Source organism: Legionella moravica DSM 19234 (assembly GCF_000423305.1).
GTDB classification, from domain to species: Bacteria; Pseudomonadota; Gammaproteobacteria; order Legionellales; family Legionellaceae; genus Legionella; species Legionella moravica.
Window position 1 is genome coordinate 288358 of sequence record NZ_AUHS01000003.1, and the last position, 53521, is coordinate 341878.

Sequence of the window (53521 nt, forward strand, 5' to 3'; positions counted from 1 at the left end):
ACAACGAATAAAGATATACCCATTTCAGCTACAGTAAATGGAGAATATTGCTTTTGCTTCATTAACTCAGTAATACGTTGACCACGCTCCAATTGTTTACGAGTTGCGTCATCAAGGTCAGATGCAAACTGAGAAAATGCTTCCAGCTCACGGAATTGCGCTAGTGCAAGACGAGTTCCTCCACCCAGCTTTTTCATGATTTTGGTCTGAGCAGCACCACCAACCCGTGATACAGATAAGCCAGAGTTAATTGCAGGTCTTACGCCCGAGTTGAATAAGTCAACATCCAGGAATATCTGACCGTCAGTAATGGATATCACGTTTGTCGGAACGAAAGCAGATACGTCACCCGCTTGAGTTTCAATGATCGGCAGAGCAGTAAGCGAACCGGTTTTACCTTTTACTTCGCCATTTGTTAGTTTTTCTACTTCTTCAGCGTTAATACGTGCTGCACGCTCCAGTAAGCGTGAATGCAAATAGAAAATATCTCCAGGATACGCTTCACGACCTGGTGGTCTACGCAGCAGTAATGAAATTTGGCGATATGCCCATGCTTGTTTGGTTAAATCATCGTATACAATCAATGCATCTTCACCGCGTTCCATGAAATATTCACCCATGGAACAACCGGAGTATGGAGCAATAAATTGTAACGCAGCAGAGTCGGAAGCCCCTGCAACGACGACTATGGTATGCTCCAAAGCACCGTGCTCTTCCAGCTTGCGTACAATAGACGCAACAGAAGAAGCTTTTTGTCCGATAGCAACATACACGCATTTAACGCCAGTGCCCTTCTGGTTAATAATGGCATCAATGGCAATTGCTGTTTTACCCGTCTGACGGTCACCGATGATCAGCTCTCGCTGTCCTCGTCCTACAGGAATCATCGCATCGATAGCCTTTAGGCCTGTTTGAACAGGTTGATCTACTGATTTACGAGAAATAACACCAGGAGCAACTTTTTCAATAGGGGACATGCCAGCAGCATCAATTGGACCCTTACCGTCTATGGGATTACCCAATGCATCAACAACACGACCTAAAAGTCCTTTACCTACAGGAACTTCCAGAATACGACCAGTGCATTTACCTTTTTGACCTTCTGCAAGAGTTGATGAATCACCCAGAATTACAGCACCTACTGAGTCTCTTTCAAGGTTAAGAGCCAGGCCATATACTCCGCCAGGGAATTCTATCATTTCACCAGCCATTGCATCAGCAAGACCGTGTAAGCGAACGATACCGTCTTTTAAACTAACAACAGTTCCTTCATTACGAGCTTCGGAAACCACGCTAAACTGATCAATTTTCTTTCTGATTAATTCGCTGATTTCTGAAGGATTTAAAGCTACTTGTTCTGACATGGAAACTATCCTCTATATTAAGCGGCCAAACCGGTGCCAAGCTTATTAAGCTTGCCCCGGACTGAACCATCGATAACTAAATCGCCTGCCCGAATAACTGCACCACCAAGCAAGGAGGGATCAATACTTATTCTTAATGACACTTTGCGCTGTAATCGATTGCTTAGCGATTCAATCAACTGTTGTTGTTGCGCGGGGGATACTTCAGAGAAACTGATGACATCGACACCCAGTGTCTTTTCTTGTTCTGCTCTATGCACTTCATAAAGAGCTTTAATTTCCGGCAACAGCATTAACCGCTTATTAGCAGCTAATAACGCAATAAGATTATTTAATGACTTATCGTCTTTTACTTTTCCATTGCAAACCGTTAGCAGCAACTCAACTTGTTGCGCATCAGTTGAACTGGGATTTGCAATAAATTGTGATGCCTGTGGAGTTAATACTGCTTGTGCAAGAATCATTAAGTACTCAGACCACTCAGCTAATTTTTTTTCTGCTAACGCGTGTTCAAAAATTGCTTTTGCATAGGGTCTGGCTATAGTGGTGCTATCAGACATTTCAAATCTCTTCTATCAAGTTATCTAACAGTGCGCTGTTCGCTTTCGCGTCTACTTCACGCATTAGAATTTTTTCAGCGCCTGAAATGGCCAGTCGGGCAACTTGTTTGCGAAGCTCTTCTTTAGCGTGGTTCACTTGTTGTGTGAGCTGCTCTTGAGCCAGTTTTGCCTGAATCTGTGCTTCACGCTTGGCTGCTTCCTTTGCTTCTTCAATAATTTGGGAAGCGCGCTTATTGGCTTTGTCGATGATATCGGCAGATTGTGCCTTGGCTTGTTTCAGCTCATCTTTAACACGGTGTTGAGCCAACTCAAGCTCTTTACGACCACGCTCAGCGGCAGACAGTCCGTCAGCAATCTTTTCTTGTCTCTCTTCCAAAGCTTTGGCTAAAGGAGGCCAGACTAATTTCATGGTAAACAGAACAAAGGCTGCAAATACCAGCATTTGTACTACTAATGTCAAATTAATATCCAAAGTACTATCTCCTGTAACAATTAGGGCGCTGTGGCGCCCTGTTCATGAGTTATCAAGAACCCAGGTTGCTAAGGAAAGGGTTTGCGAAGGTAAAGAACAGTGCGATACCAACACCAATCATTGTAACCGCATCCAGCAGACCTGCTACGATAAACATTTTAACCTGCAGCATAGGAACCATTTCTGGTTGACGCGCTGAACCTTCAAGGAATTTGCCGCCTAACAAACCAAATCCTATTGCTGTGCCCAATGCACCCAAACCGATTAACAACGCAACCGCAATAACGGTCATACTTTGAACTTGTGCTATTAATTCAACAGCTTGCATATTTATCCCCTTTACAATGGATGATGATAATTAAATTGGTTAATGTTCTTCGTGTGCCAGACTGAGATAAACGATAGTCAGGACCATGAAAATAAATGCTTGCAACGTGATTACCAGAATATGGAATATTGACCAGGCTAATGCCAATAAAAACTGGGCAAAACCTAAAGTCGCTGTTCCAATCAGTGAATTTGAAGCGGCATTTAAGGTGAGTAACGCTATCAAAATAAATATTAATTCGCCAGCATATAAATTTCCAAATAACCGCAGTGCCAAAGAAATAGGTTTGGCAATTAAGCCCACCAATTCCAGCAATAAATTAAAAGGAATAAACAGCGGATGATTAAAAGGCTGTAAGGTCAATTCTTTGATAAACCCTTTAGCACCTTTTATTTTGATACTGTAGAAAATAATTAACAAAAAGACAGAAATAGACAGACCAAAGGTCAAGTTCAAATCATTTGTTGGTACTACCTTGAGGTAGTGTACTCCGCTCATTTGTGCAATAAAGGGTAAAATATCGACCGGCACTATATCCATGAAGTTCATAAAGAACACCCATAAAAATATCGTAAGTGCCAATGGGCCTATCAAATTATTTTTACCGTGAAAACAATCTTTTACCTGGTTATCTGCAAACTCGAGCATTATCTCAGCAAAATTTTGCAGCTTTCCTGGAACACCTGTTGTAACTCTTCGCGCCCCGATATACATCAAGGCGGCAACAACAATACCGGAAAACAAAGAAAAGAATAACGTATCAAGGTTCAACGTCCAAAAACCACCGTCTGAACCCAACTTCATATCGCTCACATTATAAGTGAGGTATGTTAAATGATGCTTGATATAATCTGTGCTAGATACCATTTCAGTCACTTTCTGGCCTATTCTGTTTATTGACAATTATCCATGGGGCAAACCAATGCGTCATGAGTACCAAAATATACGATGTAAAAAATGCTAACGGTGTAATTCTAAAAAATACAAATACCGCTGTGAACAGGAACATGGACAAAATTATCTTGACTGCTTCACCCTTATAAAAGCTATTTACTATTTGCTTCGCGGCTCGAGCACCTTGATGCTTAAATAATTTGCTTGCAAAATAGGCATTAGGAATGATGCAGACCAGTCCACCAAGTACCGCTGAACCTGCCGCTTTAATGTTAAATACAATTGCGCAAAGGACAGCAATGACCAATGTTATGCCAAGCTGTACCAGCCACAATCGCATGATTCCGCGCTTATTCAGCTGTTTGTTCACATATTCACCTAACTTTCACCGCGCGAATTATAAATCAATCAACTGTAATAATCAACGGCGATATTGAATTTTTCGAGCTATAATAAAAGCGTAGGGCTTAGCATTGTGTTCTTGCTAAGTAGATTTATTTAAACCTCGCCAAAGGAATAAAATATGTCTGATAAAATACAACATACTGCAGCAGGTCTGCATGAAAAAATGATTCATCGTTACAACGATGGATTAGACCATAAACACAACAAAAGTCATCTGCTCTATCGACGCCACTGTAAATCTCACCCATGTGTTCCTAGAAATGGAAATGCTGAAGAATCAGAAACAAACGGTTCAACAGGACTAATTCGTGAATTTAAATTAAGAAAAATGCGTAAACGACTGGATAAAGGACGAATCCATTGATACAGTATATCTTATCCTCCCAGGTTAGCCACTTCCTGGATTGGACGTGCAGCTGATGGCCTGATTTTATCAGGCCATATTATTCAAAAGAACCTTTTAAAATCATTAAAAATCATTCACTTACTTAGATGCGTCGGTTCATACGTGAAATACTTAAGCAATTTAACCACACGTTCAACTCCTGTAGTGTACCTGGCTATTTTAATAACCTTTTCTGCCTGATCCGGCTTGACATCACCCATTAAATAAACAGTGCGATCGGAAGTTATTATTTTAAATGCATTAGGATCAATAGAGTCATCAGCAAATATCTGGCTGCGAATTTTCGCAGTGATCCAACTGTCTTGAACGCTATTAGAAGAAACCTGACGGACATTAACCTCATTAAACAATCGTCGGTACTGTTTTATTTGAGCTAAACGCAATTTTAATTCTTCAAATAATTCATCATTAGGTACATGGCCTGCGATTAGTATGTCCCCATTGAACGCAGCAATATCAAGTACACAGCTGGAATTATTAAATGTTCTGTTAACAGCCAAAACCCTGTTTACTTCAGCCAACAAGTTATAATCGTTTAATTTTTTGTATACATCATGCCTGTCGTAAAGCAAAGAGGCACCAGTCCATACAGTGCTTACGCAGCCAGACAAAACGTATGTCGTGATCAGTAACACCAGTATAAAACGTCCCTGTTTTATCATTTTATCGAATGTATTGGAAAATTTTCACGACTTTTCTTACACCGTTTATCCGACGGGCTACATCAACCGCTAAGGATGCTTGCTCTGGTGTAACGATCCCCATTAAATATACAACGCCATTTTCAGTTACTATACGAATCGAACCGGATTCCAACCCTTTTTTGGTTAACATATTGCTTCTAACCTGGCCGGTAATCAAAGAATCTTTTGATCTTTGGGACATTGAAAGGGGATTATCCACCGTGATTTCATCATATACTCGCTTTACCCCAGGGGTATTCTGAGCCACTCTCTCAGCTACAACTCGCAAAGAAGCAGTAGGTGTCTGGCCGACCAACAAGACTACTCGATTAAAGCTGGTCACTAAAATTCGTGAATGTCTAAATTGAGGGTCTGCAACAATACCTTTATGTATCACATGAAATAGGCGTGCATCTGCTTCCATTGTCGTTACACTTCGTCTGTCATAGACCATTCCTGCAGCAGCACCTGCCACAACAGCGACGACGCAGCCTGTTAGCATAGTACTTACCAATAAAACAACTATTGATTTTAATCTGGAGTTTATGTTCATTTTTTTTATCCTAAAACCTGACCAAATAAAGACTGATCAATTAAATCACAAAAACAATGTAATATGAACAAGTGAAGTTCTCTTATACGCGCAGCGCTATCTGAAGCCACTCGCAGCTCAATATCCTCTGGCCCCAGATGATTGGCCAAAACGCCTCCATCTCGTCCACTTAGTGCAATAGTATCCATTCCTCGTTCATTGGCTGCATGCAATGCGTGCAGCATGCTATCGGAATTACCTGAAGTAGTTAGTAACAACAAAACATCCTGTTCATGGCCCAGAGCCTGAATCTGTCTTGCGAACACTTGACCGTAATGATGCTCATTTGCAAACGATCCAAGACATGTTGCATCAGAGCTTAAATTAATTACAGGTAAAGGAGGCCTTTCCACCTCAAAATGATTCAACATAGCGCTGGTAAAATGCATGCAATTCGCGCTGGATCCCCCACTGCCACACACAAATATAGTTCCATCAGCCAGCAGGCAATTCACCAATCGTTGTCCTGCTTTAGCAATAGTATCCGATAAAGCGTCTGCAACGGCGATCTTCGTTTCAATATTCACACCAAAAAGATGTCTTACTCTTTCTTCCAGTTGAACCATTTTATAAACCTTTTTATATTCAATAATCTGCGTTAAATGCGTCTTTAATCCAGGTAATATCCCCAGAACTCCCGTCAATACTTATGACATCAAAGCGTATTGGATTACGTTCCTGGATTTTATGTTTCAGCAAATAATGCGACGTTGTTCTTATTATTTTTTGGCGCTTTGCATAAGTAACACTGGCAAACCCATCTCCAAATTTTATATTTGAACGACAGCGTACCTCAATAAATACGAGATAATTTCCTTCTCGCATAATTAAATCAATTTCACCTGAACGGCAATAATAATTCTGGCACACCAGCTTAAGGCCTTGTTCCAGCAAGTACTTTAATGCCTTTTGTTCCGCAACACGGCCTGAGTGAACAGTGTTCAATTGGCTATCCTTCTGAATTCATCATTCAATTTAAACCGTACTACCTAATGAATGTGCCAGGCCTTGTCTAAATTGCCCCCACTCCAGAACACGCGCAACCTGCTGTGAAGGTTTCAAATAGAGAGTACCGTTTGATTCCATAGAACCATCCGCGGGAAATAAAATTAACTGATTTATTTGAGTAGCTAATGCATAACTGTCCATACCCAGGGCATACAACCTATTATAACTATTAAATTGCTCTGGCCAATTTCTCGTTCCCATCTGATGTGAAAATACCCAGGGGATGTCGCAAAAAATAACCCCATCCAAATCTTTATCTTTTAAAGCATTGGCATTTCCGCCATAAACACTTGATGTAGCAAAGACCGGTACATCACCTGCATAATAATATTTTAACAAGGGCATAATTTGACGCGCCTTTGATGGATAGGCTAATAAAAAGATCATATCAAAGTCTTGTCTACGGCTTGGCAAGGATTGTAGATTATGACCCAAAACCTGCTTTAATTGTTTTTCTCTTGTCTGACTTTCAGAGATTTTTAGAAAATCCTTCATTTTCTTGTTCATATCATCATTGGTGCCATATAAAAAGGTATCAACAATTTTGCCACCATTATTCGTCCATTGATTAACAAATGCCTTGGTCACATCATTGCCCCAATCGTTTTGGGGTGCAATGACTAAAGCCCTGCGGTATCCCTTACTCCGCGCTTTACTTGCCACCTGGCTGGCTTCATTAGCAGGAGACAGACCAAAGAGATAAGAGTTATCCTGTACACTGGCGTCTGAATCATTCAAAAGTAAAGTAGGGACAGGATGGTTCAGCACAGCTACAGCAGCTACCTGATTTTTAGTCAATGGACCAACAACATATTCTGCACCTTCATCAATGGCTTTTTGATACAGTTCGGTGATTTCACCTTGAGCTGTATCATAAGTTTTTACCTGAGTTGTCTCCTCACCATTATTGCTCTTATAAGCAGCCATGAATCCTTCGCGTATTGCTTTACCAGGACCAGAAAGTGGCCCACTTAACGGGAGTAATAATGCTATATTTTTAGGTTTGGCAATCATTTTGTCAGCAATACTGTCCAAGGGGTTGGGAAGAATATTATTCGCGGGATGATGATCATAACGAGATTGCCATTGATCCAGGGCAGCAAGCAATGATTTAGGATTGTCTCGATATTTACGCGAAATAACAGCTAACTGGAGCCATCCTTGTAATTCAGACTTATCTGCAGCTTCTGCAGCCATCGCATTTAATTCGGGTTGAGGCAAGTTAATTAAAGTGAACCAGAGCGTTCTTCTGTTGTTAACCTGCTGCTCCTGCTCCGTCAATAAGGACTCCAGTTTTATTCGCTCCATTACCGACTCTATTTGATTGCCTGTTGAGCGATAGGATTGAGCCAACAGCTCATGCAATTGAATTTGATTGTAATGCGAAAGGCTATCTGAGTCTTTTATCGTTGCCAATTTAACCAATGCTGATTGGGGTTGATCCCGGATCACATCTATTTTCGCTAATAACAGTTTTTTTTCATTCAACTGATCATCAGTTAATTCACTTGTTTGTGCTAAAATGGCTAAACCTTGTCGCCATTGGCCCTCAGATATCATACTGCCAGCTGCGGCTAGTAATAGACTTTGTTTTTTGGAACCTTCTTCATTTTTTGCTAATGCAAGATAGGTCGCAGTAGGCATACTGTAAGGATTTTTAACTTTTTTGTGGACGGTGGTCACTACAGGCTCAGATGAATTAACGGTTTGAGTGCATTGACACAGCAAAAATGTTGAGACCAGCAATAAAAAAATACGAACATTAAATAATTTTAGAAACATATTCATTCGCCAAATACGCAATAACCGAAGAGGATAAACTATGACAAACTCTCTAGCAACAGGCATAGGAACTCTCTATATAGTTGCGACTCCAATTGGAAACCGTGATGACATCAGTTTCAGGGCACTTAATATTTTAAAATCAGTCGATCTAATCCTTGCTGAAGATACAAGGCACTCAATACAATTACTCACTGCTTTGGGAATAAAAAATAATTTAACTTCTCTGCACGCCCATAATGAAAGTGATAAAAGTAAGCAAATCATTGAACAAATCCTCAATGGAACTACGGTTGCTCTAATCAGTGATGCAGGAACACCTTTAATCAGTGATCCTGGATATCCTTTAGTAAAGCTTGCTCGTGAACATTTAATTCCTGTTACCCCAATTCCAGGACCAAGTGCCTTAATTACGGCTCTAAGTGCAGCAGGAGTACCCTGCGACTCCTTCATCTTTTCAGGTTTTCTTCCTGCAAAGCACGCTGCTCGGGTTAGCAAACTCAAATCTCTACAAAATGAACCTCATACACTTCTTTTTTATGAGTCAACACACAGAATTCTGGAGTGCATTGATGATATTTCAGAAACCTACGGCCCAGAATGTGAGTTGGTTCTGGCGAAAGAACTGACTAAAACTTATGAGAGGTTCATCACAGGTACCGTATCTGAAGTCAAAAAGTGGTTATTAGCAGATCCAGGCCATACAAAAGGAGAGTTTGTATTAATAATACCTCCTCGTCCGGAGCGTGATTCTCTTCAATCGCATCAGGAGCTCCTTGCTGTTTTATTACAAGAAGTACCATTAAAACAAGCAGTATCTATAGCCTGTAAACTAACTAAAGCACACAAAAACGAACTCTATGAAATGGCTTTAAAAATGAAAAAGTCATGAAATTATTGTATTAGAGGCTGTCGGCAATTGCTCTTACCTCCTGAATGATGCGGCTTTGACCATGTGCATTTAATAATGAGTTTACCAATACATGACCGCAGCTATTCTTAGCGTTTGAGCATGATTAATTATCTTCTTTCAAAACAAATTTATTACCTAAAATTAATTTGCACGACAATAAAAGTAACTACCCACGTCATCCCGAAGGTAGTGAGGGATCTCCTCTCGGGTGGCGCAATTTTAAAGAATCAATTGATACAAGTCGTTCCAATCTGAGTTCAATGCATTAATCAAATCAAGCTTCTTTTTTCGTGATCAATCTTTAATTTGTTTTCTCGTTCAATAACCACAACGATACTTTCACAGGCTTCATAGTAAACAAGTCTATCCACGTTGTATTTTTTGGTGAATCCAGCCACCAATTTGTTTTTGTGTTCGTAGACGCGACGTATCAAATCATTGGTAACACCAGTTTACAAAACATTATTGTGTTTATAAGCCAATAGGTAAACGTATGATTCCATATGCGTTGGTGATTCCTTGTTGTGATGGACTTTGCTCTTTTAATATCCTGCAGGAATAAGAATATTACCAGCAAATACAGATTGAATAGAATTCAAAATATTACAGCAGAGGTTTTCATTCAGTTATATGATCATAAATAAGTTTTCAAATGTTTTTGAAATTATTGAATACGTGCCGTTTGCTGGAGATCCCTCACTGCGTTCGGGATGACGTGGGTAGTTACTAATAATTTAGAGAGATATCAAATAAATAAGATACAAAAATTAGCATGAAATAAAAAATAGAAAAGAAATTAAATGTTTAAAATATGTTACTACTATAAATATATCCGTAATTTAATTTTATTAGGTATTAATTAAATAAATCTCGCAACAAAAGTCTCATTTATAAAAAATATGCACAATAATTAAAAAAATATACAGGGGCTGTAATATGGCATTTCGAGAGATAAGACCGTAAAGAAATAGTTCATCCCTAAACACTATAAATACAGTTCGAATTTCATTCCCGAAAGTAAAAGCAACTGGCAAACATAATTTAACTATACATAGGTATGAATGTAGCTCATAAATTAGGGCTTAAAGACGGAGACAAAATATAATTCAGTGTGGACGAAGATAATTCAAGAGTTTGGCTAATAAAAAAAGCCATTAATGATGTTGGATACAAACTAATTGATTCTTAAAAAAATAAAGATTCTACAAATCTTCGATTACAATTGACGTGGAATGAGTATACTCCAGATCCTCAAAAAACCGCGGTAAGAGAAGTAAAGCATGATATGCATGACGGAGGATTGAGGATTTTTGCCCATCTTAATTAAGATGCCGCGGCGAATTCTGGTGAAATTTATTCAACCATAGCAACTCTTTGATGCTGAGACCCAGTTGTTCCAATTTTTTACCACTACTATTTCAAATTCGGAGAGCATAACAGGAGAACCAGGAAATTATGGGACAATTAAGCAGATTACTTACTAATAGACCCTTTATATCCTCACTTTCACTCATCATGCATGCAAAGACCCGCAAATAAGCACAAAATGTCCGAAAATAACCAGCGCATGTCCTATTATGCCAAGCTGGATCAACGGTCTATGTCCTATAATTTAATTAGGTCAGGCAAACTAGAGTTCAATGATGTCATCGCTAAAAAAATTCAGCTTTTTAATGGTATATTTACTCATTCCACTCCCCATTATAGGCCTTCATCTTGGAGGATGGTTTAGTTTTCTTCCATTCGCAATAGTTTTTATCTTAATCCCTTTTGTTGACATTTTTATCAGAGATCCATCCAATCCATCAAGAGAACAAGAACATGAACTGATTAAAGACAGTTATTATAAATACATAACCTATGCCTATGTACCAGCTCAAATAATCATGCTTGTTTATGCTGCTTATGTAGTTAGCACTCATCATCTGTCATGGATTGAATGGCTTGGTTTTACCCTGTCGATAGGACTAATATCCGGTGGGGCAGGGATCAATTTAGCGCACGAATTGATGCATAAAAACAGCCGTACCCAACAAATTCTTAGTAAAACATTATTAGTATGCGTGTGTTACGGTCATTTTTTTATCGAACATGTCAAAGGGCATCACGTTCGAGTGGCTACCCCAGAAGATCCTGCAACGGCACAATTGGGAGAAAGCTTTTATCAATTCATACCCAAGACATTGATCGGCTCCTTTAAATCAGCCCTGAGTCTTGAAAAAAAACGCATGCTTCAGAAGGGATATGCATGCTGGAGTTTGCATAATCATTTCTGGTGGATACTTTCAGTACCATTAATCATTGGCAGTCTGTGTTTGCTTCTCGGGGGATTTTCTACGTTGGCATTTTTTATAGTACAATCATTCACCGCCATCATGACCCTTGAACTGGTTAATTATATTGAGCATTATGGTCTGGAAAGAAAAAAACTGGAAAACGGTCTTTATGAAAAAGTCAGTCCATATCACTCCTGGAATGCGAATCACTGGTTAACCAACGCCATATTATTTCATTTACAACGTCATTCAGATCACCATACCTATGGCGCTCGTCCTTATCAAATTTTACGCCATATGGAACAAAGCCCTCAACTTCCATCAGGATATCTGGGTATGATAGTTCTGGCGTTAATTCCCCCTCTCTGGAGTAGAATAATGGATAAGCGGGTTATTGAATTCAGAAGACAACTAAAACAAAAAGATAGGTGCCAATAATCACTACGATTTATTTTTCTTTTCTGCCATAGAATTTAATAGAGCCTTTCAATAAACTAATCCTGGATTATTTCAAAAATAAGGATTTTTTATGAAATATTTTTTAAGGAAGCATTGTTTTATTGGTTCTGTTTTGTTCTTTTCTTCATCATATGCGGCACATCATGGACATGTTACTATTGCCGATCCAATATTGGGCAGCCGTGATATTATTTATGAACAAATTAATGAATTTGCGGTAGTTGAAGGGGATATTCTCATTGGAAAGGTAGCCCATTTAAAAGCTCAGGGGGCCATTATCACCCCAAAAGCAGGAGGCTCGCGTTGGCCTAATGGAGTTGTTCCTTATGAGGTCGCTGAAGATTTACCCTTTATGAACAAATTAGCCATCTATCAAGCAATCGATCATTGGCAAAAAAATACCCATCTGGAGTTTTTAGAGTTAAACTCTAAAAATCGCTATGAACACCGTGATTATATTTCATTCATCCATGCGGAAGGTACAACCTGTTCTTCATATGTAGGCAAAAAGGGTGGTAAACAGGAAATTAATCTGGCGCCACGGTGTACCACTATGAATACGGTACATGAAATTGGCCATGCTCTTGGTTTATGGCATGAACAATCACGAGCAGACAGAAACTCCTATGTGCGTATCGTATGGGAGAATATTGACGATAAGTACAAGCACAATTTTGAACAGCAATTAACCGACGGTAAAGATTTTGGTTATTATGATTATCAATCCATCATGCATTACGGTAGCTTTGCCTTTTCTAAAAACGGTGAAAAAACCATTATCCCATTAACTGATGGAGTAGAAATTGGGCAGCGAACTCACTTAAGTGAAAAAGATATCGCTGCCGTTAAAGCAATGTACCCTGAAGCCTAACTCTTGCCAGGAAGAAAACCCTGGTTTTCTTCCTCTCCATCCATCAATTGGCGGGATGCAAGAGTGTCTTTATGCTGGTCATAAGCATGGTAAAGTTCATATCCCAGATACATGGCTGTTAGGGCAATCGCCGCAGGCCAGCAAATCGCAAAAGTAGTTATCAATACCATAGGCATAATCGTGTTTTTAGCCATATTAAAGATAAAATCATTACGAGCGGTTTCATATTCCTTATAAGCGACTGGGAGTTGATTACCCGTTAGTTGAGCTTGTTCCAAGTAAAGGCTTTTTTCTTTGTATTGTGAATAGGCTCCTGCTGAAAGATACATCGCTACGGCTACAGTACAAACAAAAAAAGAAGCAAGCACCAGCATAGGAGGACTGACTAAAATTGCAACAGTAAATCCTGACATTAACAAAGCAGCTGCAGCAGCTACAAAATAAAAGGTTGCTTCTTTAGTCCGCCAATTGATCTCAAGTTCCGATAACTGTTTATTGAGCATTTCAATATGCAAACGTCGTTGTTCATCTGTCAATTTCTTAAATAAATTTGGATTATTGTAATCGTCAATTTCCAAAAGATATTGAGATTTTTTAGTCAAATACTCCTCTTTGGCTAACTTACACTTATACAGTGCCATGCATACGTCAAAGGTCAGAAATACCGCTGTTAAATAGCCTGCGACAGGTCCTGAAATATTGAATAAATTATTAAAATTAGACAAACAGTTAACTGTTGCCCAAACCACGTCATTAGCAAAATTACAATGCCGTTTATAAAGCTCATTGGTAAACCGTTCAAAAGCGGTTGTAATTTCAGGAACATGACCCGTTTGGGCTGTAATCAATTCTTTAACATCATCAGCGTTTAAACGGATTGTGCTATTTTCATTTAATTTACTCAGCAATTCATCTTTGAATTTATTGGGATCCTTAACGGTTAGCTTTTGGGGAGTTCCATTTTTAGGGACATAATATAACTGTACATTATCATGGTCTTCATCCCGAACCAGAATGTAACTGTTTCTGTAAGGCTCAATGCTGGCAGCACCAGGCAAATAATCCAGTTTGGTGACATCACATCCATTTTTCGCTCCTTTCTCCAATTCAGATGGAAAAAATGTATGCTTGATCAACAAACCACCATCAATCATCAATCGTATAAGAAAGAATCCTACACTAAAGAAATTAATGACGCCTACAGGCGCTTGAAAAACAGAAATAATCTTGTCTACATCTGTATGTGTACCGAGTAAAACATCCAGTTTTTCTATGAGATGCAAATCTTTTGCCATAGTCAAACCCTGAGTGAGTGTCATACGACAAAAGGCCCAGTAAATTCGACACAGATTCGCGTACGCAACATAATCACGAATTTGCGATACATGAAAGGGGGAGTTCACCAAATTGCGAAAACTGCCAAGGTAAGAGTTGTATAGTGAATCAATAAAGGCCGCTTCTGAAGCTTTATGCTGTACTTTATTAATCAGGCGCTCTTTAATTTGTACCTTTATTTGAGCATATTCAGATTGTTTTCCTGGTTGCAGGTAGGCACTATGAAAAGCTTCCAGCAAAGAGGCACAATAGTAACAATAGATCCAAAAAACTTCTTTTTTTTCATCATCTTGATTTTTTAAGATGTGAAACATTTCAGTAAATTCGGCCTCGAGCAAATGCTTGTTCTGCAGTAAAAAACTGTATCCTATCGTTTCAGCGCGTTGATCTGCAGCTTTAAATTTTAATTGGAGAGTGTCAATGGAAGGAATTTCGGAGAAGAACTGATGTTTGTCCCTACGTACAGCTGCATTTTGCTTCGAATAAACCATGATAACAACTCTCAAAAATTATACAGGAAGTTTTATTTATAGTACGTTAACACTTGATTTTGCATTTGACAAGTCTTTTTGTATTGTTTTTTGACACATTGTTTTGTGAGTTTCAGAAGTCTGAAAGGTTCAAATACGGGTGGATATTTAAGATTAAAGGTGTTGGTTTTCTGAATTGAGGTAAACAGGAGAAAATCATTTAATTGCCTGCTTTCAGTATTTTTATGCAATAAATATCTGTATATAAAAAGATCCTGTCTTGCCCGCGCAAACGGGCAACCATTTCAGGTTTGGCACTGAAATAAATTAAGATAACTCGCTGAAATGTCCTTCTCCCTCAGGGAGAAGGTGCCAACGGCGGATGAGGGGATCACACATCATTCATGAAATACTTATAAATAACATCCATTACTAAATTAAATTGTTGCTGTACTTCATTATTCCAATAACCTTAAAATTTCATAGCCTGAATTATTAAGAGAGTTAGTCCTTCTATTATCGTATTCATTTTGCCCGCACTCATTCTGCTGACCACCATCTATCTCAATAATTAGGGTCTGTTGACAATTCAAGTTTCGACGTCCCGCGACTTGTTCCTGTCTCTTGGTCACAAATATGGAGTCTTGGAGAAAAGTCAGATTTGTATGCAGGTGCTGTTATTGCATAGGCTTTTTGCATTATCAATTAATCCCATGCATTTAATTTATTTTTGGTTGGACTAAGTATTTTAATAGATAATTTTAATCGTTTTAAGATCCCCTCATCCGCCGTTGGCACCTTCTCCCTGAGGGAGAAGGACATTTTAGCGAGATTTCGATAACATTTGGAATTATCAATTTAGCATTTCGTCAAGAAGAACTTAAGGCTAATTGGGAGTGCCCGCCTGCGAGGGCAGGACAGTTTTTTTTCATGTAAAGAGTAATAAATACTGCGCCTATTCATAAACAAAGACTAAAAGCACCGATTAGAGTGAACTGGTTCATTTACCAATACAAAAACTGGAAAAAATCCTTCCCAATAAATCGTCCGAGGTAAATTCGCCAGTAATTTCGCAAAGCACTTGGTGAGCAAGACGTAAATCTTCTGCTAACAATTCCCCAGCCCGATGCTCCGTTAATTGCTTTTGTCCGGTAAGTAGTAGATTTTTAGCTTCATCCAAAGCTTGAAGATGACGCCTTCTCGCTAAGAACTGGCCTTCATTGGGATGATAACCGGCCATTTGTTTGATTAAAGTCTTTAGACCATCGACGCCATAGCCTGACTTAGCTGACAAATACACGGTATTGTTCTCTGTTTTAGCAGAGAGGTTCTTCATATCAATTTTATTGAACACAGTAATTATGGGGATATCGTTTGGTAATTCCGATCTGATTTCATTGGAAAGGCATTCATGTTGGTCGGGATCATTCACATCGATTACCAATAAAACACAATCAGCTTGTTTTAATTCAAGCCAAGCTCTTCTAATTCCTTCCCGCTCAACCAGATCATCACTTTCCCTTAATCCTGCTGTATCGATAATATGCAAGGGAATATCATCCAATAATACATGTTCACGCATGACATCGCGAGTAGTACCTGCAACCTCGGTGACTATCGCGACATCCCGACCTGCAAGATTATTAATTAAAGTAGACTTACCCGCATTGGGTCTGCCTGCAATAACTACAGAAAGACCTTCATGTAAAATCACGCCCTGATTGGCTTGGGATCGTATTACAGTCAGTTGCTCCAGCAAATCCTGAAGTAAATTTGATACCTTTCCATCATTTAAAAAATCAATTTCTTCTTCAGGAAAATCAATTGCAGCCTCAACATACAAGCGCAAATAAATGAGCTCTTCATTTAATTGATTAATTTTGGCTGAAAATTCGCCTTGCAAGGAACGTAATGCCAGACGTGCTGCAGTTTGTGAACTTGAATTGATTAAATCAGCTATAGCTTCAGCTTGTGTCAAATCGATTTTATCATTTAAAAAAGCTCGTTCTGAAAACTCTCCAGGTCTTGCTAAGCGAGCACCCAAAACAACACATTCTTTAATGAGCATATCCAGTACAACTGGTGAACCATGTCCATGTATTTCTACGACATCTTCACCGGTAAAAGAATGAGGAGCCTTAAAATAGAGCATTAAGCCCTGATCAACTAATTCATTATCTGATGTATAGAAAGAACAGTACGTTGCCAATCTGGGTTTCAGTGCTTTATTAGCATTAAGAGTTATTGCAATTGAATAAGCTTTTTCACCCGATAATCGGATTATGCCTACCCCACCTTTTCCTGGTGGGGTAGCTATTGCTACTATGGTATCTTCAGACATTTACTTTGCTGTTGCTACCAGTTTTTTGGCTGGTTTGTCGTCTGAATATTTTCGGGTAATGTACCATTGTTGCATAATGGATAAGGTATTATTCACTATCCAATACAACACCAATCCGGATGGAAAACTCCAGAACAAACCAGTAAATAGAATTGGCAAGAACATCATTACTTTTGCCTGCATAGGATCCGGCGGTGTTGGGTTTAATTTTTGCTGTACCAACATTGTCGCACCCATAATAAGCGGCAGAACATGATAGGGATCAGCTGAAGCCAAGTCATTAATCCAGAAAATAAAAGGAGCTTGTCTTAACTCAACACTTTCCAGCAATACCCAATACAAAGCAATAAATACAGGAATTTGTATAATAATAGGCAAACAACCACCTAAAGGATTCACTTTTTCCTGGCGATACAGTTCCATAGTTGCCTGGCTGATTTTGGCTTTATCATCACCATAACGCTCTCGCAAAGCCTGCAGTTTGGGTTGTAATTTACGCATTCCAGCCATTGATTTATAACTGGTTGCTGAAAGCCGGTAGAATGCCAGCTTAATTAAGACGGTAACCAGAACAATAGACCAGCCCCAGTTTCCAACAAGATTATAAATTGCCTTCATCAATGAAAACAGCAATGAAGAAACAAACCAAAGGATTCCGTAATCAACGGTTAAATCCAAAGAAGGAGCGATGCCTTTTAAAACGCTGGTAATTTCAGGACCAACATACAGCTTGGAACCTATGTTCTTTTGCTCATCTGGCTTGATGGTAATAGGTTGACTTACTGCACCTATAGTGTAATCACCATTAATTGCTCGAGTGTAAAATTTATTTTCACTTGAACTGGAAGGGATCCAGGCACTTAAAAAATAATGCTGCTGCATCGCAATCCAACCGCCTTTGGCATCAACATCAAGATTGGTTTTATGCATATCGCTAAAACCAACCTTTTGATAACGATGAGATCCAGGATTAGAATAGGACGCTCCAGTATAAGAACCAACATGAAAAATGCTGGATTTATCTTCCTGGGGTGAACTGCGCAACAATTGCGTGTTTAAATAGCCTTTCCAATCACTTGTTCCATTATTGATGATTTTATATTGTACCTCGATTAAATAACTGCCTTTAGTAAAAATAAATTCCTTTTTAACAGTTAACCCATCTTCATTTTTCCCTTCAAGGGTAACGATTAATTGATCTTGATTAGGCTGTAACTGATACTCTTTTTGTTCTGAAGTAAAACCAAAATTAAGCGATTGAACGGATTGGTCTTTTGCAACAAAGATACTGCTGTTGGCTACATAGCGTTCTTGAGGTTGATTTTGCAAAAGAGGGAATGGTTTGTTTTTATCCTCAACGCTCAAAGGATAATCAAGAAGCAGTCCTTTGACTATGTCTCCTTGCTTTAAATCAATGGCAACGTCTAAAACATCCGTTTTAACCTGAATCAGTTGTTCAGGTTTCGTCATAACATTGTTTGCTTGTTGCTCAACAGATGGATTTAGAGGGCTTTGTTCTGAGTCACCAGGAGTTACTTGGGGTAATAAATGACCATCAGTGTTCAACTGACTGGTTGATTCTATTGCAACAGGAGGTTTTGCTGGATAATCCGCCTGCCAGGCGTTCCAAAGTGATAAACCAACCAGGGCTAACGCCATATATAATATTATACGTCTAATATCCATTAAAGCTTCTCATCGTTAGGGAGTACCGGATCATAACCACCACGCGACCAGGGATGACATCGTAATAATCGTTTCAATCCCATCCACATGCCTTTCGTTATGCCATGTTGTTTGATTGCACTCTCAGCATACTGTGAACAACTAGGATAATAGCGACAGCATGGTTTAATCAATGGGGCAATCAAAAATTGATATATTTTTATTGGAATGCATACTATTTGTCGTAGTATGAAATTAGTTTTTCCCATGTTTTGCTCAATTGGGTATTTATGCCTGAATTTGTTTGTCGTGCCACACCTTGTTTTGCTAGAAATATCATATCGACTGCAGGCAGATTCTGTTTTCTGAATCCTTCTCGCAAAAGACGCTTTATTCGGTTTCTATCATGGGCTTTTGCTATCATTTTTTTTGATAGCGCCAGCCCTAGACGGGCATAACCAAGATTATTGGTTCTGTATAATACAACAAATTCAGTCGTTACAATTTTTTTTGCCTGTTCAAACACATGGTCATAATCTTTTTTTGTCAACAGTCTCTGTGTTTTATTAAATGCAAACACTTAAGCTGACAAACGCTTACGTCCTTTAGCACGACGACGTTTAATTACTAATCGACCTGCACGAGTTGCCATACGCTCACGAAAACCATGATCGCGTTTGCGTTTTAAATTACTTGGTTGAAAGGTGCGTTTCATGATGAACCTGTATATAAATTTATGAGGTTGGCAATGATAGATAACTTTCTTTCCACTGTCAAATTACAAAGGTGTTTATTTTTTGGCGCATTTTATTTTTTAGCGAGATTGCTAATTATAATATATTTCTTAAATTATTTATTTTTTTATTATATTTAGCGCTCTCAATCCTGTTGATATCTCTATTATTTTATTTAATATCAATATCTTATGATTATTTTTTCCTGTTCAAAACTCTTGTATTGATCCGTTTTTGCGTGTGTATAAACCGTTCCCATTTTACTAACTCTGAATTTGTACACTGAATATAGTATTATTAAACCTCGTCTTATTCACATCTTTCTCTCTGATGAGTTCGAATAATTGTCGTCATCATTTTTAATGCAGTGCTGTCTGGCCTGATGAGTCAGCGTTGTTAATACTCACATCGATGTTTTTTGTTAAAAGAGTTGACAGTGTTTCCAGGTATAGGCGCAGGCTGGCCCCTTGAGCCAATTGAAACAAAGGGCCTCTACCATAGCGATCTGGGACTTTCATGTGGAATTGCTCTTCATCAACTATCCGGTTCACGAAATAAGGTGATGATAAAACTACATGGCTAGTCATCTTTAATTCGTTAATCGATGCACCTAGAGAAGCAAGTAATTCTGCAACCTTGGGGTTAGTCACAGATTCTATAGCTGTCTTTTTGTGATTGTCCTCTTGTTCTATTTTCAGGCCGTGAGCTAATAATAACTTAGTAAGTTCTGTATCATTGCTTTTATGCAGATAACTTTTTCCTTTTTCATCGATGTAATGAACGTTTGCTCCATGGTCTATTAGTTTTTTTGCTAAATGAAATCGTTAATCTTATCTCCAAGTTCCAAATAGCTCTTTACTCCTTCAATATCGTCGTTTATCGCCGCTTCATGCAATCGTGACATAATCGTCTCTCTGTTTGGATTTAATTTTATACTAATTGATCTATTATTTCCGGATGCGTGTTGAACATTATTGTTATCAGGGTTGAGTTACAGCGAAAGAACAATGCGAGCTGAATTACATACTCGCTGTAAAATGATTTTTTTGGACGCTAAAAATCTCTATGTAATTATTATAAATTTATATACTTAAAAAACTTATTTTTATTATAAGTAAACACCATATCTGTTGATAACCTTAAATTAACTATTAATTTCAATAGATTAGATCGTTATTTAAGGTGTTTATAAGTTCCCTTTATGGCTGTGTTTAATGTGTTTGCTCTTTCTGAAGAACTACTATTCTCTGATTTGTATTCAACTTATACCCGCTTTAAAACCCCAGTTATCCATAGCTTATAATTCGTCTGATTTATCTATTAATCCGACTTGAGAATAGTTAAGAACATCTATTTATTTAGTTGTTTTTGGGTTTTATTTACTTTTTTTTGTGGATAACTTTGCCTTTTATTGAAGGCTGAGTATAATCTGCAGGTTTAATCATCTATTATTTAAAGCTCAATTTTAATTTATAATTTTAATCTTTTATTGAATCTTTAATTTATTCTATTTAATTATCTTGCTGTACAGGTGCTTTCAATGGCACTATTTATTGCGGTGGGTAATTAGTTGTATTGCTCTTTTACCACCCTTATATAATGAGGAGTTTTGTTGTGTCAGATACTGTTTGGCAAAAATGTTTAGGTTTATTGCAAGATGAATATTCTGCTCAGCAATTCAATACCTGGCTGCGTCCTTTACAAGCTCATACAGATGAGCAACGTTTAGTTTTACTTGCGCCTAATCGATTTGTAGTTGATTGGGTAAAAAAGCATTTTTTTTCTCGCATTGAAGAATTGATTAATCAATTTTGCGGTGACAATATAAAATCCGTTTCTATAGAGATTGGGAGCAAAGCTGCTGAACCCGTTGCCTCAGTTGTTGAGACTACTGTTTCTCCTACAACCAATACCGCACCCAAACCGGTCAATAAAAAAGCCGTTGACTACAAGAGTAGTCATTTAAATAAAAAATTCGTGTTTGATAGTTTTGTTGAAGGAAACTCAAACCAATTAGCTCGCGCTGCATCAATGCAAGTCGCAGAGCGTCCCGGTGATGCCTACAATCCGTTGTTTATTTATGGTGGTGTTGGTTTAGGCAAAACTCATTTAATGCATGCCATCGGTAATAATATTCTTAAAAATAATCCTGAAGCTAAAGTCCTTTATTTACATTCAGAACGATTTGTAGCGGATATGGTTAAAGCGTTACAAACCAACTCCATTAATGAATTTAAGCGCTTTTATCGTTCATTAAATGCATTACTTATTGATGATATACAATTTTTTGCAGGTAAAGATCGCTCTCAAGAAGAGTTTTTCCATACCTTTAATGCTTTGCTTGAAGGGCAACAACAGATAATTTTAACCAGTGATCGATATCCTAAAGAAATCGAGGGTATGGAAGAGCGACTCAAATCTCGTTTTGGCTGGGGACTTACTGTTGCTGTCGAGCCACCGGAGCTGGAAACTCGTGTTGCCATTTTAATTAGTAAGGCGGAGCAATCGAATATTGAACTTCCCTATGAAGTAGCTTTTTTTATTGCGAAACGAATACGTTCAAATGTCAGGGAGCTAGAAGGTGCATTACGTCGGGTTATTGCTAATGCTCATTTTACCGGGAAACCGATCACAATTGAGTTTGTTCATGAAGCGTTGCGTGATCTATTGGCATTGCAAGATAAATTAGTGACTATAGAAAACATTCAGAAAACTGTAGCGGAATATTATAAAGTTAAAGTGGCTGATTTACTGTCTAAACGTCGTAGCCGCTCTATTGCTAGACCAAGACAAATGGCGATGGCTCTGAGTAAAGAGCTAACCAATCACAGCCTGCCTGAAATCGGTGATCATTTTGGTGGTCGTGATCATACTACGGTTATTCATGCCTGCAGAAAAGTTAAGGAACTTGTTCAGGATGATAGTGATTTTGCCGAAGATTATAAAAATTTAATGCGTATATTATCTTCTTGATAAGGGGTTTATCGTGTTTGAGTTAGCTATAAAAAAAGAAGATCTCATCGCTCCTTTGCTTACTGTAGCAGGTGCTGTTGATAAAAAGCAATCTTTGGCTATTTTATCCAATTTTCTATTAAAATTGGCTGATGGTTTGCTTCATGTTACCGCTACTGATTTAGAAATTGAAATTTCTGCTCAGGTTTCTTGTGAGTCTAATCAAACCTCTGGGAGTATCACTGTTCCTGCAAAAAAATTCATTGATATCATCCGATCTCTCGATGAAAATACCAGTCCCAATATTGTTTTTGATAACGGGATTGTATCGATCAAACAAGGACGCAGTTCCTTCAAGTTGACTACTTTACCTGCTGAAAATTATCCTCTAAGTGAAGATGAGTGCAACGAGGTTGAGCTATCAATACCACGACTGGTCTTGCTTCAATTATTACAATCAACCCATTTTGCCATGTCGCAACAGGATGTTCGAGTTTTTCTTAACGGGCTCTTTTTGGAGTTTGAACCCCACCAAATTTCTGCAGTTGCAACTGATGGGCACAGAATGGCAATTTGTCGTTACTCTTGTGATAATATTAGTCAGTATAAGCTTTTGTTACCCAAAAAGGGTGTTCAAGAATTATTACGTTTATTAAATTGCATTAGTGATGAGCATGTTTTGCTGGCTGCAGGAAAATCTCATTTTAAATTGATTAGCAGTCAATTTACGTTTATGTCCAAATTGATTGAAGCACGTTTTCCACCTTATTCTAAAGCAATTCCCAGGGAGCAGGATAAGCAGATTATTATTGATTGCGCTATTTTAAAAAAATCTTTGGCGCGAATTGTTATTTTGGCTCATGAGAAATCCAAAGCGGTACTGTTCCATTTACAATCCGGTCAGCTAACTCTGATTGCCAACAATAATGAACAGGAAGAAGCGGTTGAAACTCTGATGGCTGAAACTCAGGGTGATGAGTTAAAAATCGGTTTGAATGCGACCTATTTACTCGATGTATTAAATCATTTCGGTGACGGTCAGATTCGAATGTCCATGTCGAATACGGACAGCAGTATTTTAATCGAGTCTTTGCAAAATGATAATTATCAATACATCATCATGCCAATGAAAATATGATTTTAGCTGATCTTAAAATTCATCATTTAAGAAATATTTCTGAAGCCCATTTATTACTCAATCAACACTTTAATTTTATATACGGCCCGAATGGAAGTGGTAAAACTTCCATTCTTGAAGCCTTGTATTTGCTGAGCTGTGGTCATTCGTTCCGATCTCGGGAAATTTCGCCAATAATCGCTCGGGGCCACTCTGCACTGACGGTTTTTTCTCGTTGTACTGATAACTCAACCATCAGTATTCAAAAATCTTTTTCACAGCCAACACAAATTAAATTGAACAATCAGTTTTGCTACAGTACCAGTCAATTAGCCTATGCTTTACCTTGTCAAATTTTTTATGCGGATATATTCCAAATCATTGATGCAGGCCCCGCCGTTCGGAGAAGCGTATTGGATTGGGGGTTGTTTCACGTGAAACATAATTACCTATCACTGTGGAAAGATTATAAAAAGGTAATAAAGCATCGAAATTCCCTTTTAAAAAAACGTTCATCATATCAAGATTTTATTCCCTGGGACAAGCAATTAGATCAACTTGCTATTCAAATGGATATGCTCAGACACGAATATTTCGATAGGTTGAAAATTACTTTTTACGATACATTAAGACAATTAACTAACACGTCCTGTTCTATTGAATACTACAAGGGATGGGATAAAAAAAATACCGGGCGATCTCTGATGGAGGTACTCGCGGAACAGTTCACCAGTGATCTTCACAAACAATACACTCAATCCGGTCCCCATCAAGCAGATATTTTAATATATAGTGATGAGACAAAAGCAAAACAGGTACTGTCTCGTGGTCAACAAAAAATTATATTGATTGCATTAAAATTGGCACAAGGAACTCTTCTAAGTGGCGATTGCTTGTATTTATTTGATGATGTTCCAGCTGAACTTGATGAACAACATAAAAATGCCCTGTTAGAATATTTGCATGTTAATAAAGGTCAATATGTCTTTACCTGCATTAATCAATCCGAGTTTTTAAATCGTTTAACTCATCTTGAATACTCCAGCTTTTATATTGATTCTGGGAATGTATCATTTTAATATTTTTTTATAACATCTTCTTTCCAGCTTGCTGTATGTCGAATGTTTGTATCAATTTGGATCATGAATATTTATCCGTTTTGTAAATAAAATGGAAGAGTTAATCACAATTATTAAGTTTTGTGTCTACCTATTTAGGGTAATGGTATTTCATTAAAACACATTAAAGAATATAACATCCATAATGAACCACGGCAGTCCGGTTAAAAATGTGACGTCTTTCCGAGCGTAGCGAGGAATCTCCTGCAAATTGGCACAATCTGAATTAATGCATTAATTATCATTGGACGTTACATTACGTGAAGATGATTCTCGCGTACGCAAAGATCATGCTCATGAAAATATAGTGATGGTTCGGCATATTATTTTGAACAGGTTACAAAATACCAAAAAAAAATTAAGGATATGAGCATTAGGCGCCTGCAGAAAAAGGCTGTCTGGGGAGATTCTACTCTTGATATGATTTTAATGGCTGCATTTTAATGGGATCGTGCAACCTTGCAGGAGATTCCTCGCTACGCTCGGAAAGACGTCATATTTTTAATGGGATAGCCGTGCATAATGAACCTTGTTTCTGATTTAGAACGTTGCTTTTTAGTGTAATTAAATAGGCATGTAAATGTTTCACGTGGAACAAATTAATTAAATTAAATCCTGTTTACCGATAACTAAAATGAATTAACCTGATGCAGAGAAAGAGAAACCAAAGTTTATCCACTGACATATAAACCGCCGCCAAAAGATGGTATAATTGAACGATTCGAAATACCACAATAGGGTAATGAGGGTTCCTGATGAGCGTTGATGCCAGTTATGATTCAAATAATATTAAAGTCCTAAAGGGTTTAGATGCAGTACGAAAAAGACCAGGTATGTATATAGGTGACACTGATGACGGTACCGGTCTTCATCACATGGTTTTTGAAGTTGTTGATAACTCTATTGACGAAGCGCTTGCAGGTCATTGCAAGGAAATTTTCGTTACAATTCATAGCGATGAATCCATTACGGTTAAAGATGATGGCCGTGGTATCCCGGTAGATATTCATAAAGAAGAAGGTCGCTCTGCTGCTGAAGTTATTCTTACCATTCTGCATGCTGGCGGTAAATTTGATGATAACTCTTATAAAGTTTCCGGTGGTCTTCATGGGGTAGGCGTTTCAGTTGTTAATGCCTTATCGGAAGAGTTGCATTTGCTTGTTCGCAGGCATGGAAAAATTCATGAGCAACACTATCGACACGGTGTTCCCGATGCTCCAATTGCAGAAACTGGTGACTCAACAACTACTGGAACTCAGATATGGTTCAAACCCAGCGCTGAAACATTCAGTAACATTGAATTTCATTACGATATATTAGCGAAACGATTAAGAGAATTATCTTATCTAAATTCCGGTGTTTGCATCCATCTGTTTGATGAACGAACTCAAAGACAAGATACCTTCCATTACGAAGGCGGTATTAAAGCTTTTGTTGAGCATTTAAATAAGAATAAAACTCCCATTTTTCCAGCTGTATTTTCGATGACGGCAGAAAAAGATGGCATTGTTGTCGAGTTAGCCATGCAATGGAATGACTCGTATCAAGAAACACTCTTTTGTTTTACTAATAATATTCCTCAAAGAGATGGCGGAACGCATATGGCCGGTTTTAGAGCCGCGCTGACTCGGACACTAAATAACTATATCGAAAACGAAGGGTATGCAAAAAAAGCAAAAGTATCTCCAACAGGAGATGATGCGCGTGAAGGATTAACTGCAGTATTGTCTGTGAAGGTTCCTGATCCTAAGTTTTCATCTCAAACAAAAGATAAATTAGTCTCCTCTGAAGTAAAATCTGCAGTAGAATCAAGCGTTGCAGAAAAATTTAATGATTTTCTGCTTGAAAATCCATCTGTAGCTAAAGCAATTGTCGGGAAAATCATCGATGCTGCACGTGCCAGAGAAGCTGCTCGTCGAGCGCGTGAAATGACCCGACGTAAAGGTGCTCTTGATATTGCTGGTTTGCCCGGAAAGCTGGCTGATTGTCAGGAAAAAGACCCTGCGTTGTCAGAACTGTATCTAGTAGAGGGAGATTCTGCGGGTGGATCTGCAAAACAAGGACGCGATAGAAAATTTCAGGCTATATTACCGCTCAAGGGTAAAATCCTTAATGTGGAAAAAGCACGGTTTGATAAAATGTTGGCTTCGCAAGAAGTTGCAACATTAATTACCGCACTTGGCTGTGGCATTGGTCCAGATGAATACGATCCGGATAAAGTGCGATATCATCGTATTATTATCATGACTGACGCCGATGTGGATGGTTCTCATATTCGTACATTGTTGCTTACTTTCTTTTACAGGCAGACCCGAGAACTCCTGGAGAGAGGGTATATATATATTGCACAACCACCTTTATATAAAGTAAAAAGAGGAAAACAGGAGCAATATGTTAAGGACGATGAGGCCTTGTTTGAATATCTAACACAAAGTGCTCTGGACGGTGCTGCATTTTATCCCTCTAAAGATGCTCCGGCTATCACTGCACAGGCTTTAGAGGAACTGGTACAACAGTTTCGACGAGTTGAAAAAATTATTAAGCGCTATAAACGCAGATATCCTGCGGATATATTAAAGCGAGTCGCCTATTTACCTGTATTGCAGAATGAAGATTTCAATCATCACGATAAAATAAGTCATTGGTGTAATCAGTTACATCAAAGCTTGCAGCAGGTTGATAGTAAAACGGAACACTATTCTGTAGGTGTTCAGGTGTTAGAAGATACGAACCAGTTCATTCCGCGAATCACAATAGCTCAACACGGAATGGATCATCATGTTCCTATGAATGCAGAGTTTTTCTATTCGAAGGATTATAAAGAAATGCTGAACCTGGGGTCTCGCTTGGGTGGTTTGATTGAAGAGGGAGCGTACGTAAAGCGTTTGGATAAGTCTGTACCGATTGAACATTTTGAGCAAGCTTTAGATTGGTTAATGGATGAAGCGAAACGAGGTCAAACCATTCAACGGTATAAAGGACTTGGTGAAATGAATCCGGAACAGCTTTGGGAAACTACTATGGACCCTGAGGTTAGACGCATGTTGCAAGTAAATATCGAAGATGCTGTTGCAGCAGATGAAATATTCACTACACTAATGGGTGACAATGTAGAGCCGCGCAGAGATTTTATTGAATCAAATGCGTTGGATGCGGAAAATATAGATATTTAACCTCAAGAACTGTTGTAAGGTGATGGTTCACCTTACAACTACTCAGTAGAGAGTTCCGATAAGAAATTAAGCTGCAACGGTCAAGCTAATGTAAGGTCCACGAAATCCAAAACTATTCGTTTCATACCCATTGATGCGTTGAATAACGCCTTGTGCCAGAGGTACTGTTCCTCTAATGGTATCCATTGAATTGATGTATTCATTTATTTGATAGCCTGCTTCCAGGGTCACATTAGAACTGGATGCAAAATTGTGAGAATAATCGACGCCTAACTTACCAGAAAGGCTGTTAACGATTCGATCCCGCTTAGGCCAGGAAAAATTAAAATTGGTTCCAAGCAAACTCACAAAAGAATGAGCGTTGATTGTTCCAACCAACAGGCCGTAATCAAAATAACCGACTAATCCAAATCCATGTCCAAGTGTGTAAGTTCCATCTATACTGAGCATGGGGCCGGCACCATTATAAGTACTGATCATATTTCCTGGTGCTGTAAATGTAAGTATATGTTTCAATTCAGCATAGCGGAGTCCCAATGACGGCTTAATCGAAAACACCCCGGATACATCAGAGTATTTTCTACCGGCTTTAAGATCAATCTGATTTACTTTATAAGTAAGTGAGGCATCACTGACAAATCCAGGAGTCGGTGGAAAGGCAGCATCTGGAAACAAAATACTCCCAAAACCAATTGAACCGTCTGCAAAGTCATTGAATGCATGCGTTTTATTATCTAAAAATAAATAATTGGCTTCAATATTATTTGCAGACATGGGCAGATTGTAGCCCAGTTTAACACTACCAGCCCATTTATGTACTGGATTGAAGGGTGTACTTATCGCTATAAAATTTCCAGTATTTCCATACAACCAACTGTCAGTAACCATACCGATTCCAGTTTCACTTGGCTTAACATAATAACCTGTGATTCCCGCATAAACACCACCTTTCATGTTAAAAGCACAGAGTGTTGATGAACAGACTGGGCCGTCTTTGTCAGGAGTTGTGGAAGCAGCGAGGGCATTTCCATACACACTAAAACCTGCTAAAAAGAGGGGGATACAGCGAAGCATATTCATAAATCATTCCTTGAAATTAATTATTAAGCATACACGTGAGATATTAAGATTTGGTAATAGGTAAAAAAGCAAAACATTCAACATATACAAATTATTTGCCGCCTTTACCAATAAGTGAAAGCCAAAATCACATCAATTATTGGTTAGATAATTGACTCAATATTAATAATCAAACAGGAATATTGCAATGAGATAATCGAGTTGAATGGCAAAGCAAATAAAAATTATTGATTTAAATCCAATTCAAATGCATTGAATTAATGGTATATAATCACGCTGAAATGATGAATCATATAACTAGGCACATCCCTCAATGTCGAAGTCAGAATGGTCAACACATCCTGGCGTATAAATAAACTGAGTTGATTTTGTGTAAAGTGGTTGCAATATAATCACATCGGATTTTTAATGAAAATAATGAATGCCATGTTCTCCAAAGTAAATGGAGGTGTCGAACAAGTTTTTTTAAACTATACCAAGGTTTTGGGAGGATTGGGTCACAAGATTATTCCTGTTATTCACCCTTGGTCGCAGATAAGAAAGGTTTGTTCGGATCCTAATTTAAAAACAATTTTCAGTTATGGTCGAAATGATTTCATTGCCGTTCATCGATTGCGTCAGTTAATCCTTAAAGAGCAACCAGATTGTATTATTTCACATACAAAACGAGCCGCCATCTTGTTTGAAAAGACAGGCACTTCAGTGCCCAAAATTGCTGTATGCCATACTATTGAATCCTACAATGAGTTAGTAAACACATCGGATGCGGTTATTGCCATTACGGAACACATGCATCGTGAGATCATGAGGTTAGGAAATCCTGGAAAACGAATTTACACTGTGCCTAATATGATATCCATTCCAGATAATCTGGTTTACAAAGAGCCTGAGCGATCTCGAGTTCCAGTAATAGGAGCCATTGCCAGGTTTTCTGATCTTAAGGGGTTGGATGTCTTTATCGATGCTTTGGCAATATTAAAACGCAAAGGAATTTTATTTAAAGCCCATATTGCTGGTGATGGAAAACAGAAAAAACAGTACATCAAACAAATTAATCACCATGGCCTTCAGAAAGAAGTGACCTTATTGGGCTGGATAGATGATAAACAGGCATTTTATGAGGGCCTTGATATTTTTTGTCATCCTTCATTGAAAGAATCTTTTGGTTTGGTAGTTGTTGAGAGTATGATGCATTCAGTGCCCATGGTGCTCACAGAAATATCCGGTCCCCTGGAAATCGTAGGTGAAGCAGAATGCGCGGTTATGGTGCCACCTTCAGATCCTGTGAGTCTGGCTAGTGGTTTGGAGCGAATAATAAAAGACGGCAGCCTGGCTAAACGATTATCATACAATGGATATATTCGCGCCAACACCTATTCAAGCCGCAGCATTGGGCCAATACTTAATGAGGTTGTGAACGATGTGTGCCGTTCTGTGTAAATTATTCAGATGATCATTGGATTGTGTCTTTCAAAAAATTAGTGCCGCATCCTTGCGGCGAAGTACATCCATTGTACTTGTCCCTTTAGTTGACATCCTGTCAGACATATCCATGTCATCCTTTTGAGTCTTTAGTATAACCTTTTGGCAGATAGAGTCATTGCGTAGATAGAGCAACAAATTGTAAGAAATTTCTCAAAGAATAGTGGGTATTTTCTTCGCTATCAGACAAGGCTTTCTGAACAACCAGCGTCTTTCCTCTCTTTAATTTCTTATAAGTAGAATTGCATCGTTCATTTTCGCGATGAAGAACATACCTAGACCTATTGCAGAGTGTCGAGACGGTGAGATAAGAACATGCATTGAATTCATTTGGCGTAGAAGAGTAACTATCCACTGTAATCGTGCAGAACAGTACAGCAGATAGTCAATTGGTTAGCTTAGTTATTGATTTGCAGAGATACAGGCTGTTGCTGGGTAATACAATGAATTCCTCCACCGCCAGCAAATACATCTAAAGCGTCAATTTGAGTTATTTGATGTTCAGGAAATAACTGGGTGAACAATATATATGCTGACTTATCATACTCTTCGTAGCCAAAAGCAGGCATGACTATGCCCTTATTAGCCAGATAAAAATTTATATAGGAAAGTGTGAGCCGTTCTCCATCAAGATAAGTGGCTGGTGGTTGTTCGACACAATAGACTTCCAAAGAACGTCCTTTTGCATCGGTTGCCGATTTTAGAATGTCCAGATTTTCCTGCAGGGTTGTGAAATTGGGATCCGTTTGATCATGAGTGATCAGGCAGAGCACTTTTCCAGGTGCGATGAAGGTAGCAATTTCATCAATATGTCCGTCTGTTTCATCACCAAGTAATCCTTTATTGAGCCATATAATCCGTTCCGCGCCAAGAAAATCCATTAAATAGCGTTCAATTTCTTGTTGAGTTAATTGCGGATTACGATTTGCATTGAGCAGGCATTCACGACTGGTTAATACCGTCCCCTCACCATCGACATGAAAGGATCCTCCTTCCATAACCAGTGGCGCATGAAAATGGCGGGCCTTGGTCTGTTCAATAATCACTGACGCAATCTTATTATCCAGAGCGCAGTCAACGTAATTGCCACCCCATGCATTATGGATCCAGTCGACTCCTGCCAGTCGGTTGTGTGAATTTAATAAAAAAGTTGCCCCTGTATCACGAGTCCATGAATCATTGATGGGGAGTGTGATAATGGAAATTGTATCACCACATAATTCTCTTGCAGAAGCTTCATCTCCTGGATTGACCAGCATCGTTACTGGCTCATATGCTGCTATAGACTTTGCGACCTTGGCATAAGCGATTCGTGCTCGTTCCAATCCTACTTTTTCCCATGTGGATTGATGACAGGGCCACGCCATCCAGCATCGTTCGTGTGGGTACCATTCTGCAGGCATGTAATATCCAGCTTGTTTCGGTGTTAGTATCGTCACTGTGTAGATCGTCCATCAAGATAGGTTAATTGAGAAAAAATGCTTCTTAATTCATTTAAATAAGATAAAGTTTGCTCTTTTGGCAACTCGGCCTGGATTAACTGTTTCTCATAGGATTGAATGAGTTTTTTAGTATCGAAGTGAGCTAAATTCAATACATTGGTCACTGTATCGCCATTGACTAGGTCTTCCAGCACAAAGTGACCATCATCAGAAAGCTTGACGTCCAATGAGTTCGTATCACCAAATAAATTATGCAGATTTCCTAATATTTCCTGATACGCACCGACCAGGAAAAAACCGATACAGTACGGATTTTGGCTGTCATATGGTGGCAGCATTAGGGTGGTTGTAACACAAGATTGGCCGGGATATTGCTTAATAGTACCATCCGAATCACAGGTTAAATCCTGGAGAATGCTGTGCATGTTGGGCGTTTCATTTAATTGTGAAATAGGCGCTACCGGAAAGATTTGACCTATTGCCCAGGCATCAGGAATGGATTGAAAAAAAGAAATGTTGCAAAAAATTTTAGCAGCCATACACTCATTTATCATCATTAATAATGCGTGTTCACTGGGGTTTTCCTCATCCAGCCTGTCTTTTAATTCCATGCAAATATTGGTATAGAATGCTTCAACCTTTGCTTTTTCCTGCAAGCTGATTACCCCATGCTTGAATAGAGAATGGGCTTCGTGCAAAGAGTGTTCTGCATAGTTATATATTTCTGTTGGAGAGCTGTCAGTGATTGCCTGATAAGTATCATAGATATCGCGAATCACGTGCGAGTCCTCTTCGGAAATTTCAGGAAGCGCAGGGGCTTTTTTAATGATTTCGATGTCAGTAATATTGGATATCAAGACTGCATGATGTGCTGTTAAAGCCCGTCCAGATTCCGAGATAATGTTCGGCTCAGGGATATCCGCATCCTGGCACAAATGTTTAAGAGCCAATAAAATGTGCGTTGCATACTCATTCAGGCTGTAATTCATGGAACAACCTTTATTGGAGTGTGTGCCTTCATAATCAACGCTTAAACCGCCACCCACATCAATTGTATCTATTGGTGCATTAAGATGGCGTAATTCAACATAATATCGGGCAACCTCCTGCATGCAATGGCGAATATCATGAATATTGGCAATTTGGGAACCTAAATGGCAGTGCATTAGCTGGAGGCAATCAAGTAAGCCATTTGCTTTTAATTGCGTTACCAATTCAAGTACTTGCTTTGCATTTAAGCCAAATTTGGATTTAACTCCTCCCGTATTTTCCCATTTACCGGCGCTTTTGCTGACTAAGCGAATACGAACACCGAGGGTGGGCTTAACGTTAAGACGAGCAGATTCACTTAATATGATGTCCAATTCCGATTTTTTTTCAATAACGATGAATACTTTATGTCCCATCTGTTGAGCTATGAGGGCTGTTCTTATGTAGCTGCTGTCTTTATAACCATTACAGACTATAGTGCCGGGATTATCACCCAGCATACCGATTACCGCCATTAATTCAGGTTTTGAGCCTGCTTCCAGGCCAATCGTGTTTGATGGAGATTTAAGCAGTTCACGAACCACACTGTGTTCCTGGTTTACTTTTATAGGATAAACCAATTGATAGCTTCCAGAATATTCAGTGTCCTTTTTGGCTTCGGTGAATGCCTGGTATATTCTGCGTACGCGATCATGGAGTATATCGCTGCACCGAATTAATAACGGTAAATGTAATCCAGCGCGTTCAGCAGCGTTCACTATAGCCAGTAATTCAACTCCTTTTTGCTCCGGGTTTTTGCTTATTTCAATGTTTCCGTGCGCATTAATATTAAAATACCCATCACCCCAATGCTTAATGTTGTATAAGTTATCTTCTGATTGTGCATTGTTGTTCATTATTTGGTTCCCAAAGGGTTACGAGGCTTGACTAATTCTTGATAAGTCGCAGGTTCTCTTTGTTGAGCAAATGGAAATAATCTTCCCCATAATTCACGTTGACTGAAATCAAGATCGGCAACAAGAACTGCAGGCTCATTTCGTGGCGCCTGAGCTAAAATTTCACCCATTGGTGTACTGATGAAACTACTGCCATAAAACTGTAAATCATCCTCACAACCAATTCGATTAACAGCGATGATAAAGGTATTGCTCATGATCCCTTGTGCTACCATTACTTTTTGCCACATGGGCTGACTATCAAACCCTGGAGCCGTCGGTTCGCCGCCAATAGCGGTTGGATAAACCAGAATTTCGGCGCCTTTTAATCCATAGATTCGTGATAACTCTGGAAACCATTGATCATAACAAGTCGGTAAACCAAACTGGTGTCCTGCTATTGAATGAACAGGGTAATTGGAATCTCCTGGTTTAAAGTAAAAGTCTTCATGGTATTTTTCCCCGCTGGGTATATGTTGTTTTCGGGTAATGGCAATCAGCTCACCTTGAGTATTAAAGGCAACAGCGGTGTTGTACCCTGCTTTTTCGAACAGAGAGGCGGTAATACATACCTTATGTATTTTAGCCATTTGACTGACAAATTGAGCTGTAGGACCTGTATGGATGTCTTCCATATAAGGGGTTCCGTCAACGTCAGAACGAGTACAAAAATAAGGGCTCAAAGTGAGTTCCTGCAAACACACCAGCTCAGCGCCTTGTTGCGCTGCCGAAAATATTCCAGAGGCCAGACTGTCTTGATGTTCTTTAGCATGTTCATGCCATTGCTCCTGAACCAGTGCTACCCTTAATTTGTTTTCTGCCATTAGTTTTCCTATAAGTTGTTGCGTTAAAATATAGTGTTTTGTCTGTAGACTAAAAATCCGACTATGTTATCAAAAAAAAATCTGTTTGTACCAGTATTAATTTTACTAAATAACACTTAATTGGTTTTGCACAAATTGTCTTGTAACCCGTTATTGATCAGAGCTTTCTAAAGTCATCCAATCTCTTTGTAAACAATGCTTATTGTTTAGCCAAGGCGTTTCTTGTATTTGGGTTGAAATAGTATTCATTGAATGAATTGAATTCGATAATGTATGAATTAAAAATAGTAGCATGGACAGTGACTTTAATGGATGTAAAATTCAGAAAAAATTGTGTAAAGATGCCCTTACCAGGTAAGGGCTAAATCGATTAATTCTTATTTAAACAGACTACAAAACTTAGAGTAGCAATCATCATCCTCGTTATCACTGTCACTGTCACTGTCAGAATCCATACTGGATTGAGCTAGGGTTGCAGATCGAGACAACTCCGGGGTTCTTTTTCTCAAAACACTCTGAAATACTGTGTTGGGATTGCTTGAAGTTGATGAGGCAGGTTCAGATACAGTTACCTCAGCAGAGGATTGTTGAGCTGGTGAAGTCTCTTGTTTTGGCACTATTGAGGCTGCAATCAAGCGGAAGGGACTGGATTGATCGTGAGCAGCTCCATTGATCATTTCAAGTTTGCGATTTATATCAGAGAGCGTTTTGGAATCCAGCAAGGACAATTTTTCGCCTATGCTGTGCTCATGGCTTTTTAACAAGACTGGGAATAAGATTGAAAACTCAAGGCAGGCATCAACACTAAAATCACGGCTAGTGAAAAATCGTTCAGGCTTATCGCCTAGAAGCAAATCAATGTCACGACGCAGAGTAAAGGCTGATCTTACCTTGGTTGCAAATACATCAGGTGTCGGAGCCAGGTTTTGGATGCTTCGAGAAATAATGCTGTGTTTTTCTCTGGGGGCATGTAAGGCAAGTTTTGCTGCTATAGATGATTCATTCTGTTCAATGACTTTGAATAAGCCTGGAAACTCCTGGCATGAATCGATACTGTACTCTAGGCTGCTGAAAAATTCATCGGGATTGTCACCCAGAAGCAAATGATCGATATCTCGTTTTAGCGCAAAAGCCTGATTTATTTTGGAAGCAAACAGTGTATTAGAGAATATTCCTTCCACATTCTGAGCAACCTGGTCATGGGATTCGCTTGGGGTTGTCAGGGCCAGCCGCTCCGCTATGGCTGTTTCATTGTTATCGAGAACCTGTAAGGCTAACTCTCTATAATTGTTAAACAATTTTTCATCAAATTCTTTATTTAAAAGCAAAAGATGGGGATTTTTATTTCTTTTATCCAATAAGGCATGAATGCGATTTTTTACTTCATAGGCTTCGGCTAATACCGAATGGAAGGTTTGACCGTCTGCATGCGGTACTCTTGCCGCTTCAATGGCACGACCAAAGCTTTTTAATTCACCTTCAGGGCATTCTAAAACCATGCGGGTAGCCAACTCTTTTTTTTGTTCAGCCGACAATTGATCCAATCCTTCCCGGTGTTCCGCTAGGGCATCCCCTGTACCAAGATCTTTATAGGGGTTTTGTAAACCTTGAATTTCGTCTAGCGTGTATCCCATGTAAATCTCCTTATATGCTCAGCTAGCGCTGATGTTTTTGTGTGGGGTAATCAAGAGAGACTCTATATTAGCGGATTCAATTTGCGCTGTCATGAAATTAAACTAAAGTTTTATTAACAGCTGTCGAATAAGTAATTAGATATTCGTTTTTGCCTTTAAAAACTACAATAACAACAAGGAGTAGGCAATGTCTAAAAATCATATGTTACAAGATCCCTTCCTGAATGAATTGCGTAAGGAAAAGGTCCCTGTATCTGTATTTCTGGTCAATGGAATTAAATTGCATGGTGTGGTGGATTCGTTCGATCAATACGTCGTCATGTTAAAAAACTCCATTACTCAAATGGTGTACAAACATGCCATATCCACAGTTGTGCCCTCTCGTATGGTGAAAATACCTACAGACGAGGCCTCTGGTGAGGACGAAGGATCTGTGGCAGACTAGGCTACTTTTAATTATTGGAATGATCTGTGTTTGAACGTCCGCAAGGTGGTGAACGAGCGATATTGGTACAATTAGCGCTTCCAGGCGTTGATGCTGAAAAAGCCCTGGCTGAATTTGAAGAGCTGGCTCTTTCAGCACAAGCTGAGATTCTTGATTGTGTCCTGGGTACTCGTGCTACTCCTGATGCTAAATATTATTTGGGTAAAGGAAAAGCGGAAGAGATTAGTCAGTTAGTCAAAGCGCTTGATGCAGAGCTGGTTCTGGTAAATCATGAGTTATCTCCTTCACAGGAACGAAACCTTGAGCGGTTATTCGAATGTCGTGTTGTCGATAGAAGCGGATTGATTCTCGATATTTTTGCCCAGCGAGCCAGGACTTTTGAAGGTAAATTGCAAGTTGAACTGGCCCAGTTACAACATTTATCTACTCGGCTTGTTCGCGGTTGGACTCATTTGGAGCGCCAAAAGGGGGGGATCGGTCTGCGTGGCCCTGGTGAAACACAATTAGAAACAGACCGCCGTTTATTACGAGAACGCATTCGATACATTAATAAACGCCTTGAAAAAGTACGCTGCAGCCGTGATCAAAATCGTCAGGCCCGAAAAAAAGCGGATATGGCTACAGTGTCATTGGTAGGCTATACCAATGCCGGTAAATCCACATTATTTAATGCGTTGACTGGTGAAAATATTTATGCAGCAAATCAATTATTTGCTACCTTGGATCCTACGATGCGCAAATTGGAACTGCCTGGTTCTTTGCCAGTGATTCTGGCAGATACAGTGGGTTTTATTCGTGATTTGCCCCACCATCTTGTCGAGGCTTTTCGTGCAACTTTAGAGGAAACACAGCAGGCTAATCTATTAATACACGTCATTGATATTTCCGATCCTCACTGGCGGGACACGGTTTTTGCGGTTCAAAAGGTGTTGGATGAAATTGGTGTAAGCGATATTCCTGTCATTCAGGTTTTTAATAAAATTGATTTACAGGAAGGATGGGAGCCTAAAATTGATTGCAACGAAGGCTCTTGTAAAGTATGGCTTTCCGCAGCAACAGGACAGGGTCTTGAGTTGCTAAAAGAAGCTATAGCGGCTCAATTGCATGGAGCTGTTCTTATTGAATACATCATTTTAAATAGTGCTCAGGCTAAACTGCGCGCCCAATTGTATCAATTGGGTGCTGTATTGTCAGAATCGATCAATGAAGAAGGTGACTGGCAATTGAAAATCAGAATTACTGTGGATCAAAAACAACGTCTTTTACATCATTCATAGCGCCTATACAATTAATGGTCAGTCATAAAGCGACAGAATTGAGTAAGAAATTGATTTTCCTTCATTTTAAATAATAAACGCTTCTCGCGTTAATGTTCTCATAATAATCATTTTCTATAATGTCCAATATTGGTACACATTTAATTTACAGTATTCAGGATATAAAATGACCCCATTATTTCCCAAAGATGGCTCTCCTATCACCATAATTCAAGGTCAGACGGGTGATTGTTATTTGTTAACAGCGCTCGATTGCATTCTGAACTCCGGAGATGAAGGATTACAATTAGTAAAATCTTTGTTTACCGAAACAGAAGATGGGGTATCTCTGAGAATTAAGCGCACTGAAATCTACGCTACTTCTAACAATTTTAATCCCGATAAAATGAAGGATAAGTACATACATCATTTTGATCCCCTAACCAATGAAGACGTCTTCTTTATGGATAAGGCCCGATTAAAAGTTATTGATGATGCGTGGGGTGGGGTGCGGACTAACGCTTTGGCTCTAAAAATTTTAGAACGGATTAGCTCTTACTATTATACAGGTGAGTGGTCAAATGAAGATCCTCTTGCCAGTATTGTGGCGCATAATATTCGATCCCGTCATAGCACATCTTCTACGGAGTTTGTAGGTAAATTCATTGGAGTTGAGGCTCACGATACCAGAAATCTGGGTGAAATTGTCAAGTTAAAGATTATTAATCCCGCACAGCCCGTTTATATTAGTATGTCCTATGGTCGACCGGATCAGTACGGGGTCATACACAGTCGTCATGCTTTAAGAATTGATAGAGTGATTAAAAAAAGTGATGGTACTTATGATTTTGTGCTGATTAATCCTCATAACAATACAAGGCGAGAGACTTTTAAACTGGATGATATTAAAAAAAGAAACTATCGATTCAGTGTTTATAATACGAATGCACAAAATCACGAGTTGACCAAGGTGTTACTCATATGCCCAACTGCAGTGGGGCATTATGTTTTTCAAAATCTGCAGCTTCATCAGTTGTTGATTAATCAACAGGCTCGTGGGCCATTAAATAAGGATGTAGTTAATTATTTTTATAATGTGTATCGCAGTATTCCTTATTTTGAATCCCTCTTAAATAAGCTATCTTCAGATGATGTAAACACTCTTTTGGATAGTATTCTGCTTTCGCAAGGAGATAAGGATAAATTTATCAATTTATTCATTCAAATGATACCGCGTTTGGAATTACTCTCTATTATATTTACCCGGGATAGTTCTCTGGATTTTAAGGCCATTGCTCAATTGATAGGTGATAGAAGTTCAGAACCATTAGTGCGCCAAGAATTGAAAAACCCTGAGTTTTTGAAGCGGATTATAGAGGTGGCTTGTCGTGAAAAATGCCAAGAGACAGGATGTACTTTGGCTCAGGCACGAAATATTATAGAGGTTGGCCTGGTTCAGCATTACTTTAAGCCCTCCGATAATGCTTTATCTCGAAGCGGGGGGTTACGGACATTATTTTATAAGCAGTTATTTAATCAGGAAGACATCCTCCATTTATTTGGTTCCAATAAACTTTTTGAGAAGGCGGTATTTGCTTATATCTATTTGAATGGACGTGTTGACGAACTATTAGTTGATGCCTTGAGACAGATGGATCACAGCATCATTGATGATCAGTTTCTAAATGAGCTGCTCCAGGATTTGGACTATAAAAATCCACGAACATTATTTGATGCATTTTTTTTCTTAAATACCGTGAACCCTGCCATGGCAAAAAAATTGAGTACCATGGCCAGTGCGCGAATTGAGGAATTATTCAAAATTTCCCTGGAGGACTTTAATGCGTTACTCAATGCCCAACCTTATACTGATTTTCACCGTTGGTTTGGTTCAACACAAGCCCCAATGGATGAGAATGGAGCACAGAATATTATCGATGGCTGGATTAAGAGGATTTCTGCATATCCCTTCGATTTTGATTCATGTCATTCTACACAAGATATTGAACATCAAATCCATCTGTTGGTAAGGCAAGTGGAGGAGTTAATCTTAGCGAAACCTGAGCTTGAAACAGCCATTCATATCTTAGGCAATACGGATGGCTATCATCCAGGCCTGAGGCATGCGCTGGAACATAAAATACAGCAGATTAGAAACGCAGGCGCACTCAAAGAAGAGGCGCTTACAGCAGATATTCGAGTTATGGAGTCTTACATCATTGCGATTAAAGGCTATTCGATATCTTTTAAAGAAGTCACTCAGGAACAAGATGTTGCTCCATATTTGCAGGTTTTGCAAGCAGGTCTTGACTGTCTGGTTTATCGTAAAGCGGATCTAGCTGCAGCAAAACTCTCTTTGGGTTTGTTTCATCCCATCGTAATGCGGTTTGGTGATGCACTGGATCAAAAAGAGAACGAAATGCAACGGCTTGCCCAGGAGCGATATCAGCATATTGCTTCTGCAAAAAAAGCGATTGCCAATCAGGTCGATCGAATTAATGCGTTTCAAATTTATTTTGCCCCAGGTCAAACATCAAAGGAATTGGTTAGAACGACTGATTTATTATTAAAAGCATTGGACGATTGTGCAGCACCAACAGATGAGTTGCAGCGAGCACAACAGGTCTTGGGCATTTCTGGCGAAGTACATCCCGAAATCAAAAAGGCTCTTGAAGATAAACGGCAAGCAATTTATAGCGCTGCAGCCAAAGAAAAAAAGATTCAGTATTCTCTAGAGATCATTTCACGTTATGAACAAAAAATTAATGTACTTGCAGTGAATTTTGGTCAATTAAAAAATGAAAAAGACGTGGCTCAAGCCGTTGGAGCATACTTGAATCAACTAACCGCAATTATCCAACATAAAAGTGATTTACAAACAGCACGAGAGGCTCTGGGTTATTTGGGCCGTCATCATCCCCGAATTCAGTTAGCGCTGGATAAGAAAAAACAGGAGATTCATCAGTGTGCCAACCAGCGTCTTGACCATTTACGCAAGGCTAATGAAGTAATTCGGTCTTGTGCACAGCAAATTAGAGGATTACCTGTAGAGTTTTCAGGGATCACTACTCTAGATGGTGTTGATAATCAAGTTAAATCAATACTCGCTAAATTGGACGAGATAACTCAAAATCGAGCCGATTTAGTTGCTGCTCATCAGACTTTGGGTTTAAGTCAAATTCATCATGTTATTGTTGATGCAGAAAAAGGAAAGAGAGAAACCGTAGTAGCTTCTGCCGATCATGCTAAAGAGCAAATAAATTCTTATCTTGACGCGCAAAAAATCTTGGTGCAGATGAATTTTTCAGAGCATTTGGAAAAAATCAGGTCATTAAAAGAACGATTAGAAGAAGTTGCAAAAACGAATAAGAATTATGAAAGCGCAGCTCAAAAGGCTGCTGTGTTTTATACAAGAATAGAGTATGCGAAACAGGGATTTCTCAACTCGGGATTGCCCATTCAATTGAACCTGAAAGATTTTCAGAGAGAGTGCGTAGACGCCGTTTCTGATGCATTAATCGTTTTAAGTGTTCATAGAGGCTGGAAACAGACTTTGGTTAATTTTCTTAGTGATGCACTTTCAGTGCTTTCTTTGGGTGTTGCTAATTTGATGACCGGTCAAGCAAGGTTCTTCAAGACAAAGACTCAATCCGAGGTTGTTATTCAGGATTTCTCGGAAACAATAAGCAGCATAAAAGTTGGAGGCGGAACGTGAAATTGAGAGGGCCAGTTTAGCTTTGGTTCTCCATCACCTTATTTAATGAGTCGACTGATTGTCCACCGTATAAAGTTTTTACTAATTGTCCTTTAGGATTGAAGATAAAAGTTACTGGAACTCCTGATATATCTCCAAGACGCAGATCGGTTGCGGGATCGTTAAGCAGACTGGGGTAGTTGATATTGAAGCGTCTTATCAAATTTTTTTGTTCGAACAAAGGCAAGGCATCAAAATTTACTGCATATAAGGCAATCGGATCGTTTTTGTGTTGTTGATAAAAGCGGTTAAACTCAGGTATTTCATCCAGGCAGGTTTGGCACCAGCCAGCCCAGTAGTTGATGAATACCCATTTACCTTTAAGCTCTGAAAATGGAGTACTCTGGCCTTGAAGGTCTTTAAGGATTACTTCCGCATAGCCAGGAGCGACGGAGATCATTAATAAAATAGAAGAGAATAAGACTTTAATTAGAGAGTTCATAATTACCTCATGGATATTGGAAGTTATTCTATCATATTATTTGAATTTGTTTATTGAATAAAAATCCCCATAGCGCGGCTGTCCCATTAAAAATGTGACGTCTTTCCGAGCATAGCGAGGAATCTCCTGCAAGGTTGCACGATCCCATTACAATGCGGCCATTAAAATCATATCAGTTGAAATGATATAAAAATCCAGGTACATCTTCTGATGACATCATTAAATTCCTTGTAAAAAAAAGGGTTTAAAAGGTAATGATGATTAATGCATTAATTCAGATTGTGCCAATTTGCAGGAGATTCCTCGCTATGCTCGGAAAGACGTCACATTTTTAATGGGACAGCCGTGATCCCCATAAGGTGTGCTGTCTATTTTGCTTTCTTGCGACGTGTTCCTGAATCTTCAGCATATCATTAAAAACCAGTTCAGTTTTACTTATCGAATTCCCGCGGCTGTGACCCTGACTTTTCTCCAAGATTCTATATTTGTGACCAAGAGTCAGGGCTGTGACCGCCGAAATTCGAAGGATGAATCTGGATTACATATCGACCGAAATTCTATGGCTTGCGGGACGACGAATTCGATATTGTCCACACACTTTAGATTTCCAAGGTCAAATCTTCCTGTGTTTCCGGAATTTCCTCGGGCTTCTCCTTGCGCTTCAATTTTAAAACGCTGTATTTCTTTAAGCCATCCAGCGCGTCCATCCTGTCTTTTAAATTATCCCACTCCAACGCTTTAGTTTTCCAGTCAAGAACGCTTCTATCCTGTTCTGGAGTACAGCTGCTCTCGGCTATGGGCTGCCGTTGCGGTTTTCTATTGTGTTCGTCTAACATAATTTCAATTTTTTTAATTGCTGAAACGGGTTGTACTTGTCCTTCGTAGAGAGAGGGAAACAGGCGCAGTTTGGTTACCAGTTTGAATGCCTCCCATTTACTGGTTAATTCAACGTAGCCATGTTCTAAAGGGTTTTCCCGTAATGCTTCATATTCCGTTGGTGATATAATATGAATTATACTGAGTTTTTTACGGTAAAATACTTTATCCCCGCTTAATACAATCAGTGGTTCATGTTGTCTGGAGTTAAAATCAACATCAGGCAAGTGTTCCAGACCACCAAAACTTTGGTGTTTAGGAACAGGGGCGCCATGTAACACGTCATTAATATCTTGTAAGGACTCAGTCATTCCATCAATGCATGCTTTACGATTATGTTGATCCAGACAGGAATTAATTGTTCCATCGCCACGAGCGCGCGTTGGAGCTTCATTCTCATTAGGCGTTGGATCGTAGGGTCTAATGGTAAACACGCCTATACGATTTATTTCATCGTGCAGATTGTTGGCTAAAATGCTTCCCCAGGTTCCAAAGCGATCTTGTAATATTTTACGCAGGTCGCCAATCATGGCCATATGGCCGGTAGCAAAATGATCGGTATAGTAATGAAATGTAAAAAACTCCATTGACAGGGCCTGAGCATGATATCGATGTGCCAGATCAAATAATGTTTTATGGGACGGTGCAATTTTATTAGAGGAAAAAGAATCTTTTATTGATTGAAAATCAGGATTTTCAGATTGATATGCCGTGTCTTTTGCCCATTGTTTCAATTCATAGGCCAGGTGAGCGTACCTTAATGCAATAGAATGACCTAAAACATAGACCCTTAACGACCAGGGGGTAAAGTGAGTCTGATTTCGAGTCAGCATTTCTCCATAATTTTTAACCCGAAAAACATACATCAATTGTTTCATATAAAAATCAAGGGTCGGGGAGAATGGGATGTAGTTGCTGTTGGTGATGGTATAGATGGTATCAATTTGTTTACGAGAGACATCCGGTGAGGCCAGGTTATTGTAAGCCTTAATTAAGGCTGCTTCTTCTTTGGGCTTGATTTTTTTGTGGATGAGGTATTGACCTAGATCAATTGAGGATTTAAATCGATCGCATTGAGGCAAATCCAAATCCATAGTCCAATTTGCCTCAGTAAAAAAATCTCCTGCCATGGCGATTATTTCACCAGCGGACATTTCCAGCTTCATGGGCTCAGGCAAGTTGTTGTCCCTAAAGCGTTGCAAACGTAGATGCAGCACGCCTGAGTCGTCTATTCTTAAATAAGGATTGTTTTCTGTATTTTCCAGCCTTAATGCATTGCCCAGTTCGGTATGTTCATTTGTATCCATCACGAGTTCCTTTCATTCCTTGATTCATTTTTAGCATAGCTTTGATTTTAAAAGTCTGCCAATAAGAACAGACAGAATATAGGGGTATAATGATTTTGAATTCCGTCATTCTATTGATCGGTGCCGCATGTTTTTAATCACGTCTCTCCCCTTTATAAACACCAATAATGGATATTTTATCGATGCATGCTCCTATGAAAAAGAAACGCACTGGTCTAGAATTAAACATTATGATTTTTAGTTGCCAGGTGGTCTATGATGACTTTTTTAAAAACGATGATTCTGACCTTGCTATTTCCAATTGGCTCTGTGAACGCAGCTCATTATCTTACAACAAATGAAATAAAAACCCTTCTTTCGGGTCATTCTTCAGCTTTTTTTGGTAAATACGGTGGGGTTAAATTTACAGGGTATGGATGGTGGAGTAAAAATGGTTCGATTTATGGATACACTTATATTCTTGGCAAAAAAAGAAATTGGACAGGAACCTGGTACATTAAAAACAATCAATATTGCCGTACTCTTAAAGCCTATGGAAAGTCTCAATTCAAATGTCTTCGAGTGCAACAAATTAATGCAAACACCATACGCTTTATAAAATCAGATGGATCCATCAGTAGTACGTCCAAACTGCAATAAATATTAAATAATGAATAGCAGTGGCTCCATAATCAGGAGGCTGATGATTTGCTTTTAAGCCATTGTTTTAATAAAGAATCCATGATAGTGCGAGCCGTCTTTAATGACTCTGAGTCCAATAAATTCGGGCTGTGTAAATCCTCACAATGTGCTGCACCTTCTATTATGTGGTAAGTCAATTTCAGATTTACTGCATTACCGTTTAATTCAGATAGAGACAATATTGACCAGGGATCATTATCGCCATTGGTAAAATAAATGTTGGACACCAGATCATCCATTAAAGGGAAATAAAATGATTTATTAAGTTTGGCGGTGTTAGCTGGTTTACTTAAACCAAACAAACGTTGGCAAATAGTTCGATGATATTCCAAATTGATTAAAGACGATCGTGCCGATAGCCAATAATCCGGGTTGGCATTTTGCCAATAGCCATATTCGGTACAGGATTGATAGTACCATTGTCGCGTACCCACTCCCTTTTTATAATCATCGGGATTTTCACTCATCGCTCCCTGGGCAGTAATTTCTACCGCAGAAACATCCATGTCTTTGTAGAGTTTTTTGGCAAAATCAGAATAGCCGATAAGAGGCGTTGAGCTGGTGGATAAAGCCTGACAAAATGAATTTCTCATTCCGTATTGAATTGCAGCGGCGCCTGTATCCGCAATTAGATACAAGAAGTCAACCGGATCACGAACTTCCGTTGCTTCAAACAAACGTTTCATCTCCTGTAATTTATGGTCATCGCTTAATGTTGCTTCTACTTCACGAACTACAGAGCGTATCTGTTCTGCACATTCAGGCCCAGCTACTTTAGCAACATGAGCATCGTATTCATAAAAATCCTCTTTGGCCATTACCGGAGCGGATGAAGCAAGGGACCCGGCAACCAAATAAGGGTATTTTAATCGATAGTAAGCCGATAATGATCCGGGATAAGACCCTCCGAAGGCTATCCAGGTTCCCGTCCAGTTCCGTTCTTTGCTCATTTGACGCTGGAAATAAGCTAAATCGTCCAAAGCTGCTTCAGTAGATAAAAAGCGCAGATCTTCTGCTGAAAAGGTGTTTCGAGGCAGGCTTTCTCCATAATAGCGATGTTCCAGGGCAATCATTTTGGCATGATGTTTTTTTGCATAAGTCCTTATCGCGCCATTCAATGCTCTTGGTGTACATGCGGACTCACCGCAAATATAGAAAAATACAGGGTCAGTCGCTTTAGGGCCATAGGTTTCATCGACATAATAGCGCTGAGCAAAAGTGCCCAATTCAGGATGATTGTGATCGAGGCGTTGCATGAATCTTGATGTTTTTATGGAGCTGCTTGCCAATAAAGGTTGCTGATTTTCCAGATGTTTTTGCAAAAACAGCTCAAGAGGTCCGGCATAACTAAGGGGCAGGCAGGATACTAATCCCAATCCAATAAGAGCAGCGCTTTTAATAGAATTCATCACTTTGTTCATCCTTGATTACATCACTGATACCATCATCTGGTCATCTCAGCGGATCATATGTCATTTATTGCAGGAATAATGGTATTGCTTATTCAGAATTAAAGAAAGAGTAATGTGAAGAGACGATTGTATTTTTTTATGAGGCGTTATTTTATTTCAATCCAAAGACAGTTCCTGTTTAAAGAATCAATCTGACTGGAAGAAAATATTGCATCATGTTTACTTTTGTGACATTATGAGAGGGTTTTTGATTTTTGGACTCTACCCATGTTAAAAAAAATCGCTCTTTGTGTCACGTTTTTGTCCTCATCTTCTCTTATTGCTGCCACTGAAGTGGATTTGTACCAGGCGCCTCTTAACCGTTTAAATCAATTTCCGTTAACTCAGGACGCCTCGAAAACAACTCGAACATTAAATTCCTCCCCTAAAAATAATTCTTTGCAACAAATGAATCAAACTAAAGAGGATAATGAGATCATAACGCGCTATCAACAAATGTACAAAGGCATACCAGTGATCGGTGCCCAGATCATGATAACCAAAACTGGCAAGCAGGTTGGAATCTCCAAGGACAATGCCGAAGTGAACGGACATTTACTGGAAGACATTCAAATTGATATAAAGCCCACCATCAGCAGTCAACAGGCATTGGAATTAGCTAAAAAATCCTATTTTAATGTTAATCCTCAAGCGGATACCCAACAGGAAAAAACTGAATTACAAATCAGACCAGGCGAGAATGATGAGTTAACGCTGGTGTATTTGGTTTCTTTTAAAAGCATTCAAAAAGATGGCAAGCCGAGTTGGCCTTTCTTTGTCATTGATGCGAAAACCGGGGCTTTCGTGAGCCAATGGAATAATATTAAAACCTATCTGGACAGCGGCCCAGGTGGCAATGAAAAAGTTCATGAGTATTGGTACGGTAAAGATGGTTTGCCAGGACTGGAGGTTACTCAAATGGGTAATCAATGTGTGATGGATAATGCCAAAGTGAAGTTAGTTAATCTGTATTCCGAATGGGATTGGGATAATATGATTAACTCGCCTTTTCAATATACGTGCAACAATAATGTAGAAGAAAATATTAACGGTGCCTTTTCTCCGAGTAATGATGCCTACTTTTTTGGACACACTATTGTCAATATGTACCAGGATTGGTACGGTCTAAATGCGTTGCAACAGCCCGATGGTAGACCCATGAAATTAGTCATGCGTGTCCATTTTGGTACACAATTTGACAATGCCTTTTGGGATGGGCAGGCCATGTCTTTTGGGGATGGCGAGGACTTTTATCCTCTGGTTTCTCTCGATGTTGCAGGTCATGAAGTAACACATGGATTTACCGAACAACATTCAGGTCTTGAATACCATGATCAGTCCGGCGCTTTGAATGAATCCATGTCCGATATGGCTGGACAGGCATCTCGTGCTTATCTGCTAGAACAAAATCCTCTTATGTACAATAAAGCATATTTGCAACCGAATGAAATAACCTGGGGCATTGGCGAGACTGTAGTCCGCGAAGCTTTTGGAAAAGCACTGAGATTTATGGATTATCCTTCTTCTGACGGCAGCTCTGCTGATTGTCTTGATAAAAATCTTGCTCAAAGCAAAGGGGCATATTGTGCAATTAGTTATGATGAGCTGATTGCTTTCGCAGAATCAAATTTTAGCGATCCTCAATATCGTCAAAATTACATAGTCCATACAGCGAGTGGCGTGTTTAATAAAGCATTTTATTTACTCTCCAAAGATTTGGGAATCAAAAAAGCCTATCATTTAATGGTCATTGCCAATATGAAATATTGGACTCCTGCAACGGACTTTATATCTGGAGCCTGCGGCGTCGTTTATGCGGGTAGGGAGCTCAGTGTGGATTCAGGTGTGATTCAATCTGCATTTGGTCAGGTTGGAATTGATACTTCAAATTGTGCTGTATAACATGTGTTGACCCTTAATTGGCTTTATTGGATTGAGGGTTTACTGCATTTTGAATCAATCAATGTATCTGCATGATGCACTCAGATTTTTTTTTGCTCTAAATGTTGTTTGCTGAGCATGGAAATTAGTATATAATCACCATGCTGGAATTACCCCAGAAATTTGACTGGATTAAAATTTTAAACGGGCATTCAGTCGGGAGTTGTTGCTAAGTGCTCCATAAGCCCTAAGTGCTGCGTAGTAGTTGAACAAGTCAATTGTTAACAGAACCTAGCCATCCATCAGGGATATCTATTAATTTTGTGTTGAGAACTGAATGGCCATATATTTTATTACCACTGGCATATTAATTTTGAGTTTATTCTGTGTCGCTGTGATGGTAATTAAACTTCGTAGTGCTCCTTCCGTTCCTCTGACACTAACTCAATACGTCAAACTTACCTTTAGCGGCATAGTTGCCTTTATTGCAGATACTTTGGGAGTCGGCAGTTTTGCTGTCAATGTTGCCCTGGCTAAATTATTGGGTACTTTTCGTGATGATGAATTACCTGCCGTTAATAATGGCGCACAGGTTATTCCCGGTGCCATTGAATCCTTATTTTTTATGCATTTGGTTGATGTAGATTTAACTACTTTATTAACTTTGGTTGCCGGAACCTGCATTGGCGGTTTATTGGGTGGTTTTGTTGTGAGTCAGCTGAGTAAACAAGCCATTCGTTTGGCAATGATGTGTTCGTTTGCGTTAATCATTGCGCTTTTAATCTCCCACCAGTTTCGATTATTACCCGTTGGCGGTGATTTGATTGAGCTGCATTCATGGAAATTAGTGATAGGATTTTTTGCACTGGTAATCTGCGGGGCGTTGACTTCAGTAGGTGTCGGTTTATTTGTCATGGTTCAAGGGGTGTTGTTCGTCATGAATATATCACCTGTTGTTGCTTTTCCAATTATGACGACAGCTGGCGCAATGCAACAACCACTTACAACGTTGGTCTTTTTACAACAAAATAAGATCCCTCTAAAGAAAACCTTGATTTTAAGTCTTTCAGGGTGTTTAGGGGTGATGATTACCATTCCTGTTTTCACGCAATTAACAATCAGTTGGTTACACACACTCTTATTATTTATATTAATCTATAATCTGATTGCTATTGGCCATACTTATTTTCGCTCCAAAACAAATAAAAATCGTGCACAATCGAGTGGTGCATTGGTTGCAGTGGAGTAACATTTTATTTTTGCAGGGTATTCCTAAAGCCAGGCAGCCTCGATATATCCCATACAATTGGCTTACTGCATCGCTTGGAACTTACAGACAAAATAGTTGCATCTACTTTGTTATTCTTATCCCTCGGTAAGGATAAATCAGCCCAAAGTGCTTCGTTCAACCTGATAGTGCAGTAAGTTCGCGTTCCAGTATCGGGTTTTAGGCATATATAGTATAATCAGCACAAATTTTAGATAACAGTGCATACTATGGAAGAGCAAGTCAGTAAATCACAGAAAAAAAGAGAAGCCGATTTTTTACAAAAAACAGCGGTAAAGTTTATCGATTTAAGTGAAGCAAAATTAGATCTTTTGCCTCTTACCGATAATTTGCGTAAAGCAATTGTCGATGCAAAATCGATTAAAAGTCATGGTGCCAAAAGACGTCAGGCTCAGTTAATCGGTAAATTAATGCGTGCAGCCGATTATGAAGCAATACTTGAGGCATACGAAAAAATCCTTGAAGAAGACAGTGCTATTACCGCTAATTTTCATGAAATTGAACAATGGCGGGATAAATTGATTCATGAGGGTAAAGACGCTTTAACCGAGTTTATTAATCTATATCAACCAGAAGACGTGCAACAGCTAAGACAGTTGATAAAAAAAGCAGTTGATGATCAGATGAAGGAAAAAAATACAGGTGCGGCAAAAGCTCTTTTTCGCTATTTAAGGACTTCTATATTATGAATTATCCATTATTTGTAAGTTGTCCCAAAGGTCTCGAATACTTGCTGGAAGAAGAGCTTAAAGCCTTAGGTTTGCATATCACCCGAGTCAGCCCGCAAGGGGTTTATGGGGAAGCGACCCTGCCTGTAATTTACCAGCTTTGCTTGTGGTCTCGTATAGCCAATAGAATTCAATTGGTTTTATTTAGTGGTCATGCAGCCAATGAACAGGCCCTGCATCAGCTCTGCACCGGATTTCATTGGCAGACTGTGTTCACTCATGATAAAACCATAGCCATAGAGTTTCACGGCGCCTCCGATCAGATTCGCAATACCATGTACGGAGCTCAGGTCGTCAAAGATGGAATTGTGGATCATTTTCGGCGTTTGAATGGTTCACGACCCAATGTAGACAAAGAAAAGCCGCAAATTCGCATTCACGCACATTTAAAAAATGATGTGTTAACAATAAGTTTTGATTTAACGGGTTACAGTCTGCATCAGCGAGGATATCGTAGCAAAGCAGGAGCAGCTCCTTTAAAAGAAAATGTAGCAGCTGCTCTGTTGATTCGGGCAAAATGGCCAGAACTAGCTGCCAAGGGTTATGGTTTGCACGATCCTTTTTGCGGCTCAGGAACACTTGTTATTGAAGCCGCGATGATGGCGGCGCATATCGCACCAGGGTTGCTACGTCAGGATCATTCTTTGCAATATTGGGCGCAACACCAAGAATCCCTTTGGGAAAAAATACGGCTTCAGGCTTTGCAGCAAGTAAAACCCCTGACAGTGAAGCTTACCGGCTCGGATAACGACAGCAAATTAATTGCATTAGCGCGTTCTAATGCCGAGCGGGCGGGAGTTACTCCTTTAGTCGAGTTCAATAATCGGGCCGTGGGTGATTCACGTCCGACAGATAAGACGGGATTGGTCGTTTGTAATCCGCCATATGGTGAGCGATTGGGTGAGGCGACACAGCTTGTACCATTATATCAACAGTTGGGAAGTACACTGCATCAATATTATCAAGGGTGGAAAGCCGCCGTGCTTACTTCAAATCCAATCCTGGCGAAGGCTATAGGACTGCGAGCAGGTAAACAATATACCTTGTTTAACGGCCCCCTTGAATGCAAATTATATTGTTTTGATATCTCCGCTGAGAATGAATTAAAGGGGACGCAATCAAGTACTTTGTCACCAAATGCACAAATGCTGCTGAATCGATTGGAAAAAAATCGGAATCATTTGCAAAAATGGGCCAAAAAGAACGATATTTCTTGTTACAGGATGTATGACGCTGATCTGCCAGAATATGCTTATGCAGTTGATATTTACAACGATTATGCTGTGCTACAAGAGTATGCCGCTCCAGCCAGTATCCCGGTGCAAAAAGCGGAAAAACGCAGTTTGGAAGTAATGCAGGTGGTGCCACGGGCACTTGGCATCAATCCCGATAAATTAGTGCTGAAACAGCGCAAGCAGCAGAAAGGGACAGAGCAATATCAAAAAATGGATAAGACACGACATACGATGGTGGTGACTGAAGGCCGAGCCAAACTCATCGTGAATCTCTATGATTATCTGGATACCGGCTTGTTTTTAGACCACAGACCCTTACGATTGCGATTTGCCCAATTGAAGCCCGGAACTCGATTTCTCAACTGTTTTTGTTACACGGCCAGTGCCAGTGTTCATGCTGCGTTGGCAGGTGCCGTCACAACAAATGTTGATTTATCCAATACTTATTTAAAATGGGCAGAAGATAACTTTAAACTCAACCAAATTGAGGTCTCAAAACACCAGTTTATTCAATTTGATTGTAGGGAATGGTTAAAAATTACCAGAGATCGATTTGATGTTATTTTTCTGGATCCCCCCAGTTTTTCCAATTCGAAAAGAATGACGGATACGCTGGATATTCAGCGAGATCATGTTCTTTTAATAAACTCGGCAATGCGCTTGCTTAATCCGGATGGTGTTTTGTATTTTTCTACCAACTTTCGCCAATTTAAACTGGATCCTTTGCTCAAGGAAAAATATTCCGTACAGGATATTAGTACTCAGACTATAGATCAGGATTTTAAAAGAAATAATAAAATTCATCATTGCTTTAAATTGGTAATGCCGCAATTTGCTGGTTAATTAGTTCCCTGAGAGTGCGCAGGATGCAATAAAAATGTTCCTGCGCCGGGTCAAAAATGGGATTTAGTGCGATTCCGCTTTAGCAGTACCGTAGATTTGCTCTTTTAGTTCGTTCATATATCCAGCCATAAAAAAAAGTTCTGCTGTGAGAAAGAGCGGTGCGATTAACGCCTGGCCCAGATTGACCATGAACGCGGGTTGTTTGCCTTCAATATAATGGCCATAAAATTGTAATCCCCAACCAACAACAAAGGTTATCAAGAATGCCCAAAGACCAACTTTGGTGGGACCATAATAATTAAACCAACTGGCCAACCATAATAATATGAGCAAAATTGGTGTAAGAGCCAGAGCCAGTTTCCAGTGCAGTCTGAAGTAATAAACTAAAAAGACCAGAGTTGTTAGACAGGCCAGATTGGTTGAATAGACCCCAGGAACACTAATTTTAACGAACCCTAGCAGGATCATCATGGAGAGGATGATTAAAGGCACTCCTGCCATATGAGTGTAGCGAGTCATCGCATTTTGGTGGTATTCAGCATAAAATTGAGCTTGCTCAACAAATGATTTCATTATAATCACCCTGATTTATATTCCATTAAGAAAACATAGCACAATATGGCACTAACTACCAAAATGAAGGCGAGTAAATAATAAAAGAATGCTGTACATGACAAAAAAGCGGTCTTGCCCGCGCACTGATATATCCCCTCAAATTTGCTAAAAATAATTGCAGTAAAGTTGAAGTCGTGATCTAATTTTCCCCAACAAATTTGTTTGGGGAAAATGATGGAACCTATCGATTTACTACATGACCATCTCATGGAGGAATGTCCTTTTATCCATGGCAAACGTTTACAAGCATTAATGGATGTAGCATGTTCACTACAAAAGAAGCAAAACCTATCGCTGACAGCAATAGGCAAAGGATTAACTGGAAACAGTTCATTAAAACACAAGATTAAAAAGGTAGATCGTCTTGAGGGCAACAAGCACCTATATGAAGAGATAAGTTCGATTTATGTAGGT

Annotated in this window: 46 protein-coding genes and 1 pseudogene (1 of these 47 cut by a window edge); 18 read left to right on the forward strand and 29 right to left on the reverse strand. The window is 39.2% G+C overall.

From position 1 onward, the window contains the following. The 6 genes in view from atpA to G543_RS0101305 are tightly spaced (at most 52 nt apart) and all read right to left on the reverse strand, a layout consistent with a single transcriptional unit that may run on beyond the window. Positions 1-1364, reverse strand: the 5' portion of a protein-coding gene (gene atpA, locus G543_RS0101280) for a F0F1 ATP synthase subunit alpha (RefSeq protein ID WP_028382913.1). Its footprint begins 190 nt before the window's first position; the window shows 1364 of its 1554 coding nt (coding positions 1-1364); the start codon lies at positions 1362-1364; the stop codon falls past the left edge of the window. 17 nt (positions 1365-1381) lie between these two features. Continuing rightward, complete coding sequence (locus G543_RS0101285) at positions 1382-1924, reverse strand: F0F1 ATP synthase subunit delta (protein ID WP_028382914.1); 543 nt, start codon at positions 1922-1924, stop codon at positions 1382-1384. 1 nt (position 1925) lies between these two features. Further along, entirely contained in the window at positions 1926-2396 is a 471-nt protein-coding gene (locus tag G543_RS0101290; RefSeq protein WP_028382915.1) for a F0F1 ATP synthase subunit B, read from the reverse strand. A 52-nt stretch (positions 2397-2448) separates the two neighbouring features. Continuing rightward, positions 2449-2724: a F0F1 ATP synthase subunit C gene (atpE, locus tag G543_RS0101295; protein WP_028382916.1), complete on the reverse strand. Its 276-nt coding sequence runs from the start codon at positions 2722-2724 to the stop codon at positions 2449-2451. 39 nt (positions 2725-2763) lie between these two features. Further along, positions 2764-3591, reverse strand: coding sequence for a F0F1 ATP synthase subunit A (gene atpB / locus G543_RS0101300; protein WP_028382917.1), 828 nt, complete (start codon positions 3589-3591; stop codon positions 2764-2766). Position 3592: 1 nt separating this feature from the next. After that, positions 3593-3988: a F0F1 ATP synthase subunit I gene (locus G543_RS0101305; RefSeq protein WP_028382918.1), complete on the reverse strand. Its 396-nt coding sequence runs from the start codon at positions 3986-3988 to the stop codon at positions 3593-3595. A 153-nt stretch (positions 3989-4141) separates the two neighbouring features. Between G543_RS0101305 and G543_RS0101310 the strand changes: the two genes are divergently transcribed. Then, positions 4142-4387 (forward strand): hypothetical protein, encoded by a 246-nt coding sequence (locus G543_RS0101310; protein ID WP_028382919.1) that lies wholly within the window; start codon positions 4142-4144, stop codon positions 4385-4387. A 116-nt stretch (positions 4388-4503) separates the two neighbouring features. Here G543_RS0101310 and G543_RS0101315 read toward each other — a convergent pair whose 3' ends face one another. From G543_RS0101315 to G543_RS0101335, 5 genes are read right to left on the reverse strand one after another with little or no spacing between them, the layout of a single operon-like run. Next, positions 4504-5091 (reverse strand): BON domain-containing protein, encoded by a 588-nt coding sequence (locus G543_RS0101315; RefSeq protein ID WP_028382920.1) that lies wholly within the window; start codon positions 5089-5091, stop codon positions 4504-4506. Position 5092: 1 nt separating this feature from the next. Further along, entirely contained in the window at positions 5093-5665 is a 573-nt protein-coding gene (locus G543_RS0101320) for a BON domain-containing protein (RefSeq protein ID WP_028382921.1), read from the reverse strand. 5 nt (positions 5666-5670) lie between these two features. Further along, positions 5671-6270 carry a D-sedoheptulose-7-phosphate isomerase gene (locus G543_RS0101325; RefSeq protein ID WP_028382922.1) on the reverse strand — a complete coding sequence of 200 codons (600 nt, stop codon included), beginning with the start codon at positions 6268-6270 and terminating at the stop codon, positions 5671-5673. A gap of 19 nt (positions 6271-6289) precedes the next feature. Next, the gene (locus tag G543_RS0101330) at positions 6290-6649 is read right to left on the reverse strand and encodes a YraN family protein (RefSeq protein WP_028382923.1); all 360 of its coding nucleotides are present in this window, start codon (positions 6647-6649) and stop codon (positions 6290-6292) included. 30 nt (positions 6650-6679) lie between these two features. Further along, entirely contained in the window at positions 6680-8494 is a 1815-nt protein-coding gene (locus G543_RS0101335) for a penicillin-binding protein activator (protein ID WP_028382924.1), read from the reverse strand. A 40-nt stretch (positions 8495-8534) separates the two neighbouring features. On the opposite strand from G543_RS0101335, the gene rsmI reads away from it, so the two are divergent. Beyond that, positions 8535-9386, forward strand: coding sequence for a 16S rRNA (cytidine(1402)-2'-O)-methyltransferase (gene rsmI / locus G543_RS0101340; RefSeq protein WP_028382925.1), 852 nt, complete (start codon positions 8535-8537; stop codon positions 9384-9386). A 290-nt stretch (positions 9387-9676) separates the two neighbouring features. On the opposite strand, the gene G543_RS19255 is transcribed toward rsmI, so the two are convergent. Beyond that, positions 9677-9805: a GIY-YIG nuclease family protein gene (locus tag G543_RS19255; RefSeq protein WP_238584752.1), complete on the reverse strand. Its 129-nt coding sequence runs from the start codon at positions 9803-9805 to the stop codon at positions 9677-9679. Between the two features lie 1245 nt (positions 9806-11050). On the opposite strand from G543_RS19255, the gene G543_RS0101345 reads away from it, so the two are divergent. After that, positions 11051-12121, forward strand: coding sequence for an alkane 1-monooxygenase (locus G543_RS0101345; protein ID WP_028382926.1), 1071 nt, complete (start codon positions 11051-11053; stop codon positions 12119-12121). Between the two features lie 91 nt (positions 12122-12212). Further along, a complete protein-coding gene (gene legP, locus G543_RS0101350; protein ID WP_035921138.1) occupies positions 12213-13013 on the forward strand; it encodes a Dot/Icm T4SS effector Zinc-dependent metalloprotease LegP in 801 nt (266 codons plus the stop codon). Here the strand turns inward: legP and G543_RS0101355 are convergent. From G543_RS0101355 to G543_RS0101390, 8 genes are all read right to left on the reverse strand, one after another. Further along, positions 13010-14839, reverse strand: a complete 1830-nt coding sequence (locus G543_RS0101355; RefSeq protein WP_028382928.1) for a hypothetical protein — start codon at positions 14837-14839, stop codon at positions 13010-13012. The genes legP and G543_RS0101355 overlap by 4 nt on opposite strands. A gap of 437 nt (positions 14840-15276) precedes the next feature. Next, entirely contained in the window at positions 15277-15450 is a 174-nt protein-coding gene (locus G543_RS19510) for a DUF559 domain-containing protein (protein WP_162145873.1), read from the reverse strand. 368 nt (positions 15451-15818) lie between these two features. After that, entirely contained in the window at positions 15819-17159 is a 1341-nt protein-coding gene (gene mnmE, locus G543_RS0101365; RefSeq protein WP_028382930.1) for a tRNA uridine-5-carboxymethylaminomethyl(34) synthesis GTPase MnmE, read from the reverse strand. After that, on the reverse strand, positions 17160-18845 hold the full coding sequence (yidC, locus tag G543_RS0101370) for a membrane protein insertase YidC (RefSeq protein WP_028382931.1): 1686 nt from the start codon (positions 18843-18845) through the stop codon (positions 17160-17162). Then, positions 18845-19093: a membrane protein insertion efficiency factor YidD gene (gene yidD, locus G543_RS0101375; protein ID WP_028382932.1), complete on the reverse strand. Its 249-nt coding sequence runs from the start codon at positions 19091-19093 to the stop codon at positions 18845-18847. Before yidD ends, yidC begins: the two co-directional genes overlap by 1 nt. Beyond that, a complete protein-coding gene (gene rnpA, locus G543_RS0101380) occupies positions 19060-19404 on the reverse strand; it encodes a ribonuclease P protein component (protein ID WP_028382933.1) in 345 nt (114 codons plus the stop codon). Before rnpA ends, yidD begins: the two co-directional genes overlap by 34 nt. Next, positions 19405-19539 carry a 50S ribosomal protein L34 gene (gene rpmH / locus G543_RS0101385; RefSeq protein WP_006869475.1) on the reverse strand — a complete coding sequence of 45 codons (135 nt, stop codon included), beginning with the start codon at positions 19537-19539 and terminating at the stop codon, positions 19405-19407. 378 nt (positions 19540-19917) lie between these two features. Next, positions 19918-20208: a hypothetical protein gene (locus tag G543_RS0101390; RefSeq protein WP_028382934.1), complete on the reverse strand. Its 291-nt coding sequence runs from the start codon at positions 20206-20208 to the stop codon at positions 19918-19920. Between the two features lie 964 nt (positions 20209-21172). Here G543_RS0101390 and dnaA point away from each other — a divergent pair. The 4 genes from dnaA to gyrB all read left to right on the forward strand — a co-directional run bounded on the left by dnaA (position 21173) and on the right by gyrB (position 27918). Next, entirely contained in the window at positions 21173-22531 is a 1359-nt protein-coding gene (gene dnaA, locus G543_RS0101395; RefSeq protein ID WP_028382935.1) for a chromosomal replication initiator protein DnaA, read from the forward strand. A gap of 13 nt (positions 22532-22544) precedes the next feature. Continuing rightward, positions 22545-23648, forward strand: a complete 1104-nt coding sequence (gene dnaN / locus G543_RS0101400) for a DNA polymerase III subunit beta (protein ID WP_028382936.1) — start codon at positions 22545-22547, stop codon at positions 23646-23648. Next, on the forward strand, positions 23645-24706 hold the full coding sequence (gene recF, locus G543_RS0101405) for a DNA replication/repair protein RecF (RefSeq protein ID WP_028382937.1): 1062 nt from the start codon (positions 23645-23647) through the stop codon (positions 24704-24706). The genes dnaN and recF overlap by 4 nt, the downstream gene beginning before the upstream one ends. A 794-nt stretch (positions 24707-25500) precedes the next feature. After that, on the forward strand, positions 25501-27918 hold the full coding sequence (gene gyrB, locus G543_RS0101410; RefSeq protein WP_028382938.1) for a DNA topoisomerase (ATP-hydrolyzing) subunit B: 2418 nt from the start codon (positions 25501-25503) through the stop codon (positions 27916-27918). A 66-nt stretch (positions 27919-27984) separates the two neighbouring features. Here gyrB and G543_RS0101415 read toward each other — a convergent pair whose 3' ends face one another. Continuing rightward, positions 27985-28998: an Lpg1974 family pore-forming outer membrane protein gene (locus G543_RS0101415; protein WP_238584748.1), complete on the reverse strand. Its 1014-nt coding sequence runs from the start codon at positions 28996-28998 to the stop codon at positions 27985-27987. A gap of 408 nt (positions 28999-29406) precedes the next feature. Between G543_RS0101415 and G543_RS0101420 the strand changes: the two genes are divergently transcribed. Beyond that, positions 29407-30438, forward strand: coding sequence for a glycosyltransferase family 4 protein (locus G543_RS0101420; protein ID WP_028382940.1), 1032 nt, complete (start codon positions 29407-29409; stop codon positions 30436-30438). Between the two features lie 440 nt (positions 30439-30878). Here the strand turns inward: G543_RS0101420 and G543_RS0101425 are convergent, their stop codons facing one another. From G543_RS0101425 to G543_RS0101440, 4 genes are all read right to left on the reverse strand, one after another. After that, a complete protein-coding gene (locus G543_RS0101425; RefSeq protein WP_035921141.1) occupies positions 30879-31883 on the reverse strand; it encodes an agmatine deiminase family protein in 1005 nt (334 codons plus the stop codon). Positions 31884-31915: 32 nt separating this feature from the next. Continuing rightward, positions 31916-33808, reverse strand: a complete 1893-nt coding sequence (speA, locus tag G543_RS0101430; RefSeq protein ID WP_028382942.1) for a biosynthetic arginine decarboxylase — start codon at positions 33806-33808, stop codon at positions 31916-31918. Further along, entirely contained in the window at positions 33808-34671 is an 864-nt protein-coding gene (locus G543_RS0101435; protein ID WP_028382943.1) for a carbon-nitrogen hydrolase, read from the reverse strand. Before G543_RS0101435 ends, speA begins: the two co-directional genes overlap by 1 nt. A 377-nt stretch (positions 34672-35048) precedes the next feature. Next, complete coding sequence (locus tag G543_RS0101440) at positions 35049-36305, reverse strand: lpg0008 family Dot/Icm T4SS effector (protein ID WP_028382944.1); 1257 nt, start codon at positions 36303-36305, stop codon at positions 35049-35051. Between the two features lie 187 nt (positions 36306-36492). Between G543_RS0101440 and hfq the strand changes: the two genes are divergently transcribed. The 3 genes from hfq to G543_RS18250 all read left to right on the forward strand — a co-directional run bounded on the left by hfq (position 36493) and on the right by G543_RS18250 (position 41721). Then, positions 36493-36750: an RNA chaperone Hfq gene (gene hfq / locus G543_RS0101445; protein WP_028382945.1), complete on the forward strand. Its 258-nt coding sequence runs from the start codon at positions 36493-36495 to the stop codon at positions 36748-36750. 26 nt (positions 36751-36776) lie between these two features. After that, positions 36777-38027, forward strand: a complete 1251-nt coding sequence (gene hflX, locus G543_RS0101450; protein WP_028382946.1) for a ribosome rescue GTPase HflX — start codon at positions 36777-36779, stop codon at positions 38025-38027. A 166-nt stretch (positions 38028-38193) separates the two neighbouring features. Further along, complete coding sequence (locus G543_RS18250; protein ID WP_051190543.1) at positions 38194-41721, forward strand: hypothetical protein; 3528 nt, start codon at positions 38194-38196, stop codon at positions 41719-41721. 16 nt (positions 41722-41737) lie between these two features. On the opposite strand, the gene G543_RS0101460 is transcribed toward G543_RS18250, so the two are convergent. Together G543_RS0101460 and G543_RS0101465 are read right to left on the reverse strand one after the other, a co-directional pair. Beyond that, the gene (locus tag G543_RS0101460) at positions 41738-42160 is read right to left on the reverse strand and encodes a TlpA disulfide reductase family protein (protein WP_420795226.1); all 423 of its coding nucleotides are present in this window, start codon (positions 42158-42160) and stop codon (positions 41738-41740) included. 641 nt (positions 42161-42801) lie between these two features. Then, positions 42802-44385, reverse strand: coding sequence for a hypothetical protein (locus G543_RS0101465; RefSeq protein ID WP_028382948.1), 1584 nt, complete (start codon positions 44383-44385; stop codon positions 42802-42804). 255 nt (positions 44386-44640) lie between these two features. Here G543_RS0101465 and G543_RS0101470 point away from each other — a divergent pair, with 255 nt between their 5' ends. Beyond that, on the forward strand, positions 44641-45024 hold the full coding sequence (locus tag G543_RS0101470; RefSeq protein ID WP_133141395.1) for a hypothetical protein: 384 nt from the start codon (positions 44641-44643) through the stop codon (positions 45022-45024). A 32-nt stretch (positions 45025-45056) separates the two neighbouring features. Here G543_RS0101470 and G543_RS0101475 read toward each other — a convergent pair whose 3' ends face one another. Next, a complete protein-coding gene (locus tag G543_RS0101475) occupies positions 45057-46475 on the reverse strand; it encodes a S28 family serine protease (RefSeq protein ID WP_028382950.1) in 1419 nt (472 codons plus the stop codon). Between the two features lie 270 nt (positions 46476-46745). Here G543_RS0101475 and G543_RS0101480 point away from each other — a divergent pair, with 270 nt between their 5' ends. The 4 genes from G543_RS0101480 to rlmKL all read left to right on the forward strand — a co-directional run bounded on the left by G543_RS0101480 (position 46746) and on the right by rlmKL (position 52492). Continuing rightward, a complete protein-coding gene (locus G543_RS0101480; RefSeq protein ID WP_028382951.1) occupies positions 46746-48419 on the forward strand; it encodes a M4 family metallopeptidase in 1674 nt (557 codons plus the stop codon). 316 nt (positions 48420-48735) lie between these two features. Next, positions 48736-49647 (forward strand): membrane protein, encoded by a 912-nt coding sequence (locus G543_RS0101485; RefSeq protein WP_028382952.1) that lies wholly within the window; start codon positions 48736-48738, stop codon positions 49645-49647. A 248-nt stretch (positions 49648-49895) separates the two neighbouring features. Then, a complete protein-coding gene (yjgA, locus tag G543_RS0101490; RefSeq protein ID WP_028382953.1) occupies positions 49896-50375 on the forward strand; it encodes a ribosome biogenesis factor YjgA in 480 nt (159 codons plus the stop codon). Next, a complete protein-coding gene (gene rlmKL / locus G543_RS0101495; protein ID WP_028382954.1) occupies positions 50372-52492 on the forward strand; it encodes a bifunctional 23S rRNA (guanine(2069)-N(7))-methyltransferase RlmK/23S rRNA (guanine(2445)-N(2))-methyltransferase RlmL in 2121 nt (706 codons plus the stop codon). The genes yjgA and rlmKL overlap by 4 nt, the downstream gene beginning before the upstream one ends. A 63-nt stretch (positions 52493-52555) precedes the next feature. Here rlmKL and G543_RS0101500 read toward each other — a convergent pair whose 3' ends face one another. Beyond that, positions 52556-53065, reverse strand: coding sequence for an Mpo1 family 2-hydroxy fatty acid dioxygenase (locus G543_RS0101500; protein WP_028382955.1), 510 nt, complete (start codon positions 53063-53065; stop codon positions 52556-52558). 330 nt (positions 53066-53395) lie between these two features. Here G543_RS0101500 and G543_RS19260 point away from each other — a divergent pair. Next, a pseudogene (locus G543_RS19260) lies at positions 53396-53521 on the forward strand (IS4-like element ISEc60 family transposase); the annotation flags it as partial.

Excerpts from the sequence above, each read along its gene's own strand:
- G543_RS0101285 (WP_028382914.1), bottom strand. The coding sequence starts at position 1,924 with ATGTCTGATAGCACCACTATAGCCAGACCCTATGCAAAAGCAATTTTT.
- atpE (WP_028382916.1), bottom strand. The coding sequence starts at position 2,724 with ATGCAAGCTGTTGAATTAATAGCACAAGTTCAAAGTATGACCGTTATT.
- atpB (WP_028382917.1), bottom strand. The coding sequence starts at position 3,591 with ATGGTATCTAGCACAGATTATATCAAGCATCATTTAACATACCTCACT.
- G543_RS0101310 (WP_028382919.1), top strand. The coding sequence starts at position 4,142 with ATGTCTGATAAAATACAACATACTGCAGCAGGTCTGCATGAAAAAATG.
- G543_RS0101315 (WP_028382920.1), bottom strand. The coding sequence starts at position 5,091 with ATGATAAAACAGGGACGTTTTATACTGGTGTTACTGATCACGACATAC.
- G543_RS0101320 (WP_028382921.1), bottom strand. The coding sequence starts at position 5,665 with ATGAACATAAACTCCAGATTAAAATCAATAGTTGTTTTATTGGTAAGT.
- G543_RS0101325 (WP_028382922.1), bottom strand. The coding sequence starts at position 6,270 with ATGGTTCAACTGGAAGAAAGAGTAAGACATCTTTTTGGTGTGAATATT.
- G543_RS0101335 (WP_028382924.1), bottom strand. The coding sequence starts at position 8,494 with ATGTTTCTAAAATTATTTAATGTTCGTATTTTTTTATTGCTGGTCTCA.
- rsmI (WP_028382925.1), top strand. The coding sequence starts at position 8,535 with ATGACAAACTCTCTAGCAACAGGCATAGGAACTCTCTATATAGTTGCG.
- G543_RS0101345 (WP_028382926.1), top strand. The coding sequence starts at position 11,051 with ATGTCATCGCTAAAAAAATTCAGCTTTTTAATGGTATATTTACTCATT.
- legP (WP_035921138.1), top strand. The coding sequence starts at position 12,213 with ATGAAATATTTTTTAAGGAAGCATTGTTTTATTGGTTCTGTTTTGTTC.
- G543_RS0101355 (WP_028382928.1), bottom strand. The coding sequence starts at position 14,839 with ATGGTTTATTCGAAGCAAAATGCAGCTGTACGTAGGGACAAACATCAG.
- mnmE (WP_028382930.1), bottom strand. The coding sequence starts at position 17,159 with ATGTCTGAAGATACCATAGTAGCAATAGCTACCCCACCAGGAAAAGGT.
- yidC (WP_028382931.1), bottom strand. The coding sequence starts at position 18,845 with ATGGATATTAGACGTATAATATTATATATGGCGTTAGCCCTGGTTGGT.
- yidD (WP_028382932.1), bottom strand. The coding sequence starts at position 19,093 with ATGGGAAAAACTAATTTCATACTACGACAAATAGTATGCATTCCAATA.
- rpmH (WP_006869475.1), bottom strand. The coding sequence starts at position 19,539 with ATGAAACGCACCTTTCAACCAAGTAATTTAAAACGCAAACGCGATCAT.
- recF (WP_028382937.1), top strand. The coding sequence starts at position 23,645 with ATGATTTTAGCTGATCTTAAAATTCATCATTTAAGAAATATTTCTGAA.
- gyrB (WP_028382938.1), top strand. The coding sequence starts at position 25,501 with ATGAGCGTTGATGCCAGTTATGATTCAAATAATATTAAAGTCCTAAAG.
- G543_RS0101415 (WP_238584748.1), bottom strand. The coding sequence starts at position 28,998 with ATGAATATGCTTCGCTGTATCCCCCTCTTTTTAGCAGGTTTTAGTGTG.
- G543_RS0101420 (WP_028382940.1), top strand. The coding sequence starts at position 29,407 with ATGAAAATAATGAATGCCATGTTCTCCAAAGTAAATGGAGGTGTCGAA.
- G543_RS0101425 (WP_035921141.1), bottom strand. The coding sequence starts at position 31,883 with ATGCCTGCAGAATGGTACCCACACGAACGATGCTGGATGGCGTGGCCC.
- speA (WP_028382942.1), bottom strand. The coding sequence starts at position 33,808 with ATGAACAACAATGCACAATCAGAAGATAACTTATACAACATTAAGCAT.
- G543_RS0101435 (WP_028382943.1), bottom strand. The coding sequence starts at position 34,671 with ATGGCAGAAAACAAATTAAGGGTAGCACTGGTTCAGGAGCAATGGCAT.
- G543_RS0101440 (WP_028382944.1), bottom strand. The coding sequence starts at position 36,305 with ATGGGATACACGCTAGACGAAATTCAAGGTTTACAAAACCCCTATAAA.
- hfq (WP_028382945.1), top strand. The coding sequence starts at position 36,493 with ATGTCTAAAAATCATATGTTACAAGATCCCTTCCTGAATGAATTGCGT.
- G543_RS18250 (WP_051190543.1), top strand. The coding sequence starts at position 38,194 with ATGACCCCATTATTTCCCAAAGATGGCTCTCCTATCACCATAATTCAA.
- G543_RS0101460 (WP_420795226.1), bottom strand. The coding sequence starts at position 42,160 with ATGATCTCCGTCGCTCCTGGCTATGCGGAAGTAATCCTTAAAGACCTT.
- G543_RS0101465 (WP_028382948.1), bottom strand. The coding sequence starts at position 44,385 with ATGGATACAAATGAACATACCGAACTGGGCAATGCATTAAGGCTGGAA.
- G543_RS0101470 (WP_133141395.1), top strand. The coding sequence starts at position 44,641 with ATGATGACTTTTTTAAAAACGATGATTCTGACCTTGCTATTTCCAATT.
- G543_RS0101475 (WP_028382950.1), bottom strand. The coding sequence starts at position 46,475 with ATGAATTCTATTAAAAGCGCTGCTCTTATTGGATTGGGATTAGTATCC.
- G543_RS0101480 (WP_028382951.1), top strand. The coding sequence starts at position 46,746 with ATGTTAAAAAAAATCGCTCTTTGTGTCACGTTTTTGTCCTCATCTTCT.
- G543_RS0101485 (WP_028382952.1), top strand. The coding sequence starts at position 48,736 with ATGGCCATATATTTTATTACCACTGGCATATTAATTTTGAGTTTATTC.
- yjgA (WP_028382953.1), top strand. The coding sequence starts at position 49,896 with ATGGAAGAGCAAGTCAGTAAATCACAGAAAAAAAGAGAAGCCGATTTT.
- rlmKL (WP_028382954.1), top strand. The coding sequence starts at position 50,372 with ATGAATTATCCATTATTTGTAAGTTGTCCCAAAGGTCTCGAATACTTG.
- G543_RS0101500 (WP_028382955.1), bottom strand. The coding sequence starts at position 53,065 with ATGAAATCATTTGTTGAGCAAGCTCAATTTTATGCTGAATACCACCAA.